This is a genomic window from Xanthomonas sp. WHRI 7945 (assembly GCF_035026585.1).
The window spans coordinates 173,015-230,095 of sequence record NZ_JAYIQP010000001.1 but is presented as its reverse complement, the minus strand read 5'-3'; the positions used below and the strand labels follow the sequence as shown (position 1 = coordinate 230,095).

Annotated in this window: 48 protein-coding genes and 1 pseudogene (1 of these 49 running past the window's edge); 25 read left to right on the top strand and 24 right to left on the bottom strand. The window is 70.9% G+C overall.

The genetic code is table 11. The annotated features are described in order from the left end of the window. Window positions 1-18: 18 nt before the first annotated feature. Entirely contained in the window at window positions 19-360 is a 342-nt protein-coding gene (trxA, locus tag VDQ83_RS00855; RefSeq protein WP_263112168.1) for a thioredoxin TrxA, read from the bottom strand. Window positions 361-561: 201 nt separating this feature from the next. Here trxA and rhlB point away from each other — a divergent pair, with 201 nt between their 5' ends. From rhlB to rpoH, 6 genes are all read left to right on the top strand, one after another. Further along, window positions 562-2,334, top strand: coding sequence for an ATP-dependent RNA helicase RhlB (gene rhlB, locus VDQ83_RS00850; protein WP_455433519.1), 1,773 nt, complete (start codon window positions 562-564; stop codon window positions 2,332-2,334). A 73-nt stretch (window positions 2,335-2,407) separates the two neighbouring features. Beyond that, window positions 2,408-3,094 carry a cell division ATP-binding protein FtsE gene (ftsE, locus tag VDQ83_RS00845; protein WP_455433518.1) on the top strand — a complete coding sequence of 229 codons (687 nt, stop codon included), beginning with the start codon at window positions 2,408-2,410 and terminating at the stop codon, window positions 3,092-3,094. Then, window positions 3,091-4,038, top strand: a complete 948-nt coding sequence (gene ftsX / locus VDQ83_RS00840) for a permease-like cell division protein FtsX (RefSeq protein ID WP_263395975.1) — start codon at window positions 3,091-3,093, stop codon at window positions 4,036-4,038. Before ftsE ends, ftsX begins: the two co-directional genes overlap by 4 nt. A 7-nt stretch (window positions 4,039-4,045) precedes the next feature. Further along, window positions 4,046-4,888, top strand: a complete 843-nt coding sequence (locus tag VDQ83_RS00835; RefSeq protein ID WP_263395974.1) for a response regulator — start codon at window positions 4,046-4,048, stop codon at window positions 4,886-4,888. Window positions 4,889-4,910: 22 nt separating this feature from the next. Further along, window positions 4,911-5,639 (top strand): uracil-DNA glycosylase, encoded by a 729-nt coding sequence (gene ung, locus VDQ83_RS00830; RefSeq protein WP_455433517.1) that lies wholly within the window; start codon window positions 4,911-4,913, stop codon window positions 5,637-5,639. A 220-nt stretch (window positions 5,640-5,859) separates the two neighbouring features. Then, the gene (gene rpoH, locus VDQ83_RS00825) at window positions 5,860-6,738 is read left to right on the top strand and encodes an RNA polymerase sigma factor RpoH (RefSeq protein ID WP_309913373.1); all 879 of its coding nucleotides are present in this window, start codon (window positions 5,860-5,862) and stop codon (window positions 6,736-6,738) included. A 135-nt stretch (window positions 6,739-6,873) separates the two neighbouring features. On the opposite strand, the gene VDQ83_RS00820 is transcribed toward rpoH, so the two are convergent. Continuing rightward, the gene (locus tag VDQ83_RS00820; protein ID WP_309913378.1) at window positions 6,874-7,494 is read right to left on the bottom strand and encodes a trimeric intracellular cation channel family protein; all 621 of its coding nucleotides are present in this window, start codon (window positions 7,492-7,494) and stop codon (window positions 6,874-6,876) included. Between the two features lie 55 nt (window positions 7,495-7,549). Further along, window positions 7,550-8,857 (bottom strand): NAD(P)/FAD-dependent oxidoreductase, encoded by a 1,308-nt coding sequence (locus VDQ83_RS00815; RefSeq protein ID WP_455433516.1) that lies wholly within the window; start codon window positions 8,855-8,857, stop codon window positions 7,550-7,552. Window positions 8,858-9,117: 260 nt separating this feature from the next. On the opposite strand from VDQ83_RS00815, the gene VDQ83_RS00810 reads away from it, so the two are divergent. Then, window positions 9,118-10,770: a VanW family protein gene (locus VDQ83_RS00810; RefSeq protein ID WP_455433515.1), complete on the top strand. Its 1,653-nt coding sequence runs from the start codon at window positions 9,118-9,120 to the stop codon at window positions 10,768-10,770. Between the two features lie 30 nt (window positions 10,771-10,800). On the opposite strand, the gene VDQ83_RS00805 is transcribed toward VDQ83_RS00810, so the two are convergent. Further along, on the bottom strand, window positions 10,801-12,990 hold the full coding sequence (locus tag VDQ83_RS00805; protein ID WP_455433514.1) for a primosomal protein N': 2,190 nt from the start codon (window positions 12,988-12,990) through the stop codon (window positions 10,801-10,803). Window positions 12,991-13,453: 463 nt separating this feature from the next. On the opposite strand from VDQ83_RS00805, the pseudogene VDQ83_RS00800 reads away from it, so the two are divergent. The 3 genes and pseudogenes from VDQ83_RS00800 to sppA all read left to right on the top strand — a co-directional run. After that, a pseudogene (locus tag VDQ83_RS00800) lies at window positions 13,454-14,446 on the top strand (hypothetical protein); the annotation flags it as partial. A 636-nt stretch (window positions 14,447-15,082) separates the two neighbouring features. Then, the gene (locus VDQ83_RS00795) at window positions 15,083-16,450 is read left to right on the top strand and encodes an MATE family efflux transporter (RefSeq protein ID WP_309913391.1); all 1,368 of its coding nucleotides are present in this window, start codon (window positions 15,083-15,085) and stop codon (window positions 16,448-16,450) included. A 75-nt stretch (window positions 16,451-16,525) separates the two neighbouring features. Further along, entirely contained in the window at window positions 16,526-18,424 is a 1,899-nt protein-coding gene (sppA, locus tag VDQ83_RS00790) for a signal peptide peptidase SppA (RefSeq protein ID WP_263395965.1), read from the top strand. An 80-nt stretch (window positions 18,425-18,504) separates the two neighbouring features. Here the strand turns inward: sppA and VDQ83_RS00785 are convergent, their stop codons facing one another. Continuing rightward, window positions 18,505-18,714 (bottom strand): hypothetical protein, encoded by a 210-nt coding sequence (locus VDQ83_RS00785; protein WP_455433513.1) that lies wholly within the window; start codon window positions 18,712-18,714, stop codon window positions 18,505-18,507. 81 nt (window positions 18,715-18,795) lie between these two features. Here VDQ83_RS00785 and VDQ83_RS00780 point away from each other — a divergent pair, with 81 nt between their 5' ends. Continuing rightward, window positions 18,796-19,569, top strand: coding sequence for an SDR family oxidoreductase (locus VDQ83_RS00780; protein ID WP_455433512.1), 774 nt, complete (start codon window positions 18,796-18,798; stop codon window positions 19,567-19,569). Window positions 19,570-19,740: 171 nt separating this feature from the next. Here VDQ83_RS00780 and VDQ83_RS00775 read toward each other — a convergent pair whose 3' ends face one another. From VDQ83_RS00775 to VDQ83_RS00735, 9 genes are all read right to left on the bottom strand, one after another. Beyond that, complete coding sequence (locus VDQ83_RS00775) at window positions 19,741-20,412, bottom strand: DUF4124 domain-containing protein (RefSeq protein WP_455433511.1); 672 nt, start codon at window positions 20,410-20,412, stop codon at window positions 19,741-19,743. 1 nt (window position 20,413) lies between these two features. Further along, window positions 20,414-21,148, bottom strand: coding sequence for a DUF4124 domain-containing protein (locus VDQ83_RS00770; RefSeq protein WP_263395961.1), 735 nt, complete (start codon window positions 21,146-21,148; stop codon window positions 20,414-20,416). A 63-nt stretch (window positions 21,149-21,211) separates the two neighbouring features. Further along, window positions 21,212-21,772 carry a Sua5/YciO/YrdC/YwlC family protein gene (locus VDQ83_RS00765; protein WP_455433510.1) on the bottom strand — a complete coding sequence of 187 codons (561 nt, stop codon included), beginning with the start codon at window positions 21,770-21,772 and terminating at the stop codon, window positions 21,212-21,214. A 636-nt stretch (window positions 21,773-22,408) separates the two neighbouring features. Further along, complete coding sequence (locus VDQ83_RS00760; protein ID WP_455433509.1) at window positions 22,409-24,895, bottom strand: DNA topoisomerase I; 2,487 nt, start codon at window positions 24,893-24,895, stop codon at window positions 22,409-22,411. Window positions 24,896-25,249: 354 nt separating this feature from the next. Then, window positions 25,250-26,188: an RDD family protein gene (locus VDQ83_RS00755; protein ID WP_455433508.1), complete on the bottom strand. Its 939-nt coding sequence runs from the start codon at window positions 26,186-26,188 to the stop codon at window positions 25,250-25,252. Between the two features lie 39 nt (window positions 26,189-26,227). Then, window positions 26,228-26,935, bottom strand: a complete 708-nt coding sequence (locus VDQ83_RS00750) for a GYF domain-containing protein (RefSeq protein WP_455433666.1) — start codon at window positions 26,933-26,935, stop codon at window positions 26,228-26,230. Window positions 26,936-26,975: 40 nt separating this feature from the next. Next, on the bottom strand, window positions 26,976-27,449 hold the full coding sequence (locus VDQ83_RS00745) for a DUF494 family protein (protein ID WP_263395957.1): 474 nt from the start codon (window positions 27,447-27,449) through the stop codon (window positions 26,976-26,978). 43 nt (window positions 27,450-27,492) lie between these two features. Further along, a complete protein-coding gene (dprA, locus tag VDQ83_RS00740; RefSeq protein ID WP_455433507.1) occupies window positions 27,493-28,647 on the bottom strand; it encodes a DNA-processing protein DprA in 1,155 nt (384 codons plus the stop codon). Between the two features lie 104 nt (window positions 28,648-28,751). Continuing rightward, on the bottom strand, window positions 28,752-29,888 hold the full coding sequence (locus tag VDQ83_RS00735; protein WP_455433506.1) for a LysM peptidoglycan-binding domain-containing protein: 1,137 nt from the start codon (window positions 29,886-29,888) through the stop codon (window positions 28,752-28,754). A 135-nt stretch (window positions 29,889-30,023) separates the two neighbouring features. Here VDQ83_RS00735 and def point away from each other — a divergent pair, with 135 nt between their 5' ends. From def to VDQ83_RS00695, 8 genes are all read left to right on the top strand, one after another. After that, window positions 30,024-30,536 (top strand): peptide deformylase, encoded by a 513-nt coding sequence (gene def, locus VDQ83_RS00730; protein ID WP_263395954.1) that lies wholly within the window; start codon window positions 30,024-30,026, stop codon window positions 30,534-30,536. Between the two features lie 112 nt (window positions 30,537-30,648). After that, window positions 30,649-31,572: a methionyl-tRNA formyltransferase gene (fmt, locus tag VDQ83_RS00725; protein WP_455433505.1), complete on the top strand. Its 924-nt coding sequence runs from the start codon at window positions 30,649-30,651 to the stop codon at window positions 31,570-31,572. A gap of 16 nt (window positions 31,573-31,588) precedes the next feature. Next, window positions 31,589-32,911: a 16S rRNA (cytosine(967)-C(5))-methyltransferase RsmB gene (rsmB, locus tag VDQ83_RS00720; RefSeq protein ID WP_455433504.1), complete on the top strand. Its 1,323-nt coding sequence runs from the start codon at window positions 31,589-31,591 to the stop codon at window positions 32,909-32,911. A gap of 25 nt (window positions 32,912-32,936) precedes the next feature. Continuing rightward, the gene (locus tag VDQ83_RS00715) at window positions 32,937-34,652 is read left to right on the top strand and encodes an ArnT family glycosyltransferase (protein ID WP_455433503.1); all 1,716 of its coding nucleotides are present in this window, start codon (window positions 32,937-32,939) and stop codon (window positions 34,650-34,652) included. Window positions 34,653-34,710: 58 nt separating this feature from the next. Next, entirely contained in the window at window positions 34,711-35,748 is a 1,038-nt protein-coding gene (locus VDQ83_RS00710) for a glycosyltransferase (protein ID WP_455433502.1), read from the top strand. A gap of 50 nt (window positions 35,749-35,798) precedes the next feature. Further along, window positions 35,799-37,103 (top strand): O-antigen ligase family protein, encoded by a 1,305-nt coding sequence (locus VDQ83_RS00705; protein WP_455433501.1) that lies wholly within the window; start codon window positions 35,799-35,801, stop codon window positions 37,101-37,103. Window positions 37,104-37,188: 85 nt separating this feature from the next. Continuing rightward, window positions 37,189-38,022, top strand: a complete 834-nt coding sequence (locus tag VDQ83_RS00700; RefSeq protein WP_455433500.1) for a glycosyltransferase family 2 protein — start codon at window positions 37,189-37,191, stop codon at window positions 38,020-38,022. Beyond that, on the top strand, window positions 38,022-39,056 hold the full coding sequence (locus VDQ83_RS00695; protein ID WP_455433499.1) for a CDP-glycerol glycerophosphotransferase family protein: 1,035 nt from the start codon (window positions 38,022-38,024) through the stop codon (window positions 39,054-39,056). Before VDQ83_RS00700 ends, VDQ83_RS00695 begins: the two co-directional genes overlap by 1 nt. 31 nt (window positions 39,057-39,087) lie before the next feature. Here the strand turns inward: VDQ83_RS00695 and VDQ83_RS00690 are convergent, their stop codons facing one another. The 3 genes from VDQ83_RS00690 to ribA all read right to left on the bottom strand — a co-directional run bounded on the left by VDQ83_RS00690 (window position 39,088) and on the right by ribA (window position 42,433). Further along, a complete protein-coding gene (locus tag VDQ83_RS00690) occupies window positions 39,088-40,593 on the bottom strand; it encodes a PH domain-containing protein (protein ID WP_455433498.1) in 1,506 nt (501 codons plus the stop codon). Next, window positions 40,590-41,138, bottom strand: coding sequence for a PH domain-containing protein (locus VDQ83_RS00685; RefSeq protein WP_455433497.1), 549 nt, complete (start codon window positions 41,136-41,138; stop codon window positions 40,590-40,592). The genes VDQ83_RS00690 and VDQ83_RS00685 overlap by 4 nt, the downstream gene beginning before the upstream one ends. A 170-nt stretch (window positions 41,139-41,308) precedes the next feature. Beyond that, window positions 41,309-42,433 (bottom strand): GTP cyclohydrolase II RibA, encoded by a 1,125-nt coding sequence (gene ribA / locus VDQ83_RS00680; RefSeq protein WP_455433496.1) that lies wholly within the window; start codon window positions 42,431-42,433, stop codon window positions 41,309-41,311. Between the two features lie 310 nt (window positions 42,434-42,743). Between ribA and VDQ83_RS00675 the strand changes: the two genes are divergently transcribed. Beyond that, window positions 42,744-43,265: an N-acetyltransferase family protein gene (locus tag VDQ83_RS00675; RefSeq protein ID WP_455433495.1), complete on the top strand. Its 522-nt coding sequence runs from the start codon at window positions 42,744-42,746 to the stop codon at window positions 43,263-43,265. A gap of 21 nt (window positions 43,266-43,286) precedes the next feature. Here VDQ83_RS00675 and VDQ83_RS00670 read toward each other — a convergent pair whose 3' ends face one another. Further along, entirely contained in the window at window positions 43,287-44,201 is a 915-nt protein-coding gene (locus VDQ83_RS00670) for a lauroyl acyltransferase (RefSeq protein WP_263395943.1), read from the bottom strand. 175 nt (window positions 44,202-44,376) lie between these two features. On the opposite strand from VDQ83_RS00670, the gene dtd reads away from it, so the two are divergent. Together dtd and rpoD are read left to right on the top strand one after the other, a co-directional pair. Further along, window positions 44,377-44,817 (top strand): D-aminoacyl-tRNA deacylase, encoded by a 441-nt coding sequence (gene dtd, locus VDQ83_RS00665; protein ID WP_455433494.1) that lies wholly within the window; start codon window positions 44,377-44,379, stop codon window positions 44,815-44,817. 110 nt (window positions 44,818-44,927) lie between these two features. Then, window positions 44,928-46,787, top strand: coding sequence for an RNA polymerase sigma factor RpoD (rpoD, locus tag VDQ83_RS00660; protein ID WP_309913450.1), 1,860 nt, complete (start codon window positions 44,928-44,930; stop codon window positions 46,785-46,787). Between the two features lie 205 nt (window positions 46,788-46,992). Here rpoD and VDQ83_RS00655 read toward each other — a convergent pair whose 3' ends face one another. The 3 genes from VDQ83_RS00655 to VDQ83_RS00645 form a co-directional block, all read right to left on the bottom strand. Then, window positions 46,993-48,279 (bottom strand): AGE family epimerase/isomerase, encoded by a 1,287-nt coding sequence (locus VDQ83_RS00655; RefSeq protein WP_455433493.1) that lies wholly within the window; start codon window positions 48,277-48,279, stop codon window positions 46,993-46,995. A gap of 87 nt (window positions 48,280-48,366) precedes the next feature. Next, on the bottom strand, window positions 48,367-49,671 hold the full coding sequence (locus VDQ83_RS00650; protein WP_455433492.1) for a sugar MFS transporter: 1,305 nt from the start codon (window positions 49,669-49,671) through the stop codon (window positions 48,367-48,369). Then, complete coding sequence (locus VDQ83_RS00645) at window positions 49,668-50,717, bottom strand: LacI family DNA-binding transcriptional regulator (protein WP_455433491.1); 1,050 nt, start codon at window positions 50,715-50,717, stop codon at window positions 49,668-49,670. Before VDQ83_RS00645 ends, VDQ83_RS00650 begins: the two co-directional genes overlap by 4 nt. Before the next feature lie 131 nt (window positions 50,718-50,848). Here VDQ83_RS00645 and VDQ83_RS00640 point away from each other — a divergent pair, with 131 nt between their 5' ends. After that, window positions 50,849-53,233, top strand: a complete 2,385-nt coding sequence (locus VDQ83_RS00640; protein ID WP_455433490.1) for a GH92 family glycosyl hydrolase — start codon at window positions 50,849-50,851, stop codon at window positions 53,231-53,233. A gap of 117 nt (window positions 53,234-53,350) precedes the next feature. Here VDQ83_RS00640 and VDQ83_RS00635 read toward each other — a convergent pair whose 3' ends face one another. From VDQ83_RS00635 to VDQ83_RS00625, 3 genes are read right to left on the bottom strand one after another with little or no spacing between them, the layout of a single operon-like run. Continuing rightward, the gene (locus tag VDQ83_RS00635) at window positions 53,351-54,142 is read right to left on the bottom strand and encodes an alpha/beta fold hydrolase (protein WP_455433489.1); all 792 of its coding nucleotides are present in this window, start codon (window positions 54,140-54,142) and stop codon (window positions 53,351-53,353) included. A gap of 53 nt (window positions 54,143-54,195) precedes the next feature. Then, the gene (locus tag VDQ83_RS00630; RefSeq protein WP_455433488.1) at window positions 54,196-54,978 is read right to left on the bottom strand and encodes an SDR family oxidoreductase; all 783 of its coding nucleotides are present in this window, start codon (window positions 54,976-54,978) and stop codon (window positions 54,196-54,198) included. After that, entirely contained in the window at window positions 54,975-55,304 is a 330-nt protein-coding gene (locus VDQ83_RS00625) for a nuclear transport factor 2 family protein (RefSeq protein ID WP_455433487.1), read from the bottom strand. Before VDQ83_RS00625 ends, VDQ83_RS00630 begins: the two co-directional genes overlap by 4 nt. Before the next feature lie 100 nt (window positions 55,305-55,404). Here VDQ83_RS00625 and VDQ83_RS00620 point away from each other — a divergent pair, with 100 nt between their 5' ends. Both VDQ83_RS00620 and VDQ83_RS00615 read left to right on the top strand, forming a co-directional pair. Further along, a complete protein-coding gene (locus VDQ83_RS00620) occupies window positions 55,405-56,319 on the top strand; it encodes a LysR family transcriptional regulator (protein WP_455433486.1) in 915 nt (304 codons plus the stop codon). A 617-nt stretch (window positions 56,320-56,936) separates the two neighbouring features. Then, window positions 56,937-57,081 carry the beginning of an alpha-1,4-glucan--maltose-1-phosphate maltosyltransferase gene (locus VDQ83_RS00615; RefSeq protein WP_455433485.1) on the top strand. It continues 2,996 nt past the right edge of the window, so the window shows 145 of its 3,141 coding nt (coding positions 1-145); the start codon lies at window positions 56,937-56,939; its stop codon lies beyond the right edge, outside the window.

Here is a 57,081-nt window from a genome sequence, read left to right as displayed (position 1 = left end):
CGGCCGCGTGCCGGCGCCTCAGGCGGCCGCGCCGCCCAGGGTCTTGTCGATCATCTGGGTCAGCTGGCCCTTGCCGACCGCGCCGATCTGGGTGGCCTGGACCTGGCCATCCTTGAACAGCAGCAGCATCGGGATCGAGCGCACGTGGTACTTGATCGCGGTGGCGCGGTTCTCGTCGACGTTGACCTTGGCCACCTTGAGCTTGCCGTCGTAGGTGTCGGCCAGATCGTCCAGGACCGGGGCGATCATCTTGCACGGGCCGCACCATTCCGCCCAGAAGTCCACCAGGACCGGCTCGCCGGATTGCAGCACGGCGGTATCGAAATCGGCGTCGCCGACGTGTAGGACCTTGTCGCTCACTAGGGTATCTCCTGGGGCAATGCGACGGGCCGGACCGGGTGGCCGCCGCTATTGCGGTAAACTGGGGCATTGCGCGGCGAAATCAAGGGATTCCCCCTGTCGCGCGACCCGGCATGGAAGTAGCCAGTGTGCGACGCTGCCGGGGCCGATGCAAGCCGCGACCTTACGCTTCGGGCGGGGTGGCCTGACGAAGATGGAATGATGAGCGACAAACCGCTGACCGATGTGACTTTTTCCGCGTTCGAGCTGCAACCGGCGCTGCTCGCCGGCCTCGAAGGCGCCGGCTTCACCCGCTGCACGCCGATCCAGGCGCTGACCCTGCCGGTGGCCCTGCCGGGCCGCGACGTGGCCGGCCAGGCCCAGACCGGCACCGGCAAGACCCTGGCGTTCCTGGTGACGGTGATGAACCGCCTGCTCAGCCGCCCGGCGCTGGCCGACCGCAAGCCCGAGGATCCGCGCGCGCTGATCCTGGCCCCGACCCGCGAACTGGCGATCCAGATCCACAAGGATGCGGTGAAGTTCGGTGCCGACCTGGGCCTGCGCTTCGCGCTGGTCTACGGCGGCGTGGACTACGACAAGCAGCGCGAACTGCTGCAGCAGGGCGTGGACGTGATCATCGCCACCCCGGGCCGGCTGATCGACTACGTCAAGCAGCATAAAGTGGTGTCGCTGCACGCCTGCGAGATCTGCGTGCTCGACGAAGCCGACCGCATGTTCGACCTGGGCTTCATCAAGGACATCCGCTTCCTGCTGCGGCGCATGCCCGAGCGCGGCACCCGGCAGACCCTGCTGTTCTCGGCCACGCTCAGCCACCGCGTGCTGGAACTGGCCTACGAGCACATGAACGAGCCGGAAAAGCTAGTGGTCGAGACCGAGAGCATCACCGCCGCGCGCGTGCGCCAGCGCATCTACTTCCCCTCCGACGAGGAGAAGCTGACCCTGCTGCTGGGCCTGCTGTCGCGCAGCGAGGGCGCGCGCACCATGGTGTTCGTCAACACCAAGGCCTTCGTCGAGCGCGTGGCGCGTTCGCTGGAGCGCAACGGCTACCGGGTCGGCGTGCTGTCCGGCGACGTGCCGCAGAAGAAGCGCGAGACCCTGCTCAACCGCTTCCAGAAAGGCCAGCTGGAGATCCTGGTCGCCACCGACGTGGCCGCGCGCGGCCTGCACATCGATGGCGTCAAGTACGTCTACAACTACGACCTGCCGTTCGACGCGGAGGACTACGTGCACCGCATCGGCCGCACCGCGCGGCTGGGCGAGGAAGGCGACGCGATCAGCTTCGCCTGCGAGCGCTACGCGATGAGCCTGCCGGACATTGAGGCCTACATCGAGCAGAAGATCCCGGTCGAGCCGGTCACCGCCGAACTGCTGGTGGCGCTGCCGCGCACCCCGCGCGCGGTGGTCGAAGGCGAAGCGGTCGAGGTCGACCCGGATGCCGACGAGAGCATCGGCGACATCTTCCGCGAGGCGCGCGCGCAGCGCGAGGCCGACGAGCAGCGGCGTGGCGGCGGCAGCAGCCGCGGCAAGCCCGGCGCCGGCCGTAGCGGCCCGGGCGGCGCTGGCCCCAGTGGCGAAGCGCGCAGTGCCGATGGCAAGCCGCGGCGTCCGCGCACCCCGCGTCCGGCCGAGGGCGATGCCGCGGCCGCGGCGGTCACGGCGGCGCCCGTCGCTGCCGAAGCCGTCGCGGCTCCGGTCGCCGCACCCGCGCCGAAGCCGGTACGCGCGGCCGCCGAGGGCGCGCCCGCCGTCGATGGCGAGCGTCCGCCGCGCAAGCGCCGGCGCCGCCGTGGCGGCCGTCCGCTGGAAGGCGCCGAAGGCGCGGCAGCGTCGGTGCCGACCGACGCGCCGGCCAAGCCGGTGCAGGTCAGGGCCGCGCGCCAGGGCGAGCGTGCCGCCGCGCCGGCCGCGGCGGCGAACGATTCGTTCCTGACCCGCCTCGGCCGCAAGCTGCGTTCGCTGGTCTCCAGCTCCTGATGAACCGGCGCTCCACCGTTCGCGGCGTGCGCACGGTGGACGAAAACCCGGGCCGCTCCGGCATAATCGCCGGATGAGCGTCCTGCGGTTCGACAATGTCAGCAAACAGTACGCCGGTGGCCACGAGGCGCTGGTGGACGTCAGCTTCCAGGTGGAGGAGGGCGAGATGCTGTTCGTCACCGGCCATTCCGGTGCGGGCAAGAGCACCTTGCTCAAGTTGATCCACCTCAGCGAGCGTCCGTCGCGCGGCGCGGTGCTGTTCGGCGAGCGCAACCTGTTGAAGGTGCGCGGGCGGCGCGTGCCGCTGCATCGGCGCGAGGTCGGCGCCGTGTACCAGGACCACCGCCTGCTGATGGACCGCAGCATCGCCGAGAACGTGGCGCTGCCGCTGATCCTGCGCGGCACCCGCCGCGCCGAGATCGGCAAGCGGGTGCGCTCGGTGCTGGAGCGGATGGGCCTGGGCCATCGCGAGAAGGCGCTGCCGTCGCAGCTGTCGGCCGGCGAGCAGCAGCGCGTCGGCATCGCCCGGGCGATGGTCGGCGAACCGCGCCTGCTGGTCGCCGACGAGCCGACCGGCAACCTCGATCCGGCCCTGGCCGCGGAGATCATGCAGCTGTTCGCCGAACTGCCGGCGCGCGGCACCAGCGTGCTGGTGGTCAGCCACGACCTGGCGCTGCTCAAGCAGATGCGCAAGCGCGTACTGATCCTGGACCACGGCCGCCTGGTCGACGACATCTCCCCGCAGGACCTGGCCGAATGAGCGCACGCAATGCCGCCGGCGCCGCTGCGCCCTCGCGCCTGGGCGTGTGGTGGGACCACCACCTGCACAGCATCGTCTACAGCCTCGGCCGCGCCATGCGCAAGCCGTGGGCGACGCTGCTGACGATGGCGGTGATGGCGCTGGCCCTGGCGTTGCCGCTGGGGCTGTCGATCGCGCTGGACAACCTCAAGCATTTCGCCGGCAGCGTGCAGCAGTCGCGCGACATCAACGTGTTCCTGAAGACCGGCGTCGACGCCGCTGCGGCGGACACGCTGGCGGCGAGCCTGCGCGGCCGGGCCGACGTCGCCGCGGTAGCGCTGCGCACCCCCGAGCAGGGCATGGCCGAGCTGCGCGACAGCGCCGGGCTCGGCGAGGCGCTGGACGCGCTCGACGACAATCCGCTGCCGACGCTGCTGATCGTCACCCCGGCCGCGGCCGACGACGCGCCGCTGGCGGCGTCGCTGAGCGCGCTGCCGCAGGCCGACCTGGTGCAGCACGATGCGCTGTGGCGCAAGCGCCTGGATGGCTGGCTGCGTTTCGGCGAGCGCCTGGTGCAGGTGCTGTCGGTGCTGCTCGGCGCCGGCGCGGCGCTGGTGGTCGGCAACACAGTGCGCCTGGACATCCAGTCGCGGCGCGAGGAGATCGGCGTGCTGCAGTTGCTCGGCGCCAGCGACGGCTTCATCCGCCGCCCGTTCCTGTACCTGGGCGCGTGGTACGGCTTCGGCGCCGGGGTGATGGCGCTGGGCCTGATCGCCGCCTCCGGGCTGGCGCTGGGGCCGCCGCTGGCGGAACTGGCCGACAGCTACGGCAGCCATTTCGTCTTGCACGGCCTGGATGCCCTGCACTCGGCGTTCGTGCTGCTCGGCACCCTGCTGCTGGGCTGGCTCGGCGCCTGGCTGGTGACCGGGCACTTCCTGCGCCAGACGCGTCCCACCGACACCTGAGGCGCGCATGTCCCGGCACGATCTCAAGCACCTGATCAGCGACGCCCCGCGGGTGATGGTCGTGGACGGCTCCAAGCTGGTGCGCAAGCTGATCGCCGACGTGCTGCACCGCGAACTGCCGGACGTGGAAGTGGTCGGCTGCGCCAGCATCGCCGAGGCGCGCGCCGCGCTGGAGGCCGGCCCGGTGAACCTGGTCACCACCTCGCTGGCGCTGCCCGACGGCGACGGCCTGGCGTTGGCGCGCAGCGTGCGCGAGGCCGCCGGCCAGGCATACGTGCCGGTGATCGTGGTCTCCGGCGATGCCCAGCAGCACCTGGTCGAACGCCGCTTCACCGAATACGTCACCGACTACTTCGACAAGGCGTTGGGTCACGAGGCGCTGGCGACCTTCATCCGCGGCTACGTGCAGCCGCAGCCGGTGGCCGGCGCCACCATCCTCTACGTCGAGGACAGCCGCGTGGTGGCCGAGGCGACCAAGCGCATGCTCGAGCGCCAGGAGCTGCACGTGGTGCACGTGCTGACCGCCGAGGACGCATTCGCGCTGCTGACCGCCGAATCGCTGGGCCGCACCACCCGCCGCATCGACCTGGTGCTGACCGACGTCACCCTGAAGGGCGAGCTCAACGGCCGCGACGTGGTGCAGCGCATCCGCATCGACTTCGCCTACGGCAAGCGGCGCATGCCGGTGCTGGTGATGACCGGCGACAGCAACCCGCACAACCAGTCCGAGCTGCTGCGCGCCGGCGCCAACGATCTGGTGCAAAAGCCGATCGAGGAGCGCCTGCTGGTCACCAAGGTGCTGTTCCAGCTGCGCCTGGCCAAGCTCAGCGACAACGCCGTGACGTTCTGATCGATCGACTGCCGGACCCTGCATGAGTAGCGAAGACGACACCCGGATCCAACTGGAACCTTCATGGAAGGCGCAGGTCGGCGACTGGCTGCTGCGCCCGGAGATGCGCGAGCTGGCTGTGTTCCTGCGCCAGCGCAAGGCGGCCGGCGCGCGCGTGTTCCCGCCCGGGCGGCAGATCTTCGCCGCGTTCGAGGCGACCCCGTTCGACCGGGTCGAGGTGGTGATCCTCGGCCAGGATCCGTACCACGGCTACGGTCAGGCGCACGGGCTGTGCTTCTCGGTGCTGCCGGGGGTGCCGGTGCCGCCGTCGCTGCTGAACATCTACAAGGAGATCGAGGACGACCTGGGCATCCGCCGTCCCGACCACGGCTGCCTGCTGCCGTGGGCGCAGCGCGGCGTGCTGCTGCTCAACGCGGTGCTGACGGTGGAGGAGGGCCGCGCCGGTGCGCACCAGGGCAAGGGCTGGGAGGGCTTCACCGACCACGTCGTGGAGACCCTGAACCGCGAGCGCGAAGGCCTGGTGTTCCTGCTGTGGGGCAGCTACGCCCAGGCCAAGGGCAAGGTCATCGACACCCGCCGCCACCGCGTGCTGAAGGCGCCGCATCCCTCGCCGCTGTCGGCGCACCGCGGCTTCCTGGGCTGCAAGCATTTCTCCGCGGCCAACGAGTACCTGCGCCGCCGCGGCGCCCAGCCGATCGACTGGAGCCTGCCGCCGCGCGCGGCGCTCGACGCGGCGCTGGCCGGCGGCTGAACCGCGGTTCGCCGGAGGCGCGCGACACCCGCCGGATGTACGGAAATTTCGCAGGACAGGTGCTAGGTTTGACCCTCGTAACCGGTTACGGCTGCCTCCCCACAGCGTTCCAGTGGTCTCTGTCACAGTCTCATTCCTGATCGAGTGTTCCATCAGCGGAACGCAGGAACTTTTTACTGTACCCAGCAGTCCAATTACTTGACTGCTAAGATGAGCCCCTATGAACCAGACCATGCCTGCCACCGCGCTGGTGGCCAACAACCTCCCGATCCCCAGTCCGCTCGGTTCGCTGGATGCCTATATCGGCGCCGTGCACCAGATCCCGGTGCTGACGTCCGAAGAGGAACGCGCGCTGGCGGTGCGCTACCGTGACCAGGAAGACCTGGATGCGGCGCGCGAACTGGTCCATTCGCATCTGCGCTTCGTGGTCCACGTGGCCCGCGGCTACAACGGCTACGGCCTGCCGCTGGGCGACCTGATCCAGGAAGGCAACATCGGCCTGATGAAGGCGGTCAAGCGCTTCGACCCGGAAATGGGCGTGCGCCTGGTCAGCTTCGCGGTGCACTGGATCCGTGCGGAGATGCACGAGTACATCCTGAAGAACTGGCGCATCGTCAAGGTCGCCACGACCAAGGCGCAGCGCAAGCTGTTCTTCAACCTGCGCAAGTCCAAGACCCGCCTGGGCTGGATGAACGCGGCGGAAGTGACCGCGGTCGCCAAGGACCTCAACGTGTCCGAGCGCGAGGTGCTGGAAATGGAGTCGCGCCTGTCCGGTCGCGACATCGGTTTCGATGCGCCGTCCGACGACGACGACGACCACGCGCCGCCATCGCCGGCCGCCTACCTGATGGCCGCCGAGGAAGATCCCTCGCAGGCCTACGAGCGCGCCGACAGCGAAGACAACCAGCTGCAGCTGCTGCGCGAGGGCCTGGCCGAACTGGATGCGCGTTCGCGCGACATCATCAAGCGCCGCTGGCTGGATGCCGACAGCAAGATCACGCTGCAGGAGCTGGCCGACGAGTACGGTGTGTCGGCCGAGCGCATCCGCCAGATCGAGGCCAATGCGCTGAAGAAGATGAAGGCGTTGTTCGTGGCGTGATCGTCGGTATGGCGCGCATGGGCGGATGATCGATCCGCCAAGCAAAAAGGCCCGGGTTTCCGGGCCTTTTTCGTTTACGCCGATGCGTGCGCAGACGGGCACGCCGAGCCTCCGTGCGACTGCGCGCGTTGCCGGTTACGGCTCCGGCGGCGGCCGTGCCACCGGAAGGTGCCAGCCGTAGCGGATCGCCATGAAGCGCAGGCCGAAGCAGAGCGTGGCGCCGACCGCCAGTCCCCACGGCTGCGGCAGCTGCAGCACGTGCGCCGCGGCGACCACGCCGCCGCCGAGCAGCGCCGCCACCGCGTACAGCTCGGCCTGCAGCACCACCGGCGTGCGCGCCACCAGCAGGTCGCGCACGATGCCGCCGCCGATGCCGCTGAGCATGCCGAGCAGGGTCGCGCTGAGCGGACCCAGGCCGAACGCCAGCGCCTTGCTGGTGCCGTAGACCGCGAACAACGCCAGGCCCAGCGCGTCGAAGAGTTGCACCGGATTGCGCAGGCGTTCGACCGTGTTGTGGCTGTAGAAGGTCAGCAGCCCGGCCAGGCAGGCGACGCCGAGATAGCGCGCATCGCCGAGCGCGGCCGGCGGGGTGGCGCCGATCAGCACGTCGCGGGCGATGCCGCCGGAGACCGCGGCCGCGCACGACAGCACCAGCACGCCGAACAGGTCCAGGCGGTGCCGCACGCCGACGGTGGCGCCGCTGATCGCGAACACGAAGGTGCCGAGCAGGTCGAGCAGGAACAGGAAGGTCGCCAAGACGGCACTGCGCAGCGGCAAGGGGCGGTTAGGATCGCAGCCGCGCCGCGGGGTGTCACGCGGCCGGCGGCGGCTTGGGCGTGGTCGGCGCCGGATCGGAATCGCGCGCGTCGTCGCCGAGGATGATCCGCGCTGCGCGCTGGTAGCTCCAGTACGCCCAGGCCCAATTGAGCAGCACCACCAGGCGGTTGCGGAAGCCGATCAGGAAGAACACGTGCGCGGCCAGCCAGAACCACCAGGCCAGCAGGCCCGACAGCTGTAGGCGGCCGAGATGCACGATCGCGGCCATGCGTCCGATGGTCGCCAGGTTGCCGTAGTCGGCGTAGCGGAACGGCGCATCGCCGGGCAAGCCGCGCAGCCGCTTCGACAGGTTCTCGGCCACGTGCCGGCCCATCTGCTTGGCCGCCGGCGCCACTCCGGGTACCGGCTTGCCGTCGGCCTGCTGCAAGGCGGCCAGGTCGCCGGCGACGAACACTTCCGGATGCCCGGGAACGCTCAGGTCCGGCTGTACCTGCACGCGGCCGCTGCGGTCCAGCGGTACCTCCAGCGTCCGCGCCAGCGGCGAGGCGGCCACGCCGGCGGCCCAGACCACGGTGCGCGCGGGCACGAAGGTGCTGCCCAGCCGGTAGCCGCTGGCGTCGATGTCGGCGACCGGCACGCCGGTCAGCACCTCCACGCCGAGTTTTTCCAGTTGCTTTTGTGCCTTGGCCGACAGCCGCTCCGGGAACGAGGCCAGCACGCGCGGGCCGGCCTCGATCAGCCGCACCCTGGCCTCGGCCGGATCGATGCGGCGGAACTCGTGCTTCAGCGTATGCCGCGCGATCTCGGCCAGGGTGCCGGCCAGTTCCACCCCGGTCGGGCCGCCGCCGACGATGGCGAAGCTGAGCCAGGCCGCGCGCGCGGCGGGGTCGGTCTCGGCTTCGGCGCGCTCGAATGCGAGCAGCAGGTGGCGGCGCAGGTGCAGCGCATCGTCCAGGGTCTTCAGCCCGGGCGCGTGCGCGGCCCACTCGTCGTGGCCGAAATAGGCATGGGTGGCGCCGGTGGCGACCAGCAGGTAGTCGTAGTCCAGCGTCTCGCCGCCGGCCAGCTGCACCTGCCGGGCCTGCTTGTCCAGGCGCACGACTTCGCCCAGTCGCACCTCCACGTTGTCCTGGCTGCGCAGGATCTGCCGCAGCGGCGCGGCGATGTCCGGCGAGGACAGCCCGGCGGTGGCGACCTGGTACAGCAGCGGCTGGAACAGGTGGTGGTTGCGGCGATCGATCAGGGTGATGCGCAGCGGCGCCTTGGCCAGCGCGCGGGTGGCCCACAGGCCGGCGAAACCACCGCCGACCACGATCAGGTGCGGCACGGGTGCGCTAGCCATGCGGGATTCCAAGCGGACGGGAAGGCGAAACGCATGCTGCCGGCGAGGCGACAGCGACGGCGGCATGCGCGGCGCGCGCCGGGCGAGCGGCGCGTTCGCGGCGGCCGACGCTGCATGCAGGAACTGGGGGTTGGAACCGCATGCCCCTATAGTAGCGCGATGGCAGGCGCAGGCAGGGATGCGGGGGGCGCATGGTAGTGCGAGCGACAGCAACAGCGACGGATCGACCTCTCGCATCGCCCGGCGCGGTGCCGTCGCGCTTGGGTGCGCTGCTGTTCGCGGCGAAGACCCGGGTGCTGCAACTGCGCCGCGCGCTGCGAGACCTGCGCGGCGGACCGCGCCGGCATCGCCGCGACACGGGGTTGCCGATCGCCGCGGCGGCGGTCTCCGAATCGGTCACCGCGCTATGGCCCGAGTCGGAAGAAACCTCGCCGCTGCTGGTCGCCGGCAAGATCCACAACCTGCGCGTGGCCGCACGCCTGCTGCACGGGGTCGAGGTGCCGGCCGGAGCGACCTTCGGTTTCTGGCGACAACTGGGCCGGGCCACGCGCCGGCGCGGCTTCGCCGCCGGCCGCGAACTGCGCGAAGGCTGCCTGGTGCCGTCGATCGGCGGCGGCCTGTGCCAGCTGTCCAACGCGATCTACGACGCGGCGTTGCGCCAGGGCCTGGAGATCGTCGAGCGGCATCGGCACACGCAGGTGATCGCCGGTTCGCTGGCCGAGCGCGATCGCGATGCGGTGGTGTTCTGGAACTACGTCGATCTGCGCCTGCGTGCGGCCTCGGCGTGGCGCCTGGAAGTGTGGCTGGATGGCGAGGACCTGCACGTGCGCATTCTCGGCGGTGCGCCGGCGGCCGCTGCGCTGCCGTTGTCTCCGCTGCGGCGCACGCCGGCAGCGACCGCGCCGAACGACTGCACCCGCTGCGGCCGCGAGGCATGCCATCGGCACGTGCCGGCCGCCGCCGCCGGCGTGCGCCGCACCTGGCTGATCGACGAGGACTGGCCGGAATTCGCCGAGGACCGCCGGCGCCGCATGCAGCCGGGCGATCGGGTGCTGGCGCTGCGCCGGAGCAGCCTCGCCGCCGTGCAGGCGGCGTTGCTGCAACGCTGGTGGCTGCGGCGCGGGCTGCCGCTGCCGCAGGTGCGGCAGCGCGCGCAACGCATCCGCCTGCGCGCGCTGCAGCGTCGGCTCGGCGCGCAGGATGTCGAGCTGGTGGTGCCGCAGAGCCTGTTGCCGGGCCTGTGGCTGGCCGGCGAACTGCAGGGCCGGCGCTGGGACGTGTGCATGACCGCGTTGCCGATGCATCTGTTGCAGGCGCGGCTGGACGTGGCGGCGCAACGCCATCCCGACAGCGCCACGCTGCGCGATTTCCGTGCCGATCCGCTGCTGGTCGAGGCCGAGCGCGCGGCGCTGGCGCAGGCGCGGCACTGGATCACCCCGCATCGCGAATTGCTGGCCTTGGCCGGCAGTCGCGGCATCGCGTTGGAATGGCGACAGCCGCCGTCCGATCCTGCGCCATCCAGTGGCACCGGCGGCGCGGCGCAGGTCCTGCTGGCGGCGTCGGCGCTGGCGCGCAAGGGCGCGTTCGAACTGCGCGAGGCGCTGCACGGTTTGTCGGTGCAACTGCTGTTGCCGCCCGGCGCGCAGGAGACGCCGCAGTTCTGGAGCGGCATCGACGTACGCCGGGTCGCCTCGATGGCCGACGGTGTGCAGGCGGCCGCGGTGGTGGTGTTGCCGGCGTGGATCGAACAGCAGCCGCGCGGCGCGCTGCTGGCGTTGGCGCTGGGCAAGCCGGTGATCGCCACCGCCGCCTGCGGTCTGGGCGCAGACGCCGGCGCTTGGCGCTGCGTGGACGCCGGCGACAGCGCCGCGCTGCGCGCGCACCTGATCGCCGTGCTGGGCTTGCCGGGCTGAGGCGAGCGTGTGGCGGACGCCGCGCTCGCCTCAGTACAGATCCTGCGGATCCACATCCAGCGACCAGCGCACGCGCCGCGCCTGCGGCAGCGCGTAGATCGCGGGCATCGCGGCGTCCAGCACCGCATGCAGCGCGCGCCGGGTTGGCGCCGACAGCAGCAACTGGGTGCGCTGGAAACCGGCGCGGCGCGGCATCGGCGCCGGCATCGGCCCGAAACGTTGCACGTCGGCCTGCTCCGGCAGCAGCGCGCGCACCGCACTGAGGAAGGCGTTGGCGTGTTCGACCTGCTTGGCCTCGGCGCGCAGCAGCGCCAGGTGTGCGAACGGCGGGAAGCCGGCCGCTTCGCGCTGCGCCAGTTCGGCCTCGGCGAAGGCGTGGTAGCCGCCGTGCACCAGGGTCTCTAGCAGCGCATGGCCGGGATGGTGAGTCTGCAGCCAGACCTCGCCCGGGCGCGCGGCGCGGCCGGCGCGGCCGGCGACCTGGATCAGCTGCTGTGCCAGTTTCTCGCTGGCGCGGAAATCGGCCGAGAACAGGCCTTCGTCGATGCCGACCACCACCACCCGGGTCAGCTGCGGCAGGTCGTGGCCCTTGGCCAGGATCTGCGTGCCGACCAGGATCCCGGGCTGCGTGCCGAGCGTGGCCAGTTGCGTCTCCAGCGCATCGCGGCGCTGGGTGGTGCCACGATCGATGCGCAGCACCGGCACGTCGGGGAAGGCCTGCAGCAGGCGTTCTTCCAGGCGTTCGGTGCCGATGCCCTGCGGCTGCAGCGCCAGGCTGCCGCAATCCGGGCAGGCCAGCGGCGCCGGTTGCCGCGCGCCGCAGTGGTGGCACTGCAGGCGCCGGCCGCCGGCATGCACGGTCATCGGCGTGGCGTGCAGCGGGGTGCTGCAGCGCTGGCACGGCGCGGTCCAGCCGCAGTCGTGGCACAGCAGCACTGGCGCGTAGCCGCGGCGGTTCTTGAACACCAGCACCTGGCCGCCGTCGGCCAGTGCGCTGCCGATGCCGGCCAGCACCTCCGGCGACAGGCCGTCCTGCAGCGGGCGCTTGCGCACGTCGAGCACGCGCACGGTGGGCGGCCGCGCATCGCCGGCGCGGCGGGTCAGGCGCAGGTGCGCGTAGCGGCCGCCGGCGGCGTTGTGCAGGCTTTCCAGCGATGGGGTGGCGCTGCCCAAAAGCACCGGCACGTCCAGCGCCTTGCCGCGCACCAGGGCGAAATCGCGGGCGTGGTAGCGGATCCCGTCCTGCTGCTTATAGCTGCCGTCGTGTTCCTCGTCGACCACGATCAGCCCGGCCTGCGGCAGCGGCACGAACACCGCCGAGCGGGTGCCGACCACCACCCGCGCCTCGCCGCGCCAGGCCGCGGCCCAGACCCGCGCGCGCTCGTTGTCGGTGAGCCCGGAATGCAGCGCGTGCACCGGCACGCCCAGGCGCGCGCGGAACCGCGCCAGGGTCTGCGGGGTCAGGCCGATCTCGGGCACCAGCACCAGCGCCTGGCGGCCGCGCGCCAGGCAGGCGGCGATGGCCTGCAGGTAGACCTCGGTCTTGCCGCTGCCGGTGACCCCGTCGAGCAGGAACGGGGCGAAACCGGGCACGGCGACGACCGCGTCGATCGCCGCCTGCTGTTCCGCGTTCGGGGTGGGGCCGGGCTGCGGCTGCGGCGCCGTGGCGCTGGCCGGCACCGCGATGCGTTCGGCAAAGGCGCGCTTGGCCAGGCTGCGCGCGGCACTGCGCCAGTCGTCCATGGCCTGGTCGAGCCGGTCTTCGTCCACCGCTCCGGCCGCCAGCAGTTCGGCGAAGCGGTGCGGACGGGTTCCCGGGCGGGCGCGATGGCTGGCGCCGGCCTCGGTCAGGCGCCAGGCCCAGGAGTGGGTGTCGGGCAGCGCCTCGCCGCGGCGCAGGGTCACCGGCAGCGCGGTCGCCAGCACTTCGCCCAGCGGAGCGTGGCTGTAGCGGGCCAGCCAATGCAGCGAGTCGGCCAGTTCGCCGTGCAGCAGCGGCACCGGGTCCAGCCAGGCAAGTGCCTCGCGCAGGCCCTCGCCGTCCTCGACCTGGCCGAGCGCGGCCACCACCCCACTCAGCTCGCGGTTGCCGAACGGCACCCGCAGCCGGCGGCCGACGTCGCCGGCCACGGCGGCGCTGCCGGGCGGCGGCAGGTAGTCGAACAGCTGCGGCAGCGGCAGCGGCAGAGCGACGCGGAGGGTGGCGACGGGGGGCAACATCGACCCTAGTTTAGCGGCCGGGGAACCGGAGCCCGCGGTCTCCCGGCCGTGATCGGCGGCGCCGTCAGTTGGGCGCGACAGCTGCCGCCAAAGTGATAAACAAGTCGTAAATCGTTGCCCCGCTTGGAGAATCGAATTTATCCACACGTGCTGTGGATAAAGCTGTGCATGAAGGGGATGCTCCACGCCGTGAAGACGGATTCACAAGCTTCTGCCACAAGTTGGACAAAAAAGCGCCAATCGAATAAACGCTATGAATAACAACGACTTGGCCGTGAAACATGGCTGCAACATGATTTCGCGGTGGGCTTGACAGGGGCTGTGGGCGTGCTCCCGGCGCGCTGTGCACAACCCGCCGCCGCGATCCGCCCCGCTGGCGCCTGAAGCAGCCGATCGGCGCGCCGTTGTCAAGCGCGCGGCGCGGCGGCGGCATCGCTATCATCGCGCCGATGATGGAGTTCCGATGACCGCCGCGCCCCCCTCCGACGGCGCGGTCGCCGCGCCCGCCCTGGCCGCCTTCCTGCGCGGCATCGAACGCCGTGCCGCGGTGCTGGCCGAGTTGCAGAGCGGCAGCGTCGAGCGCGGCGCGCCGGCACTGGCTGCGGCGATGCGCGCGTTCCGCAGCCATGCCGCGACCCTGCCGATGGCCGACTGGCCGCTGCGCTTCTGGAAGCTGCTCGCCGCCGTGCCGTCCCTGCGCCAGGCCGCCACCGCGGCCGGCAGCGGCTGGCCGGCGCCGCTCGCGCACCTGGGCGAGGTGGAGGCGGCCGACCGCCTGGCGCTGTTGCTGCGGATCGTGGCCGGGCTGGACGAGCCGATCGCGGCGCAGGTGTTGCACCAGTCCACCCAGGACTACCAGCAGGCGCTGGCACGGGCCTGTCCGCGCGATGCCGCCGGCCGCCCGGACGCCGCCGGCTGGCGCGCGCTGGCCGAGGCCGCCCAGCAGCACCTGCGCGAGCTGCCGCCGGCACGGCTGCAGGCCTTGGCCCAGCTGCGCGACGCGGCCATCGCCGGCGCGGCACCGAGCGCGCCGACGGCGCCGCTCAGGTCCGCGCCGCCCGCGCAGGTCCCCACGCGTCGCGGTGCAGGCAGGCGCGGCCCGACCCGGGCACGCCTGGCGGGGGCGGTGATCGTGGTCGTCGCCCTGGCGCTGGTCGGCACCCTGTGGTGGGACCGGTCGCCGTCGCGGCGCGCGGCCGATGGCGCCGGCACGGATTCGGGGCTGGCGCTGGGCGATACCGGGCCGGTGCAGGTCGAGGAACTGCCGGCCGAGTCCGACGTGGCCACGGCGCCGCCGGTGCCGGCCGCGCCGCCGGCGCCGCTGCCGGAACCGGCGGTCTACGACCTGGACTTCTTCGCGTGGTACGCCGCCGGCGCGCCGCCGGCGCGGATCGAGCGCAGCGCACCCAGCGCGGAAGAGGCCGCCGAAGCCGCCGCGGCCAACCCGGCCAACCCGGCCACGGGCATGGCGACCGCGCCGGCCACCGCCACCACCGCTGCCGCCACGCCGCCGGCGCTGACCCCGGCGCAGTTGCGCGAGCGCCAGGCCGCCTGGGACGCGCTGCACGCCACGGTGCAGGCACGCCTGCGGCAGGTGGCCAGCGCCTTCGCCGGCCTGCCGGTGGAGCAGCAGCACGCGCTGCGCGCGCAGTTCGCGGCGCTGGATGCGCTGGAGCGCAATGGCTGGCTGCTGGGGCCGGAACTGGGCAGCGAATACTGGGCGCTGCAGCCGCTGTTCGGCTACGTGCCCGACGCCCAGCGGCAGCCGCTGCTGGACCTGCTGCGCACGCTGCCGGCCGAGCAGCGCGAGCACCTGGCGCTGTTGTCGCAGCGCACCCCGCCGCAGGAGCGCGCGGCGCTGCGCCACGAACTGCTGGCGCAAGCGCCGGAGACGCGCGCGGCCTGGCTGCGCCAACGCAGCGCCCGCTGAACTGCAGCGTCGGCGGCGTCCTGCCGCTCCGCGCTCCGAATCCCCAATCCCCAATCCCTAATCCCTAATCCCTGCATCACAGGGTAAAATGCCGGCCCTCCGCCACCCGGCGCCGGCGCTTTCCTGCGCGGCCGCAGTCGGCGGGATCGCTAGAGTCTTGCAATGTCTTCGTCCTCCACCCCGGCCTCGGTCCGGGGCCGCGAACTGCGCAGCACCGCGCGGCTCGCCCTGCCGCTGGTCCTGGGGCACATTTCCGCCGGCCTGATCAGCTTCGTCGACAACGTCATCGCCGGGCACCACGGCACCCGCACGCTGGCCTCGGTGACGGTCGGCACCGCGCTGCTGTGGCTGCCGATGATGATCCCGATCGGCACCCTGATCGCGCTGACCGCGTCGGTCTCGCAGCTCGACGGCGGCAAGCGCCACGCGCAGATCGGGCCGATGTTCCGCCAGGCGCTGTGGCTGTCGCTGGGCCTGGGCCTGCTGATGTTCGCGTTCCTGAGCGTGACCCCGATGGTGCTGCCGCAACTGGGCATCGCGCCGGAGATCGTGCCCGGCGCCCGCGATTTCCTGCATGCGATCCGCTGGGGCGTGCCGGCGATGGTGCTGTACTTCTGCATGCGCTATCTGAGCGAGGGCATGCACTGGACGCTGCCGACCATGCTGCTCGGCTTCGGCGGGCTGCTGGTGCTGGCGCCGCTGGGCTACGTGCTGACCTTCGGCCTGTTCGGGCTGCGCGAGCGCGGCGCCGGCGGGCTGGGCATGGCCTCGGCGATCATGATGTGGCTGCAGGCGCTGTGCTTCGCGGTCTACCTGGCGCGTTCCAAGCGGTTCGCGCCGCTGCGCCTGTTCGCGACCTTCGAGGCGCCGGACCTGCGCGCGATCGGCGGGCTGCTGAAGACCGGGCTGCCGATCGGCATCACCATCCTGATGGAAGGCGGCCTGTTCATCGTCACCGCGCTGCTGATCGCGCGGCTCGGCGAAGTGCCGGCGGCCGCGCACCAGATCGCGATCAACGTGGCGCAGCTGTGCTTCATGGTGCCGATGGGCGTGGCCGAGGCGACCACGGTGCGGGTCGGCCGCGCCGCTGGCGGCGGCGATGCGGTGGGCGTGCGCGGCGCGGCGTGGGCCGGCTACACCATCGTGCTCGCCACCCAGGCGCTGTCGGCGCTGGTGCTGCTGTTCGGCCACGACGCCATCGTCGGCGTCTACACCCGCGACATCGCGGTGGCCGGGCTGGCCTCCACGCTGCTGCTGTACGCGGCCGCGTTCCAGTTCCCCGACGGGGTGCAGGTGCTGTCGGCCGGCGCGCTGCGCGGGCTCAAGGACACCCGCGTGCCGATGCTGCTTGCCCTGTGCTCCTACTGGGGCCTGGGCATGCCGCTGGGCGCCGGGCTCGGCCTGTGGCTGGGCTGGGGGCCGCAGGGCATGTGGATCGGGCTGATCCTGGGCCTGAGCGCGGCGGCGGTGATGATGGCCGCACGCTTCCGGCTCAGCAGCGGGCGCCTGCTCGCCGCCACGGCACCCTGACTTCAGGCGCATGTGCGGCGCCGGCGCAGCCGGTATGCTGCACACGCGCAAGACGCTTCCCTTCCGGAGTTTTCCATGAACCAACCCGTGCGTCGCAGCCCCATCGCCAACTTCTTCGTTGGCCTATGGGATGTGATGAACTTCACCCGCCGGCTGATCCTGAACCTGGTGTTCTTCGGCTTCCTGCTGCTGCTCCTGCTGCTGATCGTGTTCGCGATGGGGCGCGGCGACGGCGCCAAGACGCTGCACGACCGTACGACGCTGCTGATCGCGCCGGAAGGCACCGTGGTCGAGCAGTTCAGCGCCGACCCGGTCAGCCGCGCGCTGACCAAGGCGATGGGCGACAAGGGCGCCGAGGAGATCCAGCTGCGCGACCTGCTGCGCGCGCTGGAAGCGGCCAAGACCGATCCGAAGATCGAGCGCGTGGCGCTGCGCCTGGACAAGTTGCAGCCAGGCGGTTTCGCCTCGGTGCGCGAAGTGGCCGCGGCGCTGCAGGACCTGCGCGCCTCCGGCAAGCAGGTCGTGGCCTACAGCGACAGCCTGAGCCAGTCGCAGTACCTGCTGGCCGCGCAGGCCAACGAGGTCTACCTGGACCCGATGGGCTCGGTGGTGCTGGAAGGCCTGGGCCGCTATCGCCAGTACTTCCGCGAAGGCCTGCAGGACAAGCTCGGCGTCGACGTGCACCTGTTCAAGGTCGGCGAGTACAAGTCCGCCGCCGAGCCTTACGTGCTCGACGCGGCGTCGCCGGCGTCCAAGGAAGCGGACCTGTTCTGGATGAACGACGTGTGGCAGCGCTATGTTGCCGACATCGCCAAGGCGCGCAAGCTGGCGCCCGAGCAGATATCCGCCGGCATCGACACGATGCCCGAGGGTATCGCCGCGGCCGGCGGCGACATGGCCAAGTTCGCGCTGCAGCAGAAGCTGGTGGACGGCCTGAAGACCCGCGAGGAGGTCGAGGAACTGCTGACCAAGCGCGGCGTCGCCGACGACGATGCCGACAGCGGCTTCCGCAACGTCAATCTGGACGCCTATCTGCAGCAGTTGGACCTGCGCCGTTCGCCGGTGGATTCGCGGCCGCAGGTGGCGGTGGTGGTCGCGGCGGGCGAGATCAGCGGCGGCGAGCAGCCGGCCGGACGTATCGGCGGCGAGTCGACCGCGGAACTGCTGCGCCAAGCGCGCGACGACGAGGCGGTCAAGGCGGTGGTGCTGCGGGTGGATTCGCCGGGCGGCGAAGTGTTCGCCTCCGAGCAGATCCGCCGCGAGGTGGTGGCGCTGAAGGCGGCCGGCAAGCCGGTGGTGGTGTCGATGGGCGACCTGGCCGCGTCCGGCGGCTACTGGATCAGCATGAACGCCGACCGCATCTACGCCGACCCGTCGACGATCACCGGCTCGATCGGCATCTTCGGCATGATCCCCAACCTGACCCGCAGCCTGGACAAGATCGGCGTGCACACCGACGGCGTCGGCACCACCCGGTTCGCCGGGGCGTTCGACGTCACCCGGCCGATGGATCCGGCGGTGGGGCAGGTGATCCAGTCGGTGATCAACAAGGGCTACGCCGATTTCACCGGCAAGGTCGCGCAGGCGCGCAGCAAGCCGGTCGAGGCGATCGACCAGGTCGCGCGCGGCCGCGTGTGGAGCGGTGCGCAGGCCAAGGAACGCGGCCTGGTGGACGCGTTCGGCGGCTTCAAGGACGCGGTGGCCGATGCCGCCGCGCGGGCCAAGCTGGGCGAGCGCGACAAGTACCGCGTGCGCTACATCGAGAAGCCGGCCACGCCGTTCGCGCAGTTCGTCAGCGGCTTCGCCAGCAGCCGCATGGGCGCCTGGATGCTGGGCGATTCGGCGCTGGCGCATGCGGTACTGGCGCGCAACATGCCGGAGCTGGATACGCAGTTGCGCTTCGTGCAGGACGCCACCGACAAGCGCAACGGCGCACCGGTCAAGGCGCTGGCCTACTGCTTCTGCGGCCTGTGATCCAGGCATGACGCAAGCGCGTCCGCCCGCTGGCGGGCGCGCTGCGAGCGACCCAGAACGCCGGCCGATGCCGGCGTTTTTTATTGCCCGGTGGCGGCGTCGATCGCCGCGTTCTGTGCGGCCGCGGCCTGCTCGGTGCCGGCCTGCGCCTGTTTGGCGCGGTCCAGCGGCTGCGCGATCGCCGCGCGCAGCGCGCCGGCCTGCGGCTCGGGCGGCTTGTCCGCCGGTTTCGGCGGCGCCGGCTTGCATGCGGCCAGCGCGACCAGCAGCGAGAGTGCCAACGTCAGCAAGCGCAATGATCCGTGCATAGGGGCGACCTCGTTGAGCGTGGGCGTTATCCTACGCCCACCCCGGCGCAGACAGGCAAGGCGATGCAGCAACGTTGGCGGCTGGACGGACAGACCGCATTGATCACCGGCGCCAGCGCCGGCATCGGCCTGGCGATCGCGCGCGAACTGCTCGGCTTCGGCGCCGAGCTGATGCTGGTGGCGCGCGACATCGATGCGCTGGAAGCGGCGCGCGACGAACTGGCCGACGCCTATCCCGAGCGCCGCATCCTGGCGCTGGCCGCGGACGTGGCCGACGACGAGGACCGCCGCGAGATCCTGGACTGGGTCGAGGACCATGCCGACGGCCTGCACCTGCTGGTCAACAATGCCGGCGGCAACCTCAGCAAGGCCGCGGTGGACTACACCGAGGACGAGTGGCGCGGCATCTTCGAGACCAACCTGTTCTCCGCGTTCGAGCTGTCGCGCTATGCGCATCCGCTGCTGGCGCAGCATGCGGCCGCGGCGATCGTCAACGTCGGTAGCGTATCCGGACTGACCCACGTGCGCAGTGGCGCGCCGTACGGCATGACCAAGGCCGCGTTGCACCAGCTGACCCGCAACCTTGCCGCCGAATGGGCCGAAGACGGGATCCGGGTCAATGCGGTGGCGCCGTGGTACATCCGCACCCGCCGCACGTCAGGCCCGCTGTCGGATCCGGACTACTACGAACAGGTGATCGAGCGCACGCCGATGCGCCGCATCGGCGAACCGGAGGAAGTGGCGGCCGCGGTCGGCTTCCTGTGCCTGCCGGCGGCCAGCTACATCACCGGCGAATGCATCGCGGTGGACGGCGGATTCTTGCGCTACGGGTTCTAGGGTTTTTCTCTTGCCCGCTCATTGCTGCAGCAGTGCCTCAACCAGGTCCTGCCGCGCGGGTAGCCCTTGTAGAAGCGGCTTCAGCCGCGACCGGGGCTTTCCCAGCAATGCCCGGTCGCGGCTGAAGCCGCTCCTACAGGGAGCCTCGCCGGGATCGAAGGTGCGCGCGCGCTACTTCGGCGCGCCGCAACTGCTCGCGTCGAACAGTTGCTGGCGGCGCAGGAATTCCTGCCGCAGCTGCTCGGCGTGGTCGGGGACGGCGAAGCGCCAATGCGTTTCGGCTTCGGCCACGTAGCTCGTCCAGGCATCGCAGGCGCCGGCCTCGGGCAGCGCTTCGCAGCGGTCGCGGATCACTTCGCAGGCGCTGCCGCCGGCCTTGTCGGGGCTGCCGTCCAGGCCGACGGTGCGCAACGGCACGCAGCGCGGGGTCGGCTCGGCGACTTCGCCGACATAGCGCTGTTGCTCACGGGTGACGCATGCATACAGCGGAGGCGGCGGCAGGCGCGGTGCGGCGTCTGTGGCCGGCGTGGGCGGCGTTGGTGGAGGATCGGATGGCGCGACGGCAGCGGCTGCGGCCGTCGCTGCGGGAGCAGCCGTCGTTGCAGATGCGGCTCCCGGTGCCGGCGAGGGTGCCGCCGCGGCGGGCGCAGCGCTCGGCACAGAGGCGGGCGCGCGGCCGACGCCCTGCATGATCTTCTTTTCCTGGCGCATGCCCTTGGGGCAGGGCTGGTTCTGCAGGGTCAGGCCGCCGTGCGCATCGGTGCAGCGATAGAACACCACGTCCTCGGCATGCGCGACGCCGGCGCAGGCCAGCAGCGCCGCGAGGCAGGCGACGCTGCGCATCTCAGCTGCCGCCGCAGTCGCGGTCGAGGCGCGCATCGATGCCGCGCTGTTCGGTTTCCAGTGCGCGGCGCTCGCTCTGCAGCGCGCTGTTGTAGCGACGGATCAGTTCCCAGCGGCGGTCGGCCAGGCGCGCGCACACTTCCTGCGGCGGCAAGGCGTTGCAGGTGTCGCGGACCAGGGTGCTGCCGGCCGGCACCACCACGCTGCCGCCGACTGGATACTCCGGCCGCGGCGGCCGCGGGCCACCACCACCGCCACCGCCGTGGCCACCACCGTGTCCATGGCGAGGACCGCTGCCGTAGCCGCCGACATAGCCGATCGCCCACAGCGGCACCCAGCGGGGATTGCCCTCGTTGTCGTCGCTGGTATAGCGCTCGCCCTCGCTGGTGACGCATTCGTACATGGGCTGCGGCGGCTGCACGGTGATGATGCGGATCTCGCGCTGCGGCAGCGGCGCCGGTGCCGCAGCGGCGCGCGCCGGATCGGTGCTGAGCGTGGTGGTCGGGCGCGGCGGCGGATCGCGTGGACGCTGCATGTCCAGCACCTGTTGCTGGCGCGCGTTCTCGCAGGGCGCGTTCTGCAGGCTGACCGCGCCGGCGTTGCCGACGCAGCGGTAGATGCGCACCGATCCCTGGGCGCCGTCGCTGCTGGTGGTCTGCTTGCTCTGCGCCCAGGCGGCAGCGGCCAGCGGCAACAGCGCGGTCAGGAGCAGGGCGGGGCGGACGATGGCAGGCATGCGCGCATCTTGCGCGCCTTCGCCGGCCATGGAAAGCAGGGGCGGGCAGGCCTCGTGACGCGCTCAGGCGCGCAGGATCTCGCCGCTGATCGCGTCGCGGATCGGCGTCGGCTGGGCAAGGTCGCCGGTCTGCCCATCGACCACGCCATCGAGCGCGGCCAGCAGCTGCGGGTCCAGGTCGGCGCGCTGCCGTGCCGGCGGCTCGCCGCCGCGGTTGGCGCTGGTCGAAACCAGGGCACCGCCCCAGGCGCGGCACAGCGCGGCCACCTGCGGATGCGCGCTGATCCGCACCGCGATGCTGCGGTGCGCGCCGGTGACCCAGCGTGGCGCCTGCGCCGCGGCCGGCAGCACCCAGGTATGCGCTCCGGGCCAGCTGCCCAGCACCGCGGCCAGGCGCGCCGGTGGCAGCGCCGCCAGGTCGAGCAGCGGGCGCAACGGTTCCAGTTCGGCGGCGACCACGATCAGGCCCTTCTCCACCGGGCGCTGCTTGATCCGCAGCAGCCGGATCACCGCCGCTTCGTCGTGCGGATCGCAGCCCAGGCCCCACACCGCTTCGGTCGGATAGGCGATCACTCCGCCCTGCTGCAGGGCGGCGACGGCTTGGCTGAGCGACAGATCGGTCATGTGCGCATGATGCGGCAGGCGGTTGCCGGGGGGCAATGATGGGCTGGGGACTCGGGACTCGGGATTCGGGATTCGGGATTCGGGATTCGCGAAGAGCGAAGAGCGAAGAGCGAAGAGCGAAGAGCGAAGAGCGAAGAGCGAAGAGCGAAGCACGTCTTTCTGGTGGTTCGAGCTTTGTGGCGCGATGCGGGCAGGCGGGGGTTGCTTGCCGCGTAGCTGCAGCGATCGAGGGCTTTCTGTATCTGCCGCGGTGCAAGTGCAGGGCGTCCGGGGGCTTAGATTGCGGCGCTATTGGAGCTCTTGCCTTGGCGGATTTCCCGTTAGGCCGTCCGAAGGCCCGTCGCTACTGAAGTCGCTCGTGCAGGTGCGTCGCCTGGATCGGTTGCGCCAGATCGCCTGGCGTCGTTCGCAGCGTGGCATGGGGTCATCCCGCATGGCAGTAGCGCGCTGCCGCGATGGCACGCACATGCGCCTTCGCCATGTGGGAGCGACTTCAGTCGCGACGGGCCTTTCCGGCAACGCCCGTCGCGACTGAAGTCGCTCCCACAAGGGGCGTTGTCGGGATCGGGTTTCGCCAGGTCGCCCTGGCGTTGCGTCGCTCCCGCGGATGTCGCATCCGGCGGGAGCGTGGCCGGATCAGGCCGGCTTGGCCGCGGCCTTCTTGACCGCTTTCTTGACGGCTTTCTTCGCGGTCTTCTTCGCTGCTTTCTTGACCCCCTTCTTCGCCGCGGGCTTAGCCGGGGCGTCGGCCGCGGCCTTCTTGGCCGCGCTCTTCTTCGGTGCGGCTTCCTTCTTGGCTGCGGCCTTCTTCGCGCCGAAACCGCGCCGTGCCGGCTTGCCGGTCTCTTCCAGCAGCTTCTGCACTTCTTCCAGGGTCAGCGTAGCCGGTTCGCGATCCTTGGGGATCTTGCCGTTGAGCTTGCCGTCGCTGATGTACGGGCCGAAGCGGCCGTTGAGCACCTGGATGTCGCTGCCGTCGAATTCCTTGATGATGCGGTTGCGCGCGATCTCTTCCTTCTCTTCGATCAGGAACACCGCGCGCGCCAGGTCGATGGTGTACGGATCGTCTTCCTTCTTCAGCGAGGCGTAGACGCTGCCGCGCTTGGCGAACGGCCCGAAGCGGCCGATGCCGACGCTGACGTCCTCACCCTTGTCCTCACCCAGCGCGCGCGGCATCAGGAACAGCTCCAGCGCGTCTTCCAGGGTGATGGTGTGCATGCTCTGGCCCGGCCGCAGCGAGGCGAACTTGGGCTTGTCCTCGGCGTCCTCGGCGGTGCTGCCGATCGCCGCGTACGGCCCGAACCGGCCCAGCCGCACGCTGACCGGCTTGCCGGTCTTGGGGTCGGTGCCGAGTTCGCGCGCGCCGGTGGCCTCGGAGCGGTCCACCGATTCCTTCTTCTCCTCGACCAGTTCCTTGAACGGGCCCCAGAACTTCTCCATCAGCGGCCGCCATTCCTCCTCGCCGCGCGACACCGCGTCCAGTTCGTCCTCGAGCTTGGCGGTGAAGTCGTAGTCGACGTAGCGGGTGAAGTGGCCGGACAGGAACTTGCTGACCGCGCGGCCCACGTCCGACGGACGGAAGCGGCGCGCGTCCAGTTCCACGTACTTGCGGAACAGCAGGGTCTGGATGATCGAGGCGTAGGTCGAGGGACGGCCGATGCCGTATTCCTCGAGCGTCTTGACCAGCGAGGCTTCCGAGTAGCGCGGCGGCGGCTCGGTGAAATGCTGGTCGGCATGGATGCGGTCGAGCGGGATGCGGTCGCCGGGCTTCATCGCCGGCAGCTTGCGGCCTTCGTCCTCGTCCTCGGCGGCCTTCTGGTCCTTGCCTTCCTCGTACACGGCCAGAAAGCCCGGGTCGATCACCGTGGTGCCGCTGGCGCGGAAGCTGTGCTCGTTGCCGGCAGCCAGCTCCACGGTGACGGTGTTCATCGTCGCCGGCACCATCTGGCAGGCCACCGCGCGTTTCCAGATCAGCTCGTACAGGCGGCGGCCGTCGTCGTCCAGGTACTTGGCCATCTGCGTCGGCGTGCGCAGCGCGGCGGTCGGACGGATCGCCTCGTGCGCTTCCTGCGCGTTCTTGGACTTGGTCTGGTACATGTTCGGCTTGTCCGGCAGCGCGCCGGTGCCGAAATCGCGCGCGATCACGTCGCGGATCTCGGCCAGCGCGTCCTGCGACAGGTTCACCGAGTCGGTACGCATGTAGCTGATCAGGCCGACCGTGCCTTCGTCGCCCAGGGTCACGCCTTCGTACAGCTTCTGCGCCACGCGCATGGTGCGGCTGGTGGTGAAGCCGAGCTTGCGCGAGGCCTCCTGCTGCAGCGTGGAGGTGGTGAACGGCGGCGCCGGGCGGCGCTTGCGCTCCTTGCTGGCCACGTCGGTGACGTGCAGCGCGCCCTGCGCGGCCTTCTGCAGGCGCATCCGCGCGTCTTCGGCGGTGTCGCCGTCGGTGATGGTGAACTGCTCGAACTTCTGCCCGTCGAGCTTGACCAGCTTGGCCGCGAACGGCTGCGAGGGATGCAGGCAGTCGGCGCCGATGCTCCAGTACTCGCGGGCGACGAAGGCTTCGATCTCTTCCTCGCGCTCGACGATCATACGCAGCGCCGGCGACTGCACGCGGCCGGCGGACAGGCCGCGCTGCACCTTGCGCCACAGCACCGGCGACAGGTTGAAGCCGACCAGGTAGTCCAGCGCGCGCCGCGCCTGCTGCGCATCGACCAGGTCCACGGCGATCTGCCGCGGGTTGGCCATGGCTTCCTTGATCGCGCGCGGGGTGATTTCGGTGAACACCACCCGGTGCAGCGGCTTGTCCTTGAGCAGCCCGCGCTCCTTCAGGATCTCCGCGATGTGCCAGCTGATCGCCTCGCCCTCGCGATCCGGGTCGGTCGCCAGATAGATGTCTTCGGCGACCTTGGCGGCCTTGGCGATGGCTTCGACGTGCTTTTCGTTCTTCTCGATCAGCGCGTAGCGCATCGCGAAGCCGTCGTCCGGATCCACCGCACCCTCTTTCGGGATCAGGTCGCGCACGTGCCCATACGAGGCCAGGACGTGGAAGTCCTTGCCGAGGTATTTGTTGATCGTCTTGGCCTTGGCGGGCGATTCGACGATGAGCAGGTGCTTGGACATGATGAGGTGGACTTCGAATGGGCGGGGCGGGCGCCCTGGGGGCGGTAGGGTGGCGCAATTGCTCCGGTTAGTGAAGCGTTGCGGTGGTTCAGAGCGGCCGACGCCCGGGGCGGATACCCCGGGCGTTCAGCTGCGTCTCTTTTTATTAGTGGACATGTCCGGCGGCGGCTGTCAAGCGCCACCTCCCCGCCACGCCGGAATTGCCAAGCTCCCGGGGGCTCTGCCGACTTCCGTTCTTCCGGTCCCGAGTCCCAACATTGGCGTCGCACCTTGCCGACGCCACCTGAATCCCACGACCCTCGATCGTCAACATGGATCGTCCGACCGACACGGGTCCCGAGTCCCGGCCGTCCGTCAGTGCCAATCGCCGCTGGCAGCCACCCCGATCAGCAGCAGCACCACCAGCAGGACCCCGACCATCAGCACGCCGAACAGCGACAGGATCACCACGGTGACCGTGCCGAGCTTGCGTTGCTGCCATTCCGGGTGGTCGGTGTAGGCCCACTTGTCCACCACCAGGGTGTCGCAGAGCATGTCGTGCAGGGCCTGCTTGCGCTCGGTGAAGGCGGCCATCAGGAAGCCGATGAAGATGGTCAGGCTGCTCAGCAGGAAGCCGAAGTAGCGGCCGATGCCGCGGCCGACGCTGATCCGGCTGCCGTCGGTGCGCACCACCTTGATGCCGACCGCCATCTTGCCCAGCGTGGCCTGCTTGGTCGAGGCATGGAACAGGCCGAAGTACAGCGCCGACATCGCCAGCGGCACCAGGTACACCAGCACCAGCATGATGATGCCGCCGGGCGTGCTGAAGTCGGGGCTGCCGCCCAGGCTGCTGAAGCCGAAGAAGGCCAGCATGATCGCGAACTGGATCACCTGCGCGACCATGCCGACCAGCATGCCGTCGATCAGGTAGGCGGCGGTGCGCTTCCAGAAGCCGGCCTGCACCACTTCGCCGCCGGCGACGAAACGCGGTTCTTCGCCGAGCGTGGCGGCGGGAGCGGCGTACGGCGAATGGACCGTGGCACCGGTGTCGGGCGAGGTCCAGGCCGCCGGCAAGGCCTGCGCGGGCGGCGCCGGCGGCGCTTCGGCGGGATCGCTGGGCGGCAGCGCGGCCGGTGCCTGGGTCAGGCCCAGCTCGTCGACGAAATCGGCCAGCGGATGCCATTCGCTGAGGCCGTCGCGCCAGACCAGCGTGGTCAGGCCCACTTCGCCGCGCTGGAAGCGCTGCTGCAGTTCGTCGGCCGGCATCGGTCCATGGCGCTGCTGCGCAGCGTCGGCGTAGTACCACTCACTCATTCCTGTTCCCCAGGTTGCGATCGAAAAATCCGTTTCCGCTCAGCCGCCGCGGCAATGCGCGGGCAGGTAGCGGTCGTCCAGCTCGGAACTGCAGTTCCAGGCCGCAGCCTGCGCATCGTAATCCAGCCACAGCGCCTTGCCATCCAGCTTGTCCTTGCCGGGCGCGTGCAACGTGGCTTCCAGGCCGCAATGGCTGTTGTCGAAACGGCCGATGCGTACCTGTGCGACGAACTCGCTGGCGTAGCTTTGCGGGGTGCCGAAGCCGGCATCGCCGTTCACCGGACAGCGCCCCTGCTGCGTGGCGAAGCCGGAGATCTGGGGCTTCAGCGGGGCGATGCTGCCGATCGCAAGCGTCGCCTTGGTGCGCAGGGTGTAATCCTGGTACGCGGGCAAGGCGATGGCGGCGAGAATGCCCGCCACTGACAGCAACACCGCGCCCGCCACGACCGCCACGAGCGCGCCGACGCCGCAGCCGGACAGGCTGTTGCGCGGCGCCATGGTGGGCATGGCCGCGGCAGTGCTCGCTGCTGGAGGCAGTGGCAGTGGCGGCGGTGGCGGCGGCGTCACCGCCGCGGGCAGGCCCAGTTCCGCGGCGAGCGCCTGCAGCGGCTGCCATTCCGGCATGCCCTCGCGCCACACCAGGGTGGTGCGTTCCAGCAGCCCGTCGCGCACCCGCTCGCGCAGCTCGGCCGTGCTCAACGGGCCGTGCCGGTGGCGTCCCGCGTCGGCGTAATACCACGCGCTCAGGGCGGGGTCCTCGTGCATCCGTGCATGGCCGGTCAGTGGCTCAGTGCACCGGCTCCGGCTCGTCGACGAACATCTGCGTTTCCATCCACGCGTAGGCCGCCTCGGCGCCGGGCTGGTTGAACAGCACCATCAGCACCACCCATTTCAGGTCGTCCAGGTCCAGTTCGTCCTGGTCCAGCGCCATCGCCCGGTCCAGCACCAGCTCGCGCTGGTCGCTGTCGAGGATGCCGTGTTGTTCCAGGAACAGCAGGAAGCCGCGGCATTCCACGTCGAGCTTGTCCAGCTCGGGGCCGTGGAAGATGCGGATCGGGCCGTCCACGCGCGGCTGCGCCACCGCCGGCCGCTGGTCGGCCAGGGCGTCGAGCCAGTCGAACGCCTTGCTGATCTCGGTGGGGCTGAAGCCGGCCTGGATCAGGCCATTCTGGAGGGAGTCGCGATCGCGGACCGGGTCCGCATCCTCGCTGAAATAGTGTTCGAACAGGTACAGCAGGACATCCAGAATGCTCTCTTTCATTGCCCCTCGGCCTGCGTCGCTAGACGCTGTGGAGGTGAAGAAACTAGGGTTTGCGGGTGTAACGACCTCGTTCGACCGCCACGTAGCCATCCAGTTCCATGGCCAGCAGCATGGAGGAGGCCGCCGCGGCCGTCAATCCGGTGCGCGCGATCACTGAATCCATACAGGTGGGGTCGTGACCCAGCGCCTGCCACAAGCGCTGGTAGTCGGGATCTGGGAAGGACGGCGTGACGCCGGGGTCGTCGGCGATCCTCTCAGTGGGGGCGGCAAGGCGTCCGCGCAAGGCGTCGGCCAGTTCGGCGGCCAGCGGCGCGACCCCGGCCAGGACCTCCTCGGCGTTCTCCACCAGGCCGGCGCCGTCGCGGATCAGGCGATGGCAGCCGCGCGCCAGCGGGTTGTGGATCGAGCCGGGCACCGCGAACACCTCGCGCCCGGCCTCGGCGGCCAGGCGTGCGGTGATCAGCGCGCCGGAACGGGCGGCGGCCTCGATCACCAGCGTGGCCAACGCCAGCCCGGCGATGATCCGGTTGCGCGCCGGGAAGTGGCTGGGCCGTGGCGGCGTACCCGGCGGATGCTCGCTGACCACCGCGCCGTGCGCGGCGATGCGTTCGCGCAGGGCGGCGTGCTGGCGCGGATAGGCCAGGTCGGCGCCGGTGCCGACCACCGCCACGGTGAGCCCGTCCTGGCGCGACAGCGCGGCCGTGTGCGCGGCGGCGTCGACCCCGGCGGCCATGCCGCTGGTCACCGCCAGCCCGGCCGTGGCCAGCGCCAGGGCGAAGCGGGATGCGTTGTCGCGGCCGCCGGCGCTGGGCGCACGGCTGCCGACCACGGCCACCGCCGGATGCCACAGCGCCGCCGGATCGCCTTCCAGGTACAACGCCAGCGGCGGGTTGGGCGCGCGCAGCAGCAGCGCCGGGTAGTCCGGGTCGTGGCAGCCGAGCAGGTGCCGGCGCGGCTGCGTCAGCCAGGCCAGTGCGGTGTCCATCGCGGCGCGGTCGGGATGGCGCAGCGCCGCGATCTGCGCCGCATCCAGCCCGGCGTCGCGCCAGGTGGCCGCGCCGGCCTCCAATGCGGCGGCCGGGCTGCCGCAGCGTTCGAGCAGGCGCCGGCGCGGGGCGCTGGCGCCGCCGGCCAGCGACAGCGCCAGCAGCGCCGGGTCGGCACCGGTGGAGGGGGCGTGGCTGGGCAGGGCGGACATGGACCGGTTCCCGGGGCGGCGACGTCCCCAGGCTAGGCCGCAAACGCAGACGGCGCCCTCGGGCGCCGTCTGTTGCGGATGTAGGACTTGCCCGCGTGCGCGGGTCAGCGCGCGTCCGGGTGTTTGGCGTCGTAGCCGATCCGGATCGGCTTGATCCCGTCCATCACCAGCGCGTAGCTGACCTTGTCGAAGGTGCGGAACACCATCGCGTGCGCGGCGTACTCGTCGGGCAGGGCCACGGTGCCGCGGCCGCCGGTGAAGCCGTCGTCGGCGCGCGAGGTGTTCGGGCGGTGCACGCGGTCGTTGACCCGGGTGCCGTGGCGCCACAGCGAGACCACGGTGCCATTGTCGATCCCTTCGCGGCTGCCGCCGGAGAGCGCGATCACGTCGTGCGGGCCGGCGGCGCTGAACGCGTCGGCCACCGCCAGCACCCGCAGCCCGGCCTCGAGCGCCTGCGCCGAGGGCGGATGCGGCACGAACTGCAGGTCGTAAGGCTGCGCCTCGACCGCGATCAGGCGGTCGCCGGCGCGCACTTCGCGGGCGCTGTCCTGCAGCAGCAGGGACGTGGCCTGGCTGCCGTCGGCGGAGACGCGGGTGACGGTGCCGATGTTGACCTGGGCCAGTTCGTAGCCGAGGGTCTCGCGGCGCTTGTTGTCCGGCGCCACGAAGGTCTGCCACAGGTTGCCGGTGCCCGGGGTGCTGCGGCCTTCGTTGTTCAGGTCGTCGCTGAGCCGGGGCAGTTCGTAGCGGACGGTCGGCCGGACCACCGCGTAGCGCTGCCCGGCCTGCGCGTCGCCGAGCCCGGTCGCGTAGACCGTTTGGCCGATGGTGGCGCGCAGGCGGTTGTCCTCGACTCCGACCACGTAGGGCAGCTCGTCGATGCTGTCGGCCACGCGCAGGTTCTTCAGGAACGGCTCGACGTCGGACAGCGGGATCGCGTCGATCGGCGCGTCCTGGCGCGGGCCGGGCTTGACCGTGCCGCGGGCCACGCGGTCCAGGTAGGCCAGGCTGAGCACGTCGCCGGGGTAGATCAGATGCGGGTTCTGCACCTGCGGGTTGGCCTGCCAGATTTCCGGCCAAAGCCACGGCTTGCCGAGGAAGCGCCCGGCGATGTCCCACAGCGTGTCGCCCTTGCGCACCACGTAGGTGTCAGGGTGTTCGGCAGCCATGCTCGCGGAAGCGGCATAGGTCGCCACGGTAAGCATCGCCACGGCGACGACCGTACGGAGTCGATTGAACATGAGTGCGAAGCCTGATTCCCCAACAGGTCCGCGCACTATAGTCCAGAACCCAGGGCGCGGCGCAAGCGCCGGCGAGAACGGAGTAGAATTGGCCGGCCTTGCCGAATTGTCCGGCGCCCCCAACTGGGTACCGCTATGGCCCTGCTCCCCATCCTCGAATTCCCCGATCCCCGCCTGCGCACCAAGGCGGTGCCGGTCGACCCTGCCGAAGTGACCACCCCGGCGTTCCAGCGCCTGCTCGACGACATGTTCGAGACCATGTACGAGGCCCCCGGCATCGGCCTGGCGGCCAGCCAGGTGGACGTGCACAAGCGCTTCATGGTCATCGACGTCAGCGAGGAGAAGAACACCCCGCAGGTGTTCATCAACCCGCAGATCGTGCAGCGCGACGGCGAGCAGGTGTACCAGGAAGGCTGCCTGTCGGTGCCCGGGATCTACGCCGACGTGGCCCGCGCCGACGCCATCGTGGTGCGCTACCTGGACCGCCAGGGCCAGCCGCAGGAACTGTCCAGCGACGGCCTGCTGGCGGTGTGCGTGCAGCACGAGATGGACCACCTGGACGGCAAGCTGTTCGTCGACTACCTGTCCCCGCTCAAGCGCGAGATGGTGCGCAAGAAGCTGGCCAAGGCGCGCAAGCACGTGGCCTGAAGGCCGGGATTCGGGATTCGGGAGTGGGGATTCGTCACAGCGAATCGGATCCCTTCCGGTCGCCGAACCCGCCGTTGCGCATCCCCACTCCCCACTTCCGAATCCCCGCCCAATGAAAATCGTCTTCGCCGGTACGCCGGACTTCGCCGTGCCGTCGTTGCGCGCGGCCGCGCAGCGCCATGAGGTGATCGCGGTCTATACCCAGCCGGACCGGCCCGCCGGGCGTGGCCGCGGGCTGACCCCGTCGCCGGTCAAGCTGGAGGCGGTGGCGCGCGGCATCCCGGTGCTGCAGCCGGACACGCTGCGTTCGCCGGACGCGCTGCAGACCCTGCGCGCGCTGCAGCCGGACCTGCTGGTGGTGGTGGCCTACGGCCTGATCCTGCCCAAGGCGGTGCTGGCGATCCCGACCCATGGCTGTTGGAACGTGCATGCCTCGCTGCTGCCGCGTTGGCGCGGCGCCGCGCCGATCCAGCGCGCGATCGAGGCCGGCGACAGCGAAACCGGTGTCTGCCTGATGCAGATGGAAGCGGGCCTGGACACCGGCCCGGTGCTGATGTCGCAGCGCACGCCGATCGGCGACAGCGAGACCGGCGGGCAGTTGCACGACCGTCTGGCTGCGCTCGGTGCGCAGGTGCTGGCCGACGGCCTGGGCCTGCTGCGCGCCGGCATCCGTCCGTTGCCGCAGCCGCAGCCCGAGGCCGGCGTCACCTATGCGCACAAGCTGGACAAGGCGCAGGCGCGGCTGGACTGGCAGCAGCCGGCGGCGCAGCTGGCGCTGCGGGTGCGCGCGTTCAATCCATGGCCGATCACCGAAGCGGTGCTGGCCGGCGAGCGGGTGCGCGTGCACGGCGCGATCGCGCTGGACCTGGCCCACGCGCAGCCGCCGGGCACGGTGCTGGCCGCCTCCAAGCAGGGCATCGACATCGCCTGCGGCCAGGGCGCGCTGCGCCTGCGCGTGCTGCAGCGCGACGGCGGCAAGGCGATCACCGCCGCCGACTACCTCAACGCCCGGCGCGATCTGCCGGTGCTGGCCTGAACCGGCGCCACCGGCCGTGACCCAGGCGCCTGCCGCCGCCGCCCTGCCGCCCGGCGTCGCGCCTCGCGTCGCCGCCGCGCGCGTGCTGGCCGCGGTGATCGACCGCGGCCGTTCGCTGAAGGCCGAACTGGCCACGGCGTTGCCGGCGCTGCCCGATCCGCGCGATCGCGCCCTGGTCGAGGCGATCTGCTTCGCGGTGCTGCGCCGGCGCCCGGCCTACGAGGCGGCGCTGCGGCTGTGGCTGCAGAAGCAGCTGCCGCAGCGCGACGCCGAACTGCGCACGCTGCTGATGGCCGGGTTCGCCCAGCTCGACGTGCTCGGCCTGGCGCCGCACGCGGCGCTGTCGGCGACGGTGGAGGCGGCGCGGGCGCTGGACCGGCCGCGCCAGGCCGGCATGGTCAATGCCTTGCTGCGCCGCGCGCTGCGCGACGGCCTGCCGGCGGTCGCCGCCGACGCCGGCTGGCCGCTGTGGCTGCGCGATGCGCTGCATGCCGACTGGCCGCAACAGGCCGAGGCGATCTTCGCCGCCAGCCAGCAGGCGGCGCCGCTGTGGCTGCGGGTGAACCGCCAGCGCGGCACCCGCGAGGCCTATCTGCAGCAGCTGGCCGAGGCGGGCATCGGCGCGCAGGCGGTGCCGGACCTGGCCGATGCGATCCGCCTGGCCGAATCGGTGGCGATGAGCGCCTTGCCCGGCTTCGCCGACGGCTGGGTTTCGGTGCAGGACGGCTCGGCGCAGCAGGTCGCCGACGTGCTGGCGCCGGCGCCGGGCGCGCGCGTGCTGGACGCCTGCGCCGCGCCCGGCGGCAAGTCCGCGCACCTGCTCGAGCGCGATCCGACGCTGCGCCTGACCGCGCTGGACGTGGACGCGCGGCGCCTGGCGCGGGTCCGCGAGACCTTCGCGCGTACCGGCGCCGGGGCGCAAGCCGTGCTGCAGGCGGCCGATGCGGCGCAGCCCGACGCCTGGTGGGATGGCGTGGCGTTCGATGCGGTGCTGCTCGACGCGCCGTGCTCGGCCACCGGCATCGTGCGCCGCCAGCCCGACGTGCTGCTGCACCGGCGGCGCGAGGACGTCGTCGCGCTGCAGGCCTTGCAGGCGCGGCTGCTGGACGCCGGCTGGCAGGTGCTGCGGCCGGGCGGGGTGCTGGTCTACGCGACCTGTTCGCTGCTCAAGGACGAGAACGCGCGGCAGCTGCAGGCGTTCCTGGCACGCACCGCCGATGCCGTGGCCGAGGATCCCGGCGCCGCCTGCGGCCACGCGGACGGCGGCGGCCGCCAGCGCCTGCCCGGCGAGCAGGACCGCGACGGTTTCTTCTATGCGCGGCTGCGCAAGACGGCGTGAAGCGGCCCCGGTATCATCCCGACCCATGCTGAAGACCCGCGCGTCCCGAGAATTCTGGTTGCTGGCCCTGCTCGCGCTGCTGGTGCTCGGTGCTGGGCTCGGCCTGCGCGACCCGCACCCGGCCGACGAACCGCGCTTCGCGCTGGTCGCCAAGCAGATGGTGGACAGCGGCAACTGGCTGTTCCCGCACCGCGGCACCGAGCTGTACTCGGACAAGCCGCCGATGCTGATGTGGCTGCAGGCGGCGTTTTATGAGCTGTTCCAGAATTGGCGGGTGGCGTTCCTGCTGCCGTCGCTGCTGGCCGGGCTGGGCACGCTGGCCTGCGTCTACGACCTGGGCCGGCGGCTGTGGACGCGCCGGGTCGGCATGTACGCGGCGTACGCGCTGCTGTTCGCGTTCCACTTCACCTACCAGGCGAAGAAGGCGCAGATCGATCCGCTGGTGGTGTTCTACATCACCCTGGCCAACTACGGCCTGTTGCGCCACGTGCTGCGCGGACCGGACTGGCGGATGTGGGCGCTGGGCTGGTTCGCCGCCGGCCTGGGCACGATCACCAAGGGCGTGGGCGCGCTGGCGCTGCTGATGCTGCTGCCTGCCGCGGCCGCGTCGCTGGCGCAGTGGCGCGGAGTCAGGGTCGGTGCGCGCGATCCGCGCTTCTGGCTGGGGCCGCTGGCGTTCCTGGGCGCGGTGTCGATCTGGCTGGTGCCGATGGTGGCCACGGCGCTGTCGGCGCACGAGCCCGAATACCGCGCCTACCTCGACGACATCCTGTTCCGGCAGACCGCCGGGCGCTACACCAAGTCCTGGGACCACCCGCACGGGCCGTTGTACTTCTTCGGGGTGATGCCGAGCATGTGGCTGCCGCTGCTGCTGGCCCTGCCATGGGCGATCCCGGCCTGGGCGCGGCGCCTGCGCCGGCGCGATCCGCGCTATCTGCTGCCGCTGGCGTGGTGGGCGCTGATCGTGCTGTTCTTCTCGATCCCGACCGGCAAGCGCGACGTCTACATCCTGCCGGCGCTGCCGATGCTGTGCCTGGCGATGGCGCCGCTGATCCCCGGGCTGCTGCGCAGGACCGGGGTCAAGCGCCTGCTGCTGGCGTTCACCGTGCTGCTGACCGTGGCGCTGGGCGCCGTCGGCGCGGCGGTTCTGGCCGGGCACGGCTTCCGCGCGCAGATGATGCAGGAGCGCGGCGTGGACCTGCCGACCGTGCAGGCGCTGGGCTGGATCCTGCTGGCGATCGGCCTGTGGGGCGTGGCCAGCCTGGCGGTGTTCGCGCGCCGCCGCCCGCACCTGGCGATGGCGTCGACGCTGAGCATGCTGTGGGTGCTGGTCGGGCTGATGGTGTATCCGTTGATCAATCTCTCCAGCTCCGCACGCGGAGTGATGGAAGCGGCCGGCCGCCGCATCGGCCCGGATGCCGAGCTGGGCCTGGTCGCATGGAAGGAGCAGAACCTGCTGATGGCCGACCGCGCCGCGACCACGTTCGGTTTCGTGGTGCCGTGGGACCAGCAGTTGCGCCGCGGCGTGGCCTGGCAGGCGCAGGCGCCGCAGCGCCGTTGGCTGCTGGTGCAGGAAGCGGCGATGCTCGGCTGCATCGATCGTGGCGCCAGCACTCTGGCCGGCGTGTCCAACCGCCGCAATTGGTGGCTGGTGCCGGCCGGCGCCGTGCACGGGCAATGCGTGGTCACCGGCAGCGACCGCGATCGCCTACGCGAGCAGGACAAGGACCGCTTCGAGTGAGCCGCGGCCGCGCCTGCTTCGCTCGCAACGCAGGCGCCATGCGCGCAGGAGGGCGAGCGTGCCGATGCGCTTGATCCGGGTCATTAGCCGCGACAACGGCGGCGGCCTGAGCCGCGACCTGCAGGTGGTCGCCGAGACGCTGCGCAACAGCGGCCGCTACCGGGTCGAGGTGCTCGGCTTCGGCACCGTGCGCTTCGCCAACCACCTGCGCGAACTGCGCCTGGCCCTGCGCAGCCTGCTGCGCGGCCGCGCCGACCTGCAGATCTTCCTGGAGCGGGTCTATCCGCGCTGCCTGGGCGCCGGCCGCCGCAACGTGCTGGTGCCCAATCCGGAATGGTTCCGCCGCAAGTGGCTGCGCTGGCTGCCGCGCTTCGAGCGGGTGCTGTGCAAGACCCGGCAGGCCGAGCAGCGCTTTTCCACGCTGGGTCCGGCGACCGCGTTCATCGGTTTCTGCAGCGACGACTGCTACCGCCCGGAGGTGCCGCGCGAGCGCGCCTGCCTGCACGTGGCCGGACGCAGTTCGGCCAAGGGCACCGCGGTGCTGCTGCAGACCTGGGCGCGCCACCCGGAATGGCCGCGGCTGACCGTGGTGCAGAGCGCCAAGAAGTCGCGTCCGATCGAAGCCGCGAACATCGACTACCTGACCGGCTACCTGGACCAGCGCGAGCTGCGCCGGCTGCAGAACGCGCACCGCTTCCACCTGTGCCCGTCCGAGGTCGAGGGTTTCGGCCACTACATCATGGAAGCGCTGAGCGTCGGCGCGGTGGTGATCACCACCGACGGTGCGCCGATGAACGAACTGGTGGGCGCCGAACGCGGCATCCTGATCGCGCCGGTCGGCGAACGTGCGGACAACTTCGGCGTGCGCTACCAGATCGACGCGGCCGGCATCGAGCGGGCGATGGCGCAGGCACTGACGCTGGCGCCGATGCAGTGCGATGCACTGGGCACCGCGGCGCGCAGCTTCTTCGAATCGCGCCAGCGCGAGTTCGGCGAGCGCCTGCAGGCGGCGGTGGCCGATCTGCTCGGCGATGCGCCGCCGCCGGCCACGTCGGCGCCGGCCAGCAGCGGCCGCGTGCAGGTCAGGTCGGGTTAGGGGTCGCGCTTGGATCATCGCCCACCAACGTCTTTCCATCCGTCTTCCCGATGACCGAAGAAGCCGCATCGCATCGCGCCGCATCGCCGCTGGCCGCGTCCTCCTCCTCTCGCCATGTGCTGGTCGAGCGGGCGGCGGCGCTGGGCATGCTGTGCCTGCCGGCGCTGGTGGTCAGCATGCCGGGCGGGCTGCTGCCGTTCGGCCTGCTGCTGCTGGCGACCAGCCTGCTGGCGCTGGGCCGCATGCGCCGCGCCGCGGCCGGGCTGCAGCCGTCGCTGCGCTGGCTCGGCGTGCTGGCGCTGCTGGTGATCGGGCTGTCGGTGGTCTCGCTGCTGTACTTCGGCCAGCCGCTGAAGGACATCGACAACCGCACCCGGTTCCTGGTGCTGCCATGGGCCGCGTTGTGGGTCTACGCACTGCGCCCGCCGCGGCAGCTGCTGTGGTGGGGCGCGCTGCTGGGCATCTTCGCCACGCTGGCGGTGGCGGTCGTGCAGGTGCTGCACGGCGAGCCGCGCGCCGAAGGCTGGACCAACGCGATCGTGCTGGCCGACGTGGTGCTGATGCTGATGGTGGTGGCGGTATTCTGCCGGCCGCACGGACACTGGCCGTGGACGATCGTCGCGATCGCCGCCGGTTGCGCGACCATCCTGCTCAGCGGCAGCCGCGGCGTGTGGCTGGGCATGTTGCTGCTGCTGGTGGCCACCTCGCTGTGCGTGCGCTGGCGCAGCGGCGGCGCGCGGCTGGTGATCCTGGGCATGCTCACCGCGCTGGCGGCGACCCTGGTGCTGAGCGTCCCGGCGCTGACCCGGCAGACCCGCCTGGCCGAGCTGCATCACGACGTGCAGCGCTACGAGCGCGGCGACAGCGATTCCTCGGCCGGCGCGCGCATCGAGCGCCTGCAGGTGGCGGCCGCGACCTTCGTCGAGCATCCGCTGGTCGGGGTCGGCGTGGGCCGCTTCGACAACGCGATGCTGCGCCTGCCGGATTGCCGCGGCACCACATGGGTGGAGCGTTGCCATCTGGGCCATGCGCACAACGACCTGGCCGAATGGAGCGCGACCCAGGGCCTGCCCGGCACGCTGCTGATCGTGCTGGTCTACGGCGTGCCGCTGTGGCTGCTGGTGCGCCTGTACCGGCGCCGCCCGCACCGCGAGTTCCATGGTCCGGCCGCGACCGGGATCATGGTGGTCGCGGCCTACATCCTGTGCGGCATGACCCAGTCGATGTTCGCGCACCAGGTGACCACCGGCTTCTACGTGTCCCTCGTCGGCGTGCTGATCGGGCTGGCGGCCTGCGATGCCGCCGCGCCGCGTGTGCGCGACGGTGCCGCTGAACGGGCTGCCGGAAGCCGGTAGACTGCCGGTCCCGCATCGCCGAGCGGTGCGGCGCCGTCCGCGCCGCGACCGCAGCTTGCACCGCTCTTTTCGGATACCGAGCGCCATGGCCGACGCCGCCGCGACCACCCTGCCGCTCAGCCTGGTGGTGATGACCTACAACGAAGCCGCCAACATCGCGCGCTGCCTGGACAGCGTGCCGTTCGCCGCCGACAAGCTGGTGGTGGACTGCGGCAGCAGCGACGACACCGTGGCGATCGCGCGCGCGCATGGCGCGCGCGTGGTCGAGCAGGCCTGGCTGGGCTTCGGCGCGCAGCGCAACTTCGCTTCCACCCAGGCCGCGCACGACTGGATCCTGGTGCTGGACGCGGACGAGTTCCTGTCCGATGCGCTGCGCGCCGAATGCCTGGCGCGGCTGCCGCAGGTGCTGGCCGAGGACCGGCTGGACGCGGTGTGGCTGCGCCGCAGCACCTGGTACATGGGCGCGCCGATGCGCTGGTACCGGCCGATGGTCGGCGAGCGCCTGGCGCGGCTGTACCACCGCGGCCGCGCGCGCTGGAGCGATGCGCGGGTGCACGAATCGCTGCGCTTCGACGGCGCCAGCGCCGAATTCGCGCCGCCGTTCAACCATCTGCACAACCCGACCCTGGTGCACAAGCAGCTCAAGGTGCTGCGCTACGCCGAACTGAAGGCGCTCGGCTGGCGCGACAAGCGCAAGCCGGTGAGAATGTGGCAGAGCCCGTTCGTCTTCGTCGGCGCCTTCCTCAAGGACTACCTGCTGCGCCTGGCGGTGCTCGACGGCTGGCGCGGCTTCGTGGTGGCGCAGACCGCGGCCAGCTACGCGCTGTACAAGCGCATGCGCTACTACGAGATGCAGTACAACCCGGCCTCGGTGGAGCAGGCGCGGGCGCAACTGCAACGCCACGATCTGGAGCACTGATGAGCAAGCACTACCTGCTGTACGGATCGGAGCGTTATGCGCTGGCGATCCTGCGCCCGCTGCAGGCGGCGATCCGCGCGCGCGGCGACCAGGCGGCCTGGTTCTTCGACGGCCCCGGCGCCGCCGACCTGAGCGCCGACGAGCGCCATCTGGCCACGGTCGAGGAGGTGCTGGCGTGGAATCCGTACGCGGTGATCACCTCCAGCAACGCGGTGCCGCATTTCTTCCCCGGGGTAAAGGTCGAGACCTTCCATGGGTTCGATGCCGGCAAGCCGCGGCACATCTACGTGCGCGGCTTCTTCGACCTGTACTGCACCACTGGCCCGCGCGACACCGCCGCGTTCGGTGCGCTGGCGCGCAGGCTCGGCCACTTTGCGGTGAAGGAAACCGGCTTTCCCAAGATCGATCCGTTCATGCGCGAGATCGGCGGCGAGCTGGCGCCGGTGCGGCAACCGCCGGTGATCCTGTATCACTCCACGTTCTCGCCGTCGTGGAGCGCGGCCGGCATCCTCTACGACGAGGTCGCGCGGCTGTCGCGCAGCGGCGAATGGCGCTGGATCGTGACCTTCCATCCGAAGATGGATCCGGAGATGGTGGCGCGCTACCGCGCGCTCGAGAACGAGTACCTGCGTTTCGCCGACAACGACAACATCCTGGAGCTGTTCCCGCAGGTGGACCTGATGTGTTCGGACACCTCCTCGGCGCTCAACGAATTCCTGCTCACCTACAAGCCGGTGGTGACGTTCAAGAACCGGCGCCCGGGCCCGCAGCTGATCGACATCGACGATCCGGCGCAGTTCGAGCCGGCGATCCGCCATGCGCTGGCGCGGCCGCCGGAACTGATGGCGGCGATCCGCGAATTCGCCGACGGCCTGCATCCCTACCGCGACGGCCAGTCCAGCGAGCGCGTATTGCGCGCGATCGACGACTTCGTCGCCGAGGGCGCGCGCAACCCGCGGCGCAAGCCGTGGAATTTCTGGCGCAAGCTGAAGATCCGCCGGCGCATCGGCTACTGGGGCCGCGGCGTGCGTTGAGCCGGCGCGTGGCCGGGTACGGCGCGCGCCGCTACCAGCGCAGCCGGCGCCGCGCCAGCGCGCGGCTCAGTTGCAGGTACAGCGCCTGCGCTTCGGTCTCGGGCACCAGACGCACCCGCAACGGCGGCTCGCCATGGCGGGCGCCGGCGGTATCCAGCCACAGCGTGGCGGTGCCGCAGCAGCGGTCCAGCGGCGAGCGGGTCAGCTGCAGCGCCTGCAGCTTGTCGATCTCGGCCAGCCGCCACCAGCGCGTCCACCAGCCGCCGCGCACCGCCACGTAGCGCGCGTCCACGGCATAGCCCATGCGTTGCGCCTGGCGCCAGGCCTTGAACGCCGACCACGGCAGCCATAGCAGCGACAGTGCGGCCCAGGCGCCGAACGGGCGCCACAGCGCGGCGCAGGCCAGCGGCACCAGGCACGCTGCCGGCAGGCACAGCCGCCACCAGCAGCGCGTGGCGATCGCATGCCACTGCGGCGGCGGCCACGCGATCTGCGGCAGCAACCGATGCAGCAGCGCATCGCAGGCGGCCGGGGTCGCCAGCGGCGCCAGTTCCTTCAGCGCACGGCCCTGCTCGCCATGCCCGTCCATCACCGCGGTGTCGATGTGCAGGCTGCGCCGCCGCAGCAGGCGGTGCAGCACGCCTTCGTGCAGGGTCCAGGCCTGGATGCGGCGCCGCGCCACGCTGGTGCGCAGCCGCGCCAGCAGACCGCGCTCCACGGTCAGGCGGCGTTCGCTCTCGCTGAGCCGGAAACCGTGGTACTGCAGCAGCGCCAGCGCCATCGACAGCACGCGCATGCTCAGCAGCAGCGTCGCCAGCATCAGCGCCAGGGTCACCCCGCCGGCCATCCAGCCCAGGTGCAGGTGGCTGGCGTAGCCGAACAACTGCCGTCCGTAGTGCTCGATCGCGTTGGAGACCATGCGCTCGGGGAACAGTTGGTAGGTGGCGCCGAATGCGGCCGCCACCACCACCATGCCGCGGTTGGAGATCAGTCCCTGGCGCAGCACTTCCGAAGTGGGCAGCGCCAGCAGCACGTCGCTGGCCGACGCGGCATCGGCGCTGGCCGGGTCGGCCTGCGCGCGGTGGCGGATCTGCCGTTCCAGCGCCAGCGCCTGGTCCAGCCGCAGCACCCGCATCTCCGCTTCCGGCTTGGCCCCGCCGGCCGATTCCAGGCGGACCTCGGCCACGCCGAACAGGCGGTGCAGCAGCGACTGGTGCACGACCACGTTGTGGATGCGCGCGAACGGGATCTCGCGCAGGCTGCGCTGCAGCCAGCCGCTGCGGATGCTCAGGCTGTCGCGGCCGATCCGGTAGTGGTAGGTGAGGTAGCGCAGCAGCGAGACGGCGATCAGCGCGCTGGCCACCGCCAGCATCACCAACTGGTCGATGTGGTCGTTGCGCCCGTCGCGGCCGCCGAACACCGCCAGCACCAGCAGCGGCAGCAGGAACTGCTTGAGGTGCTGCAGCAGCACGAACAGCCACGACCACGGATGCAGGCGCCGGACCGCGATGTCCTCGGCGTCCAGGGCCGCGCTCACAGCGCGTCGTCGTCGTGGTCGAGCTGGTGCGCCAGGCGTTCGCGCAGGCGCTCGGCGTCGGCCTGGTCCAGGCCCGGTACCGCCACCGCGTTGTGGCGGGTGCCGGCGGTATGCACCACCAGCGTGGACAGGCGCGCGGCGCGCTGCAGCGGGCCTTGGCGCAGGTCCAGGTGCTGCACCCGCGAGATCGGGATGTGCGCCTCGCTCTGCCACCAGCGCCCGCGGCGCAGCGCCAGGCCCTGCGCATCGAGCCGCCAGCGGATCAGGCGATGGCGCTTGAACCCCACCCAGGCGCCGCCGAGCGCGCCCAGTGCCGCCGCCGCGGCACCGATCGGCAGCGCCTGCGCGCTGTGCAGGCCAAGGCCGAAGATGGCCGCGCCGATCAGGATGCTGCAGCCGAGCATGCTGCCGCCGCCGAGCGCGGCCAGCCAGGCGCCGCGCACCGGCAGCGGCTGCCAGCCGTCGTCGGCCGGGCCCGCGTCGACCGACGGCGCATCGGCGCCAAGCGCGGCGGCGGGGGGATCCAGGGACGGCGGTGCGGTCACGGCGGGTTCTCGAAGCGGTGGACGGCGCGGCATGCGCGCCGGCAGGCTCCGATCGTAACGCGGGCGACGCCCGGCTGCGTTGTCGCCGGGCACGAAGCGCGCAGGTGCCGGCATGGAACGCGCCTGGCCGGTCGGAATCCCCGCCGTCGCGCAGGTCCCACGGCCGCAGATCAGCGCACGGCGCGGATCAGCGCGTCCACGTCCAGCGCATGCCCGGCGCGGGCCGCCTTGGTGCGCAGATAGCCTTCGTTCTCGGCGGTGATCGTGCCGGTGATCGGGATGCGTTCGACCACCTCGATGCCGGCCGCGCGCAGGCGCTCGGCCTTGGAGGGGTTGTTGGTCAGCAGGCGCACGCGCTGGATGCCGAGTCCGCGCAGCATCGCCACCGCGCTGCCGTAGCGGCGCTCGTCGGCGCCGAAGCCCAGTTGCGCGTCGGCGTCGATGGTGTCCAGTCCGTCGTGCTGGTAGCCGTAGGCGCGCATCTTGGTGGCGATGCCGGTGCCGCGGCCTTCCTGGTCCAGGTACAGCAGCACGCCGCCGCCGAGTTCCTTGAGCTTGGCCAGGCCATGCCGCAGTTGGTCGCCGCAGTCGCACTTCAGCGAGCCGAACAGGTCGCCGGTGAGGCAGGAGGAGTGCACCCGCACCGGCACCGGTGCGGACAGGTCGGGCTCGCCGATCAGGATCGCGACCTGGTCGCGCTGCGCCACGCCGCCGCGGAACACCGCGAACTCGCTGTTGCCCAAGTCGCGCAGCGGCACCCGGGTGCGGGTCACCAGTTCGTAGTTGCCGGCGGCGCTCAGCGCGCAGCCGTGCTCCAGGTCGTCCAGTTGCAGCGATTGGCAGCCCTGGAAGGCGCTGGTGTCCGCGCCCAGGTCCACCGCGATCATCGCCGGCAGCAGCAGGCCCAGGCGCGCGATCTCCACCGCGCCGGCGTCCAGCGCATCGCCCGGCACCCAGTGCGCCGGCACCGGGCCGTCGCGCAGGTAGGCCAGCGCCGCCAGCGCGTCGTAGGACTGGCCGGCGAGGGCGATGCGCGCGCCTTGCGGCGCGGCCAGGCCCAGCACCTGCGCGCGCGGCGGGGTCAGGAACAGGTAGTGCCGCTGCGCCGCGGCCTGCGCGAAGCTCTGGTAGGACTGCGCGGTGCTGCTGTCCAGCGCCAGCACCGCCCGCGCATGGCCGTGGCGGTCCTCGATGACCACCGGACGCCCGGCACGCAGTTCCGAGGCCGCGCGCTCGCTGCGGATCGCGGCGGGGTCGCCGAAGGCGTGCACGGAGGTGGGGACGGGGCTGGTCATGCACGACTCCAAATGGGGATCTCCGGCGCCGCTTCAAGGCTTGCCGGCGCCGCAGCGCCCGGCCCGCGCGGCTGTGGGCCGGGCGCGGCGGCGGTTCCGGCCGGCCATTGTCGCGTGGTTTGGCCGTGCCGCCAGCATGCGCAGGATGGAACGCACTGTGCGCCGCGCCGCCACGCATCGCATGCAACCGCTGGCCGGCGCGCGGTCACTCACTGGATCGTGGCCGCGATCGCCGGCAGGTGGGGGCGGGCATGTTCAAGCGCGGTCGATTGTTTTCTACTACGCCAGACCCGTTCCCCAGGACCTGCGCATGCACCTCGTCGAATGCACCGAACAGCGCCACGCCGGCGCGATCCTGGACATCTTCAACGAGGCCATCGTCCATTCCACCGCCCTGTACGACTACCGGCCGCGGCCGCCGGAGAGCATGGCTGGCTGGTTCGCAGCCAAGCGCGCCGGCGGCTTCCCGGTGATCGGGGCCGAGGATGCGGCCGGCACCCTGCTCGGCTTCGCCAGCTACGGCACCTTCCGCGCCTGGCCGGCGTTCAAGTACAGCGTCGAGCATTCGGTCTACGTGCATCGCGATCATCGCGGCAAGGGCCTGGGGCGGCGCCTGCTGCTGGCGCTGGTCGAGGCGGCGCAGGAACGCGGCGTGCACGTGCTGGTGGGCGGCATCGACGCCAGCAACGCCGGCAGCATCGCGCTGCACGAGCAACTGGGCTTCGTGCACGCCGGCACGGTGCGCGAGGCCGGCTTCAAGTTCGGGCGCTGGCTGGACCTGGCGTTCTACCAGCGCATTCTCGCCAGCCCGGCCGAGCCGCACGACGATTAGCGGCTGCGGCTGCGGCTGCGGCTAATGCGGATGTTTGGCCGTGGCGTAGGGATTGGGTTCGGCCGGATCCGGGCGCAGCGTGTAGCGCTTGTAGGTCCACTGGTACTGCGCCGGGTCGCGGCGCGCCACCCGCTCCACGCCCTCGTTCAGCGCGGTCGCGGCGCGCAGCGGGTCCGGGTCGGCGATCGCCTCCGGCGCCGGCTGCACCTGCAGCGCGAATTCCAGATCGTTGCCGACCCGCTCGCACCAGGCGAACAGCACGATCGCGCCGGTGCGCTCGGCCAGCCGGTTGACCAGGGTCATGGTCAGCGCCGGCACGCCGAAGAACGGCGCGAACACGCCGTCGCCGGCCTTGGGCTGCTGGTCCGGCAGGATGCCGACCGCGCCGCCGTCCTTGAGCACCTTGAACAGTTGCCGCACCGCCGGGCCTTCGGCGCGCACCTGGCGCACGTTGTCGCCGCTGCGCACCTTCTGCAGGAAGGCGTCGCCGACGTCGGAGGCCGGCGCGCGGTAGACGATGGCGATGTCCCCGCGCGAGGCCAGCCACTGGTTGAGCAGTTCCCAGTTGCCGAAGTGCGGCGCGGCCACGATCACCCCGCGCCCGGAGGCCAGCGCCGCGTCGTACAGCTCCTGGCCGTAGCGCTGGCGCAGCCGCGCCAGGTTCTGCGCCGGCGGCCGGGTCCACAGCACCAGCGTCTCGAACGCCTGCCGCGCGGTGGAACGCAGCACGTCGTGGTGCAGCGCGATGCGCTCGCTGGGCAACAGGTCCGGATAGGCAAGCTCCAGGTTGCGGCGGGTGACCCGGCTCTCGCGCGCGTCCTGGCGCAGCCACAGCCAGGCCAGGCCGTCGGCCAGGCGCCGCAGCCACGGCCAGGGCAGGCGCGCCACGGCGGCGGCGCAGCGGTACAGCAGGGTCGCAAGCGTTGCAGGTTTCATCGCCCCAGTTTATCCGCTGCGCCGGTCGCGCCAGGCCCGCGCGATCACAGGGCCGAATCGTGGTCACGGATCGCGACCGCTTCCGCCAGCCGCCGCGGCTCGGCCATCATGCGGCGGGATGACAGCAGTCCGCCGAACCCGGATGCTTCCGAGTCCCGAGTCCCGAGTCCCGCCCATGCTCTCCCTGATCCAGCGCGTCACCCAGGCCTCGGTCAGCGTCGATGGCCATGTCGTCGGCCAGATCGGTCCCGGCCTGCTGGCGCTGGTCGCGGTGGAGCCGGGCGACGACGAGGCCAAGTTGCAGCGCATGGCCGAGCGCCTGCTCGGCTACCGCGTATTCGCCGACGCCAGCGGGCGCATGAACCGCTCGCTGCGCGATACCGGCGGCGGTTTGCTGCTGGTCAGCCAGTTCACCCTGGCCGCGGACACCGGCTCGGGGATGCGCCCCAGCTTCACTACCGCCGCGCCGCCGGCCGAGGCTGAACGCGGCTTCAACCGATTGCTGGAAATTTGTCGGGAACGGCATCCGCCGGGGGTGGAAAGCGGGCGCTTCGGTGCCCATATGATCGTCAGCCTGGTCAACGACGGCCCGGTCACCTTCCTGCTCCGGCCTTAATCCGGGGCGCTCCTGGCGGAGCGATTCGCTCCTCGTCCGGCAAGCGGCGGTCCGGGCTGTTATAATGCTAGGTTCACTCATTCATCTACCTGCCGGTGGCGCGAGCACTCATGGCCAACGAACGTCCTGCCCAGCAATCCGACATCAAGCTACTGATCAGCAAGGGCCTGGAACAGGGCTATCTGACCTACGCCGAAGTCAATGACCATCTGCCCGACGACCTGGTCGATCCGGAGCAGATCGAAGACATCATCAGCATGATCAACGGCATGGGCATCGACGTCCATGAAGTCGCCCCCGACGCCGAGACCCTGCTGCTCAACGACGGCAACACCGGCAACCGCGAAGTCGACGACACCGCGGCCGAAGAAGCCGCCGCGGCGCTGACCGCGCTCGACACCGAAGGTGGCCGGACCACCGACCCGGTGCGCATGTACATGCGCGAGATGGGCACGGTCGAGCTGCTGACCCGCGAAGGCGAAATCGCCATCGCCAAGCGCATCGAGGAAGGCCTCAGCCAGGTCCAGGCCGCGCTGGGCGCGTTCCCGCTGGCGGTGGAGACCCTGCTCGAGGACTACGAACAGCACAAGGAAGGCAAGAAGCGCCTGGCCGAGATCGTGGTCGGCTTCAACGACCTGATCGAGGAAGAGCCGGCGCCGGCCGTGGTCGCCAGCGACGACGACAGCGCCGCCGATGCCGATGCCGACGACGACGACGAGGAAGTCGAAGCCGCCGAGGAAGAGGCCGGCCCGACCGGTCCGGATCCGGCCGAGGTCGCGCGGCGCATGGAAGTGCTGGCCACCGAGTACGCCAAGTTCAAGAAGGCGCACGCCAAGAACGGCGCCGAGCACAAGCTGGTCACCAAGCTGCGCACCGACATCGCCGAGGTGTTCGTCACCTTGAAGCTGCCGCTGCCGCTGACCGACGTGCTGGTGCGCAAGCTGCGCGACACCATGGCCCAGGTCAAGGATCACGAGCGTCGCGTGCTGCACCTGGCCACGCATGTGGCGCGGATGCCGCGCAAGGATTTCATCCGCTCCTGGGAAGGCAACCAGACCAACGTGGCCTGGGTCGACGACGCATTGAAGCGCAAGCAGAAGTGGTCTTCGGCGCTGCGCGACGTCAAGGACCAGATCGTTGCCGAGCAGGAAGCCACCGTGGCGGTGGAGCAGGCGACCTACCTGAGCCTGACCGAGCTGAAGGAAATCAGCCGGGCGATGGCCTATGGCGAAGCCAAGGCGCGCAAGGCCAAGAAGGAAATGGTCGAGGCCAACCTGCGCCTGGTGATCTCGATCGCCAAGAAGTACACCAACCGCGGCCTGCAGTTCCTCGACCTGATCCAGGAAGGCAACATCGGCCTGATGAAGGCCGTGGACAAGTTCGAATACCGCCGCGGCTACAAGTTCTCCACGTATGCGACCTGGTGGATCCGCCAGGCCATCACCCGTTCGATCGCCGATCAGGCGCGCACCATCCGTATCCCGGTGCACATGATCGAGACGATCAACAAGTTGAACCGCATTTCCCGGCAGATGCTCCAGCAGTACGGCCGCGAGGCCACGCCGGAGGAGCTGGCCAAGGAAATGGACATGCCGGAGGACAAGATCCGCAAGGTGATGAAGATCGCCAAGGAGCCGATCTCGATGGAAACCCCGATCGGCGACGACGAGGATTCGCATCTGGGCGACTTCATCGAGGACACCAACGTGGAGTCCCCGATCGAGAACACTACCAACATCAACCTGTCCGAGACCGTGCGCGACGTGTTGGCCGGCCTCACCCCGCGGGAAGCCAAGGTGCTGCGCATGCGCTTCGGCATCGACATGAACACCGACCACACCCTCGAGGAAGTCGGCAAGCAGTTCGACGTCACCCGCGAGCGGATCCGGCAGATAGAGGCCAAGGCGCTGCGCAAGCTGCGTCACCCCAGCCGCTCCGAGCAGCTGCGCAGCTTCCTCGATATCGACTGATCGAGCGCGGTTCGCGGCAACGAAAAAGCCCCGCATGTGCGGGGCTTTTTTATGGGCTCAGATACCGAATCAAGCGGTGCGCAGCATCTCTGTAGGAGCGGCTTCAGCCGCGACCGGGTCTCACCGGTAACACCCGATCGCGGCTGAAGCCGCTCCTACAGGAAGCAGCAGAGGCGCCGGATCGACGGCGCCTCGCGTGGTCCGCCTACGCGAACGCCCGGCTGCCGCGCATCACCGCCAGCACATCGTGGCAGGCGCCCATCGTGTGGTAGTCGGTCTTGCCGGCCGGGCTCTTTTCGTCGCTGTAGCTGCGATTGTCGCGGCTGAGGATGCGGAACCAGGCGCCGTAGCGGTGGTCGACCAGGTGTTCCCACGAATACGCCCACAACTTGTCGTAGGCGGCGCGGTAGCCCGCGTCGCCGCTCGCGGCCAGCAGCCGCGCGGCGGCGGCGATCGCTTCGGCCTGCACCCAGAAGTACTTGTCGTCGTCGCAGAAGTAGGTCGGGCCCTGCGCGACGTCGGGCACGCCGACCACCGGCTCGGCTTCGGTGCCGGAGGCGAAGCCATAGACGATGCCGCCATGCTGCGCGTCCCAGCCGTGCGCCAATGCGGTGTCGAACAGGTGCCGGGCGGTCGGCAGCAGCCAGTCCGGCGCAGCGCCATCGGCCGCCTGCAGATGCCCGTGCAACAGCACCAGCAGCTTCGACCATTCCACCTGGTGACCGGGCTGGAAACCCCATGGCCGGAACAGGTCCTTGGGGTTGTCGCGGTTGTAGTCCCAGTCCACCTGCCAGTTGGCGTCGTAGTGCTCCCACACCAGGCCGCCGGCCAGCGCCGCTTGGCGGCGAGTGATGTGGTCGGCGAGCAGCAGCGCGCGCTGCAGGTAGCGCGCCTGGCCGCTGGCCTCGTAGGCGGCGATCAGCGCCTCGCACAGGTGCATATTGGCGTTCTGTCCGCGGTAGCCGGAGAACTGCCAGTCGGGCGTGGCCTCGTCGCGGTACAGGCCGGCGGCCGCGTCCCAGTAGCGGGTTTCCAGCAACTGCCAGGTCTCGTCCATCCACGCGTCGGTATCCAGGCCGGCCTTCTTCGCGGTGGCATAGGCCAGCAGCACGAAGGCGGCGCCGTAGGCGTGCTGGGTGCGGTCCTCGGCCACGCCGTCGCGCAGGGTCCATACGTAGCCGCCGCTGGCGGTGTCGCGGTGCACCTCGCGCAGGTAGCGCAGGCCGTGGCGCGCGGCGTCCAGATACTCGGCGGCCAGCGCCGAATCGGCGAACTCGTTGGCCGCCATCGCGTAGTTGAAGACGAAGCGGGTACTGCTGACCAAGTGGCGATGGCCGGCGTCGTACACGCTGCCGTCGTCGCGGAAGTAGTGGAAGAAGCCGCCGGCCGGATCGATCGCGCGCGGGTGGTAGAAGGCCATGGTGTCGGCGATATGCGCGCGCAGCACGGCGGCGTCGGCGAAGTCGGGCAGGGGCGTGGCGGGCAGATTCATGCGGTCGCTGGGAGTCATGTGGGTGGGGAAGGGGAGAACAGACACGCGCAGGCGCGGCGGCAACGCGCCGCCGCACCGTTTCGCGCGTCAATGCATCGCGCGCGCCACCGGCGTGGCGCCCGGCGCCTCGGCCGGCAGGTTGGCCGACAGCCGCGAGCCGCGCAGGCCGTACCAGAGGATGTAGGCGTAGCACAGCAGCGGGATCACGAAGGCGTGCTGGATGCCGACTACGTCGGCCAGCGCGCCCTGCGCCAGCGGCACCAGCGCGCCGCCGACGATGCCCATGATCAGCAGGCTCGAGGCCTTGCTGGTCAGCGGGCCGAGGCGTTCGATGGCCACGGTGAAGATGGTCGGGAACATGATCGAGTTGAACAGGCCGATCGCGATCACGCTCCACATCGCCACGTGGCCGGTGCTGATCATGGTCACGATCAGCAGCAGCGAAGCGACGCCGGCGAACGCGGCCAGCAGTCTGCGCGCCGGGATCACCTGCAGCAGCGCGGCGCCGGCGAAGCGGCCGACCATCGCGCCGCCCCAGTAGAACGCCAGGTAACGGCTGGCGGTGGCCTCGCTGAGGCCGCCGGTGGTCGGGCCGGAGATGTAGTTGATCAGGAAGCTGCCGATGGACACTTCCGCGCCGACGTACATGAAGATCGCCACCACGCCCCACAGCAGGTGCGACTGGCGCAATGCGTCGCCGAAGCTGTGATGCGACTCGACGCTGCCGGCGTCGTCCTCGCGCAGCGACGGGATCCGCATCACCAGCACGAACACCGCCAGCAGCAACAGGCCGCCGGCCAGCAGCAGGTACGGCACCTGCACCGATTGCGCCTGCGCGCCGCGGTAGGCGGCCTGCTCGAGCGCGCTCATCGCCGCGATCTTGTCTGCCGACAGCACCGCGCCGGCCAGGATCAGCGGGCCGATCAGCAGCGGGAAGATGGTGGTGCCCAACGAGTTCAGCGCCTGCGCGAAGTTCAGCCGGCTCGGCGCGGTGTCCGGGTTGCCGATCAGGCTGATGTACGGGTTGGCCGCCACCTGCAGCAGGGTGATGCCGCTGGCCAGCACGAACAGCGCGGTCAGGAACAACGGATACGACGGCAGCCGCGCGGCCGGGTAGAACATCGCCGCGCCGATCGCCGCGACCACCAGGCCGATGACGATGCTGCTCTTGTAGCCCACCCGCGCCACCACCGCACCGGCCGGCAGCGACATCAGGAAGTACGCGCCGAAGAAGGTGAACTGGATCAGCATCGACTGCGCGTAGTTCATCTGGAACACGGCTTTCAGATGCGGGATCAGCACATCGTTGAGGCTGGTCAGGCCGCCCCAGGTGAAGAAGATCATGCTGACCACCGCGATGGCGGCAGTGTTGGACAGCGGACGACGGCTCATGCAGCGACTCCGGGAACGGGCGATAGGGCGACACGGCTGCTGGCACGCAGGCACAACCGGGACGGGGCGATGGTAAGCGCAGGCAGCGCCTGTTGCTGGCGCAGCGCGTCCAGCACCAGCCGTGCGGCCTGCATGCCGCATTCGCGCGGGGCGACGGCGACGGTGGACAGCGGCGGGGTGGCGACGGCGGCTTCGGCGATGTCGTCGAAGCCCATCAGCGCGTAGTCGCGGCCGGCGTGGCGGCCGCGTTCGGCCAGGCCGCTGGCCAGGCCCAGCGCGACCACGTCGTTGTAGCAGACCAGCGCGGTCGGCAATGGATCGCGCGCGCACAGCGCGCCGGCCTGGCGCGCCGCTTCCAGCCGGGTCGGCGCGCATTCGATCAGCCAGTCCGGATCGGCGGCGATGCCGGCGGCGGCGAGCGCGTCGCGGTAGCCGGCGCGGCGTTCGGCGCAGGAACTGGACTGGCGGTGGCCGCCGAAGAACGCGATCGCGCGGTGGCCCAGCGCCAGCAGGTGCTCGGTGGCCAGGCGCGCGCCGCGGCGGTTGTCCAGCGCCAGCAGCGGCCAGTCGCCGTCCAGCGCGCGGTTGAACAGCAGCACCGGCAGCCGCGTGCCCAGCAGCTGGCGCAGCCGCGCCGCGTCGGTGTTCTCGGTCGGCGACAGGATCAGCGCCGCCGGCTGGTGCTCGATCAGCGAGGCCAGTACGGTGTGCTGGCGCTCCGGCGATTCGCCGGTGCTGCCCATCAGCATCACGTAGCCGGCCTCGGCCAGCGCCGCGTCCACGCCGCCGGCGAATTCGGCGAAGAACGGATTGGCCAGGTCGTTGACCACCAGCGCCACCGCGTTGGAGGCGCGCCCGCGCAGGCTGGCCGCGCCGCGGTGGTAGACATAGCCCTGCCGCGCGATCTCCGCCGCTACCCGCGCGCGCGTGTCCGCATGCACCAGCGGACTGTTGCGCAGCACCAGCGACACGGTCGCCCGCGACACGCCGCAGGCGGCGGCGATGTCGGACACGGTGACGCGTTTGTCGGCGGGGGACGACGGCACGGCGATTAGACCGGTTCAAAAGGCCGCCCATCCTGCGCCGTCGTGACCCACCGCGCATTTTGCAGTGCAGCAAAAGGCGCGGCGGCTTTTGTGGTATCCGTTTTGGACCGATTCGATCCGGGGAGGACTCCATGCGTAGCACCTTGACCAAGCGCGCCGCCGCCGCGCTGCTGCTGGCCGTGCTGTGGCCGGCGGCGAACGCCGCCACCAAACAGGCCGCCACCGACCCAGGTGCGCGTGCGGTCGCCGCGGTGGACCCGTTCATCGGCACCGGCGGCGAAGGCCATACCTATCCCGGTGCCACGGTGCCGTTCGGCATGGTCCAGCTGAGCCCGGACACCCGCATCCAGCCGCGCAAGGAGGCCTACGGCTGGGCCGCCGGCTACCGCTACGACGACCGCAGCCTGTTCGGCTTCTCCCACACCCACTTCTCCGGCACCGGCCATTCCGACCTGGGCGACGTGCTGCTGATGCCGATCAGCGGCGCGGTGCGGCTGGAGCGCGGCGACCCGGACAAGCCCGGCAGCGGCTATAGCTCGCGCTTCCGCCACGACGACGAACGCGCCGAGCCCGGCTACTACGCGGTGACCCTGGACGACTACAAGGTGCGCGCCGAACTCACCGCCAGCGCCCGCGCCGGCGTGCACCGCTACACCTTCCCCAAGGGCCAGCCGGCGCACGTGCTGCTGGACCTGCGCACCAGCATGTACGACTACCCCGGCAAGATCAGCTGGTCGCGGCTACGCCTGCGCGCCGACGGCACCGTCACCGGCTTCCGCGAAACCCGCGGCTGGGCGCCGGGCCGGCAGCTGTACTTCGCCATGCGCTTCTCGCAACCGCTGCGCGGCCACGCCTTCCACAACACCGAGCAGGACGTTGCGTACAAGGGTTTCCCGCCGCCGGGCGACAACGACCCGGCGCAGCGCGCGCAGATCGAAGGCCGCCAGCTGGTGGGCAGCTTCGATTTCGGCGACGCCGGCCGCGAGCCGCTGCTGGTGAAGGTGTCGATCTCGCCGGTCAGCGAAGACAGCGCCATCGCCAATCTCGAGGCCGAGGTGCCGGGCTGGGACTTCGACGGCGTGCGCCAGGCCGCACGCGCGCAGTGGGCGCAGGCCCTGGGCGCGGTGGAAGTGGATGCGCCGCCGCAACAGCGGACCCAGTTCTACACCGCGCTGTACCATAGCCTGCTCGGCCCCACCCTGTTCATGGACAGCGACGGCCGCTACCGCGGGCCGGACAACGCCGTGCACCAGGCACAGGGCTACACCAACTACTCCACGTTCTCGCTGTGGGACACCTACCGCGCGCTGCATCCGCTGCTGACCCTGGTGCAGCCGCCGCAGCGCACCAACGACATCGTCAACTCGTTGCTCGCGCATCGCCAGCACAGCCCGTACGGGGTGCTGCCGGTGTGGTCGTTCCAGGGCCTGGAGACCTGGTGCATGATCGGCTACCACGCCGTGCCGGTGATCGCCGACGCCTACATGAAGGGCATCCGCGGCTACGACACCGACGCCGCGCTCGAGGCGATGGTCGCCAGCGCCGACTACGGCCCGTACGACGGCATCGCCCAATACCGCGAACTGGGCTACGTGCCGATCGACGAGGAAGGCGAGGCCGCGTCCAAGACCCTGGAATACGCGTTCGACGACTGGACCATCGCGCGCATGGCGCAGGCGATGGGCCGCACCGAGGTGGCCAGCGCATTCGAAAAGCGCGCCGGCAACTGGCGCCACGCCTTCGACGCCAAGACCGGCTTCATGCGCGCGCGCAAGCGCGACGGCAGTTTCCGCGAGCCGTTCGATCCCAGCGCCAGTGGCTACGGCAGCGACTACACCGAAGGCAATGCCTGGCAATACTCCTGGTACGTGCCGCAGGACGTGGCCGGCCTGGCCCGCGCGCATGGCGGCGAAGACAAGCTGCTGGCGCGGCTGGACCAGGTGTTCGAGGCCAAGGTCGATCCCAAGGTGTTCGAACACATGGAAGACATCACCGGCTTGATCGGCTGGTATGCGCATGGCAACGAGCCCAGCCACCACGTCGCGTATCTGTATGCGTACGCGGGGCAGCCCTGGCGCACCCAGGCGCGGCTGCAGCAGATCATGCGCAGCCAGTACGCGGCGCGTCCCGACGGCCTGGCCGGCAACGACGACTTGGGGCAGATGTCGGCGTGGTACGTGTTCACCGCGCTGGGCTTCTATCCGGTGGCGCCGGCCAGCAACCAGTACATCATCGGCCGCCCGTTCCTGCCGCACGCCACCCTGGCGCTGCCCAACGGCAAGCGTTTCAGCGTGGTGGCCGAGGGCCTGGACGACGCGCATCCCTACATCGGCAGCGTCACCCTCAACGGCCGTCCGCTGGACCGCGCCTTCCTGCGCCACGAGGAGATCATGGCCGGCGGTGAACTGCGCTTCACCCTGCAGGCCGAGCCGAACACCGCCTGGGCTGCGGGCGAGGGCGCGCAGCGCGCGTACTCGATGAGCGAAGGTGGGGAGGGCGCGCAGCCGAGCCAGTAAACGCGCCCTGCCAATGGTTCGTGCCGAGGGCGTGGGCTGCAGCGGACCCGTCGCGCAAGGGTTGGAGCAGAGGACCGATCCTTTGGCTCAGCCGGCGCGCGCCGGGCGGGCGGCGAGCTACTCCGCTTTCACTGCGACGTCCTTCGCCGCGCGATCGATGGTGTCGGCCACCACCTTCGGCTGGGTCATGAACACGGCGTGGCTGGCGGCGACGCGGGTGATGGTCGCGTCGATGCGTTCCGCCATGTGCACCAGCATGGCCTGGTCGAACGCCTTGTCCTCGGTGGCGATCACCGCCCAGCTGGGCTTGCTGCGCCATGCGGCGTGCGCGAGCGGGGTCTGGAAGGCCGTCATGTTGATCGGCACCTGCGCGTCGCGGAGGAAGGCCGCATCCGCATCGGTCGTGTCGTGGGCGAAGCCGGCCTTGAACGTCTTCGGGCTGATGAAGCCGTAGCCGTCGCGACCGGTCTCGATGACGAACTCGGGCGTGGGCGCGAAACCGGCGTACTGCTGCGCCGTGGTTTCGCCCGCGTCCGGCGCCAGGGCCGAGACGTAGACCAGGCCGGCCACGTTGGCATGGACGCCGGCCTCGGTGATCACCGTGCCGCCCCAGGAGTGGCCGACGAGGATGGCGGGACCGTCCTGGCGGTCGAGCACGCGACGCGTCGCCTGGACGTCGTCGGCCAGCGAGGTCAGCGGGTTCTGCACGATGGAGACGCGGTAGCCGCGCGCGGTCAGGTCGTCGTGCACCGCGCGCCAGCCGGTACCGTCGGCGAACGCGCCATGCACCAGGACGACGTTGTGCACGCCTCCGCGCAGCGGCGCGGACGCGTGATCGGCAGCGTGGGCCGAGGCAAGGCCGGCGACGGCGACGGCGGTGGCCAGCATGGAACGGACGACCTTGAACATGGGCGTTTCCTCTCGAGTGGGTGTGGGCCGTCCTGCGACGTCGCCCGTACGCGTCAGACGGTCGGCACGGTGCCGCCATCGATGATGTATTCGGCGCCTGAGATGGAGGCCGCGCGCGGCGAGACCAGGAAGGCGATCAGGTCGGCGACTTCGTCCGGCGTGGCGGGGCGCCCCAGCGGAATGCCGCCCAGTGAATCCATGACCAGTTGCCTGCCGCCGTCGCGATCCGTGCCTGCCTGGGCCGCGACGCGTTCGACCAGCGCGGCGGAGGCTTCCGTGTCGATCCAGCCCGGCGACACGCGTACGACGCGCACGCCCTTGGGCGTGACCTCCTTGGACAGCGCCTTGCTGTAGGTCGACAGCGCCGCCTTCGCCGCCGCGTACGCCATGGTCGCCTCCGGCAGCGGCAACAGGCGCTGGATCGAAGTGACATGGAGGATCACGCCGGCGCCCTGCGCCAGCATCGCCGGCAGCAACGCGCGGTCCAGCCGCACGGCCGACATCAGGTTCAGATCGAGCGCCCGCGTCCATTGCGTGTCGTCCAGTGCGGCGAAGCCGCCCGCCGGCGCGGACGAACCGCCCACCACGTTGACCAGGATGTCGATCCCGCCGAGATGCTGGAGCGCCGCATCGGCGGCCTGGCGGGCGCCGTCGGCCGTGGCGAGATCGGCAGCGAGATAGTGGACGCCGGCGACCGGTTGCGCCGGTGGCGAGAGCGCCGTCGCGACCACCTGGACATCGGCCTGGGTCAGCGCGCGGACCACGGCGGCGCCTGCGCCGCGGGTGCCGCCGGTGACCAGCGCGCGCCGGCCGGCGAGGCGCAGATCGAAGCTCATGGCGCGATCTCCAGCGAGGCGATCCTGCCGCGCTCGAGCGTGAAGACGTAGCGCAGGTCCACCGGGCTGCCGGGGAAGTCGCCGGCGACGTGTCCGGTCACGATGTAGCGCTCGCCGTCCCGCTGCAACGTGCGCGGTTCGGTGGTGTAGGTGTAGCGGGTGGAGGTGTCCGCTTTCCAGGCCTCGATCGCCGCTTGCCCCTGGTGGGTCTTGCTCTCGTCGCGCACGCTGCCGTTCGGGGTGAAGCAGCGGGCGACGGCTTGGCCGTCCTGGGTGTCCGCCTGGAAGTAGGCGGCGATCGGCTCGGGCAGGTTCAGTGCGTTCATCGGTTGTGCTCCCTCTGGGTCCATGGACGCAGAGTGGCGCGACCGCATCGATAAGAGAATCGCCTACTATCCGATCAGGCCATGTAGAAATGGATTCACAATGCGCGGGGCGGAGTTTGCGGAACTGAAGGCATTCGTGGCCGTGGTGGAACGCGGCAGTTTCGCCCGCGCGGCCGATCATCTGGGCTTGTCGCGGTCCGCCCTCTCGCAGGTCATCCGGCAACTGGAATCGCGGTTGGGCGTGCGCCTGTTGAACCGGACCACGCGTAGCGTCTCGCCGACGGAACCGGGACAACGCCTGCATGAACGGATCGCGCCGATGCTGCGCGAGATGGACGACGCCGTCGCGCAGGCGGTCGGCAGCAACGCGCGCGCTGCCGGCACCTTGCGGATCAACACGCTCAGCATGGCGGCGAAGAACGTGATCGCGCCGCGCCTGGGCCGCTTTGCGCGCGCGCATCCGCAGGTGGTGCTGGACATCGTGATCGACGACGGCCTGAGCGATATCGCCGGCGAGGGCTTCGACGCCGGCATCCGCGTGGGCGGACGCCTGCAGAAGGACATGGTGGCGGTCCGCCTCACCCCGGACGTCGCGCTGCTCGCGGTGGCCTCGCCCGACTACCTCGCGCGGCATGGCGAGCCGAAGACCCCGGCCGACCTGGCGCGTCACGCCTGCATCAACTGGCGCTTTCCCGGCAGCGGCAGGATCGCGGGCTGGGAGTTCAGGAAGAAGGGCAGGAGTACGGAGGTGGTCGGCGAAGGCCAGGTGATCGCCAATCACCAGGACATCGTCGTCCCCGCCGCCCTGCAGGGGCTGGGCATCACCTACGCCTACAACGACGACGGCATCGCCGAGGCCTTGCGGGACGGCCGGCTGAAACGCGTGCTGGCGGATTGGTCGCCGACGGTGCCCGGCTTGTACCTCTACTACTCCAGCCGCCGCTACATGCTCCCTGCATTGCGCGCGTTCATAGATTGCCTGCTCGATCGGGACCTGGGCCAGGCTGGAGCATGATCGAACGCGGATGGCGGTAGCGTCGGGTCAGCGGCTTCCGAATCAGCCATGAGTGCCGCGCTCGTCATCGGCCTCGTCCCTGGCAGCGCTTCCTGCCGCGTACCCACCGGCGCTGATCAGCGCCGGCCTGATCGTCCAGGGGCCTGGACGACGCGCACATCGCTACGTCGGCCGCGTCAGTCGCGCCGTCCGCAATGCACGCGCCCCACAGCCCGACGGCAGTGACGCCGCGGTGCGCAATCCCGTGGCGAGCGCGTGAACGTGCGATGACGTTAAGACATGTTCGCCGTTGCAGGCGCGCCTCGCTTTCCTTCGCACACGTCCGGACAGCGGTGTTCTGGCGCCGATGCCGCTCCGTGCCGGTGGCGCATGCATCGGGCGCCGCGTATGCGTCTGCTTAATGCCATGAACACATTTCATTGGCATCGCCTGTGGTCTTGTGGCGCCGTCGCATCGCATCGAGCGGCATCGGCGCCCGGCACCGAATCCGATTTGCGGATGCGGCACATCGTGCAGATGCATTCCGTCTCCGTCCTGTGCGACGGCCGATCCGGCTGCCGATGGCAAGCGCCGCTGTCTGGATCGTGCACTCCCCATCACGCGAACGGGATCTCCGAATGCATGTCTGCCTGCTGTCCCCCTTGACCCACCACGATGCGGCCGCGCTGGAGGCGGCCATGGCGGCCGCACAGGCCAATGGCTGCGACCACGTGGTGCTGCCCAACCCGTTCGCGCAGGACCCGCAAGGCCGGCTGGCCGATC

Bases quoted from the DNA above. Each gene is read 5' to 3' on its own strand.
- rhlB (WP_455433519.1), top strand. From the start codon at position 562: ATGAGCGACAAACCGCTGACCGATGTGACTTTTTCCGCGTTCGAGCTG.
- ftsE (WP_455433518.1), top strand. From the start codon at position 2,408: ATGAGCGTCCTGCGGTTCGACAATGTCAGCAAACAGTACGCCGGTGGC.
- ftsX (WP_263395975.1), top strand. From the start codon at position 3,091: ATGAGCGCACGCAATGCCGCCGGCGCCGCTGCGCCCTCGCGCCTGGGC.
- VDQ83_RS00835 (WP_263395974.1), top strand. From the start codon at position 4,046: ATGTCCCGGCACGATCTCAAGCACCTGATCAGCGACGCCCCGCGGGTG.
- ung (WP_455433517.1), top strand. From the start codon at position 4,911: ATGAGTAGCGAAGACGACACCCGGATCCAACTGGAACCTTCATGGAAG.
- rpoH (WP_309913373.1), top strand. From the start codon at position 5,860: ATGAACCAGACCATGCCTGCCACCGCGCTGGTGGCCAACAACCTCCCG.
- VDQ83_RS00815 (WP_455433516.1), bottom strand. From the start codon at position 8,857: ATGGCTAGCGCACCCGTGCCGCACCTGATCGTGGTCGGCGGTGGTTTC.
- VDQ83_RS00805 (WP_455433514.1), bottom strand. From the start codon at position 12,990: ATGTTGCCCCCCGTCGCCACCCTCCGCGTCGCTCTGCCGCTGCCGCTG.
- VDQ83_RS00795 (WP_309913391.1), top strand. From the start codon at position 15,083: ATGTCTTCGTCCTCCACCCCGGCCTCGGTCCGGGGCCGCGAACTGCGC.
- sppA (WP_263395965.1), top strand. From the start codon at position 16,526: ATGAACCAACCCGTGCGTCGCAGCCCCATCGCCAACTTCTTCGTTGGC.
- VDQ83_RS00780 (WP_455433512.1), top strand. From the start codon at position 18,796: ATGCAGCAACGTTGGCGGCTGGACGGACAGACCGCATTGATCACCGGC.
- VDQ83_RS00775 (WP_455433511.1), bottom strand. From the start codon at position 20,412: ATGCGCAGCGTCGCCTGCCTCGCGGCGCTGCTGGCCTGCGCCGGCGTC.
- VDQ83_RS00770 (WP_263395961.1), bottom strand. From the start codon at position 21,148: ATGCCTGCCATCGTCCGCCCCGCCCTGCTCCTGACCGCGCTGTTGCCG.
- VDQ83_RS00765 (WP_455433510.1), bottom strand. From the start codon at position 21,772: ATGACCGATCTGTCGCTCAGCCAAGCCGTCGCCGCCCTGCAGCAGGGC.
- VDQ83_RS00760 (WP_455433509.1), bottom strand. From the start codon at position 24,895: ATGTCCAAGCACCTGCTCATCGTCGAATCGCCCGCCAAGGCCAAGACG.
- VDQ83_RS00755 (WP_455433508.1), bottom strand. From the start codon at position 26,188: ATGAGTGAGTGGTACTACGCCGACGCTGCGCAGCAGCGCCATGGACCG.
- VDQ83_RS00745 (WP_263395957.1), bottom strand. From the start codon at position 27,449: ATGAAAGAGAGCATTCTGGATGTCCTGCTGTACCTGTTCGAACACTAT.
- dprA (WP_455433507.1), bottom strand. From the start codon at position 28,647: ATGTCCGCCCTGCCCAGCCACGCCCCCTCCACCGGTGCCGACCCGGCG.
- VDQ83_RS00735 (WP_455433506.1), bottom strand. From the start codon at position 29,888: ATGTTCAATCGACTCCGTACGGTCGTCGCCGTGGCGATGCTTACCGTG.
- def (WP_263395954.1), top strand. From the start codon at position 30,024: ATGGCCCTGCTCCCCATCCTCGAATTCCCCGATCCCCGCCTGCGCACC.
- fmt (WP_455433505.1), top strand. From the start codon at position 30,649: ATGAAAATCGTCTTCGCCGGTACGCCGGACTTCGCCGTGCCGTCGTTG.
- VDQ83_RS00715 (WP_455433503.1), top strand. From the start codon at position 32,937: ATGCTGAAGACCCGCGCGTCCCGAGAATTCTGGTTGCTGGCCCTGCTC.
- VDQ83_RS00705 (WP_455433501.1), top strand. From the start codon at position 35,799: ATGACCGAAGAAGCCGCATCGCATCGCGCCGCATCGCCGCTGGCCGCG.
- VDQ83_RS00700 (WP_455433500.1), top strand. From the start codon at position 37,189: ATGGCCGACGCCGCCGCGACCACCCTGCCGCTCAGCCTGGTGGTGATG.
- VDQ83_RS00695 (WP_455433499.1), top strand. From the start codon at position 38,022: ATGAGCAAGCACTACCTGCTGTACGGATCGGAGCGTTATGCGCTGGCG.
- ribA (WP_455433496.1), bottom strand. From the start codon at position 42,433: ATGACCAGCCCCGTCCCCACCTCCGTGCACGCCTTCGGCGACCCCGCC.
- VDQ83_RS00675 (WP_455433495.1), top strand. From the start codon at position 42,744: ATGCACCTCGTCGAATGCACCGAACAGCGCCACGCCGGCGCGATCCTG.
- VDQ83_RS00670 (WP_263395943.1), bottom strand. From the start codon at position 44,201: ATGAAACCTGCAACGCTTGCGACCCTGCTGTACCGCTGCGCCGCCGCC.
- dtd (WP_455433494.1), top strand. From the start codon at position 44,377: ATGCTCTCCCTGATCCAGCGCGTCACCCAGGCCTCGGTCAGCGTCGAT.
- rpoD (WP_309913450.1), top strand. From the start codon at position 44,928: ATGGCCAACGAACGTCCTGCCCAGCAATCCGACATCAAGCTACTGATC.
- VDQ83_RS00655 (WP_455433493.1), bottom strand. From the start codon at position 48,279: ATGAATCTGCCCGCCACGCCCCTGCCCGACTTCGCCGACGCCGCCGTG.
- VDQ83_RS00650 (WP_455433492.1), bottom strand. From the start codon at position 49,671: ATGAGCCGTCGTCCGCTGTCCAACACTGCCGCCATCGCGGTGGTCAGC.
- VDQ83_RS00640 (WP_455433490.1), top strand. From the start codon at position 50,849: ATGCGTAGCACCTTGACCAAGCGCGCCGCCGCCGCGCTGCTGCTGGCC.
- VDQ83_RS00635 (WP_455433489.1), bottom strand. From the start codon at position 54,142: ATGTTCAAGGTCGTCCGTTCCATGCTGGCCACCGCCGTCGCCGTCGCC.
- VDQ83_RS00630 (WP_455433488.1), bottom strand. From the start codon at position 54,978: ATGAGCTTCGATCTGCGCCTCGCCGGCCGGCGCGCGCTGGTCACCGGC.
- VDQ83_RS00625 (WP_455433487.1), bottom strand. From the start codon at position 55,304: ATGAACGCACTGAACCTGCCCGAGCCGATCGCCGCCTACTTCCAGGCG.
- VDQ83_RS00620 (WP_455433486.1), top strand. From the start codon at position 55,405: ATGCGCGGGGCGGAGTTTGCGGAACTGAAGGCATTCGTGGCCGTGGTG.